This is a genomic window from Achromobacter sp. JD-1, assembly GCF_038594925.1.
GTDB classification, from domain to species: domain Bacteria; phylum Pseudomonadota; class Gammaproteobacteria; order Burkholderiales; family Burkholderiaceae_B; genus Achromobacter; species Achromobacter spanius_C.
Genome location: NZ_JBCGCS010000005.1, coordinates 283,491 through 335,314 on the forward strand (window position 1 = coordinate 283,491; position 51,824 = coordinate 335,314).

Sequence of the window (51,824 nt, forward strand, 5' to 3'; positions counted from 1 at the left end):
TGATCCTTTCTGGCGTGGACACCACCCTGACCGGCACCAACGTGCAGCTCAAGGCTGGCGTGGACGGCACCGAGTCGGGCCAGCAAGGCCTGATCATCGCCGGCAACGCCAACATCCAGGGCGACGTCGGCGCCACCACGCCCCTGCGCGGCCTGGCCGTGCAAGGCAGCACCACGATGGGTCCGGGCAAGGTCGTCACCATCGGCGACCAGGTCTACACCGGCGCCGTCACGTTGACAGGCGACCGCGACCTGACCAGCAACACCGGTTCGGTCGTGCTGGGCAGCACGCTGGACGGCGGCAATGGCAACAACCTGGCCATCGATGCCGCCAAGAACGTGCGGGTGGCGGGCAACGCGACCGGCCTGGGGTCGCTGACCTTGCGCGCCGTGGACACCATCGTGTTCAACGGTGACGTCAGCGCCTACCGCGTGCAACAGTTGGAAGCCCAGTCCGCCAGCTACAACGGCAACGTGCGCGCCTCGGGGCCGGACGGCATCGACATCTCGGGCGGCACGGTGTCGTTCGGCAAGAACGTCACCGCCGACACGGGTTCGATCCATATCGCCAACACCGACCCGACCGGCACGACGACGTTCGGCGCCGGCTCGACGGTGAAGGCCGCCACCGGCTTCACCCAGACCGGCGGCGCCGGCCTGACGCTGCCCGCGCAACTGCTGGTGACCCAAGGCCCCATCAGCCTGGGCGCACCCGCCAAACTGCAAGGCGCGAACGCCACCATCAGCACCAACGGCGACATCACCGCCGTCGGCCTGGTTGGCCCGCAAACGGCGTTGACGCTGGCGGCCGGCCCGCTGGGCGCGCTGCGCATCGGCCTGAACGACGCCAACCCGAACCACAAGCTGAACGTGGCCTCGCTGACCGTTCCCACCGCAGGCTCGGCCGACGTCTGGGGCACGATCGGGGGCAGGTCGGACGCCGTTGCCGCCACTTCCATCAAGAGCTCGTTGGTGGGCGCACCGTACTACCTGAACGGCGTCACGTGGGGCCCGACGGGCATCATCGACCGCCTGTCCTCCATCACCTTGCCGCAGCCCATCATCCCGACCACGCCTACCGCCGATTCTTTGTTCCGTGGTACGGTCCCGTCTGATGGTTTCGGCCCGGATGCGCTGGGTGCGTACACCGATCCGCAGGTACTGAAGGTGGCCAACGCCAGCTTCAACTGGCAACTGCCGTCGGGCGACAACGCCGTGCTGACCACGCCGACCGGCAACAACTCGGCCCTGCAAATCCCGGGCGGCAACTCGCAACAACCCGTCGCCGAAGGCAATCAGCCTTCCGACGACGAGCGTCGCAACCGCGACGCGCAATCCCGCACTCTTTGATTCGACACCATGACTACGCAGACTTCGCTTCCCCTGTTCTACGAACAACCCCGCCCCCTGGCGGCCGGCGTGCACGCCAACCTGTCGCTGGCCGGCAACACGGGCTTTGCCTACGCCGCCAACACCAACGCGGTGCCGCTGGTGGCCACCGAGCTGCCCACCGCGTGCCGCCATTTCCCCATCGTCTTCACCGACGGTGAGCAGCCCACGCCCGTGGCGGTACTGGGTGTGCGCGGCCAGGAAAACCTGTTCGTCGACGCCGACGGCCAATGGCGCGCCGGCGTCTACATCCCGGCCTACATCCGCCGCTACCCCTTCATCTTCATGGAAAACGAAGACCGCAGCCAGTTCACGCTGTGCGTCGACGAGAAGGCCGCATCGGTGGTTGAAGGCCGCGACAACCCGTTCTTCGACGACGCTGGCGAACCCACCGACCTGGCCCGCAGCGCCCTGGAATTCTGCCGCGACTACCAGAACCAGCACGCCTACACGATGGAGTTCGCGCAGGCCCTGGCCGCCGCCGACCTGCTGATCGAGAACCGCGCCGACATCACCCTGCCCGACGGCCAGCGCCTGGCCATGTCCGGCTTCAAGGTGATCGACGAAGCCAAGTTCAACAAGCTGTCGGACGAAGAGTTCCTGCGCTGGCGCGCCAACGGCTGGCTGCCGCTGGTGTACTGCCACCTGCTGTCGATCAACACCTGGCCAGCCCTGATCAATCAGGTGCAGCCGGTGGCAGCGGCGGAAGAAGGCTCCGCCGAGGCGTAAGCCAAGCAGCCATACAGCAAGGCCGGCCTTTTTTGGGGGCCGGCCTTTTTGTTTTTTGGCGAGGCAGCTGCGCAGTTATGTTTACGCTGAACCCTGCCGTTCAATCCGGCGCGCAAACATCGCAAAGCTCGCGCGCACGATGCTGGGCTTGAGCAGAAAATCATGCGACTCCGCCGCCAGCGCATCATCCACCGGCTTCACTTCGCCGTAAGCGGCCGCCGCCAGCAACTGATTACGCGCGGCGAGCTCGATCAGCACCGACAGATACAAGGTCTCTTCCACCGAGCTGGTCGCCGCCAGAAAACCATGGTTGGCCAACAGCACACACCGCTTGCCCCCCAAGGCAGCAGAAATGATTTCGCCTTCCTGATCCGCGATCGGCAAGCCCGGCCATTCCTTCAAATGCGCACAGTCGTTATGAAACGGCGTGGCGTCCATGTGCGACACCACCAGCGGGCGGCCGGTCATGGCCAGCGTCGACACATAAGGCGGATGCGTGTGCACGATGCAGCGCACGTCCGGCCGGTTGCGATAGACCCAGAAGTGAAATCGCACGGCGGGGTTGGGCGTGCCCGCTCCTTCCAGCACGTCCATGTTGTCGTTGATGCGAATGACCGTGTCGGGGCGGATCTCATCGAACGCCTGGGCCAGCGCCGTCGTGAAAAACGTGCCGTCGTCGTTCTTCACCGTGATCTGTCCGGCCAGGGTCTCGGAGTGTCCTTCCCGAGCCAGGATCCGGCAACTTAGCGCGATCTTCTCCTGCACGTTCCAGTTGCCGAAATCCAGCTTGTCAGCCGACCGTTTGAAGAACGCATCGGACTGCAGTTTCTTGTCATCCACACCCATCTCCTAATGCCTCGTGGCACAACACTGCCATTACATCTTGCGGCGGCTTTTACGCCATTGACCGCAACCGCACAGCGCTTGTCCAAGAGTGACACGGCCTAGGGTAAACGGCAGGTGCGTGCGCGTTCTGCGTCGATACAATGATTTTGATTTTGCGGGCACTGGGCTCGCGCTGAAAGTCGGGTCCATCCATATGCACGTTGCCCAATCGCTTCCGCCCGCTGCCTCCCAGCAGGAACCGGACCTGAACTTCGCCCCCCGTTTTCGTCCCTTCTACGAAGCCGAACTGTCCGGCTATCAAGCCCGCTTGAACAAGCTGGTGCTTCCTGGTGATTTCCTGCCGCTTACCCTGCAACCGCGCCTGCATTTGCAAGCGTGTCGGCTGCGCGCGGGCGGCTTGGCCGTGAACCTGGAATCCACCCCCATGCGGGTCCAGCATCGCGCCGAACACGCGGCCGATGCGATGCGGGCCGAGTTCCTGGCCAGCTTCATCATTGAAGGGCACGGGGTCATCAGCCAGAACGGCGCAAGCCTGCCCGTGGAAACGGGCGACATCATTTTTCGTACGACGGCCCTGCCTTCTGAAGTGCGGATGCTGACGGATTCCCGGCTGGTCGTCATCAAAGGTTCGTTGCTGAATCTGCTGGGCATGCATTTGCAGGATATTTCGCAGTTCACCGCCCAACGCGCGGCGTCGACGCTGCCGATGGTGCGCACGGCGCACCACTGTCTGGGGCATGTGTTCTTTGAGCAAGCCGACACGGTCAGCCCCACGTCCAGCATGTTTGCCGAACAGGCGCTGATCTCTTTGCTGGCGGCCATCTACACCAGCCAGGCACTGGAGCAACTGCCCACCACCGAGCGCGGCCCCATCGAAAGCTGGCAGGCAATCACCAGCTACGTGGACACGCATATCGTCGACAGCGACTTGTCCGTCGCGGCGGTGGCCCGCGCGTTGCGGGCGTCCAGCCGCTGGGTGCATCGCTTGTTCCAGATGCGCGGCATTCAATACGGCCAGTACGTGCGCGAACGCCGGTTGGAACTGGCCCGCACGGCGCTCGTTGATCCGTGCAAGGCCCATGTGGCGGTCAAGGACATTGCGCTGTCCTGTGGCTTTCAAGATGCCAGCCATTTCAGCCGCTGCTTCCAGCAACGCTTCGGCAGCCCGCCCAACAAATATCGCGCGTCGGTTCTGGCGCAGGATTAGCGGGCTGCCGGGCTCAGCTCAAGTGGCGCGCCGTGCCGGGGTGGGCTTCATCAAGAACGCCGACGTGCCCGCAATAACGCCCAGCACGGCCAGGTAGCCGCCCACGGGCACGATGCTGTCAAAGCGCGCCACCAGCATGGCCGACACCATCGGCGCCAAACCACCGCCAATTGCCGCGGAGAACTGCACGCCGATCGACAAGCCCGAGTACCGCAGCTCCGGCGGAAACTGCGCGGCATACAGGCTGGATTGCGGGGCAATCATCATCGCGTAGTTCAAGGCCATGGCCACAAACGCCGCCACGCTGTAAGCCAGCAGCGAGCCACTGCCCACGGCCATGAAAATAGGTATCGCCATCACGCCCAGCAGCAGCCCGCCCCAGCCGCACACGCGCCGGGCCCCATAGCGGTCGCCCAACATGCCGAACACGGGAATGGTGAACGTCATCACCGCCGCGCCGTACAGCAGCGCTTGCAGCGCGTCAGACCGGTTGAAACCCAGCGTGGAAACGGCATAGGACACGGAGAAGACCAGGAAGGTGTAGATCAGCGTCACTTCGGCCAGCTTGCATCCCACGCACAGCAACAGCGCCTTGCCATGCTTGCCCAGCAATTCCGCCACCGGCAGCTTGACCTGGGTCTGCTCGGATTTGACGCGAGCAAAATCGGGCGATTCATCGATGCCTCGGCGTATCAATATCCCAACCACGATCAGCACCGCGCTGGCAAGAAATGGCAGGCGCCAGCCCCAGGACAGGAAGTCTTCTTCCGGCAGCCGCGTCACCAAGGCAAACGCGCCCACCGATAGCAAAATGCCCAGCGGCGCCCCCACCAAGGGCAGGCTGCCAAAGAAGCCCCGCCAGCGTGGCGGCGCGTGTTCCACCGCCATCAACATGGCGCCACCCAGTTCGCCGCCAAACGACAGGCCCTGCCCAATACGCAACGCCACCAGCAAGATCGGCGCCCAAACGCCAATCTGCTCATAGGTGGGCAGCAGCCCGATCAGCACCGTGCAGATGCCCATCATCAGCAGGCTCAGCGTCAACATGGACTTGCGCCCAATGCGATCCCCAAAGTGCCCGAACAGGATCCCGCCCACGGGACGCGCCAGCATGCCGCTGGCGAACGCGGCAAACGCAGCCAAGGTGCCGGTCAAGGGGTCGAATTGCGGAAAGAACAGCTTGTTGAACACCAGCGCCGCGGCCGTGCCGTACGCAAGAAAATCAAACGCTTCGACGGCGGTTCCCACCACGGTCGCCACGGATATTCGAAGCAGATTCGGCTTTTTTCCAGCCCCCACATTCACGTCCGGTCGAGAGATTGCTTCCATGTTTTTTTCCCCTGTGTGTTGTTCGTTGTGGCGTGGCGAATTTCGCTTACGTCACCTGTCCGGGCGCGACGTAGCCCGGCAGTGCTTCAATACGACGGCGCCATGCCGCTATCGCGGGATAGGCGTTCACATCAATCTCGGCCTCTTCGGCCAATGCCAGATAGCCATAGCAGGCGATATCCGCAACGCTGGGTGTGGTTGCCAGCCAAGGGCTTGCGGCAAGGCGCTTTTCAAGCAGGCTCAGCAAACGATCGGTCCGCTGTTGCAGCCCCTGCACATCAAGCATGGCCTCACTTACACCCAGGTGATGGGCGGCCTCGGCAAGACTCACCACCTTGGTCAGGCGCAGCGGCTGCAAGCTGTTGGCAATCTCGTTTGCCGACACCGATATCCACGAGACCATATGCGCGCTATGCGGCAGCGGCGCCAACCATTGCGGGGCGTGCTTCTGCGCCAGGTAAACCAGGATGGCGTGGCTGTCCCAAACCGCCAGGCCGTCGTCGTCAATCGCCGGTACTTGCCGCCACGCGCTGATGCGTTCAAACGCGTCGGTCTGGTTCTTGCGCGCCAGCACATCGATGAATTCGCGCCGATAGGGCAAATTGATCAGCGACAGAAAAAGGCGCACCTTGTAGCAGTTGCCGGATCGGGGATGGTCGTAGAGCGTGATCATGGGGAGCGGGGCGTGGCGCCTAATCAGTAACCTGCACGGGAAGAATGCGGGGAAGATGCAGGGAATGTTAGGGGCGCCCGCCCCGGCGGAATTGCCAGCACGCGCACGGGGATTGACCACAAGCGACAAAGTCTGCGGTCAGGCAAAGTGGAATCCGCGTTTGATCAGATGCCAGGGGGCCTGGCATCAAGCCGTGGGTATCGTTCCCCCGTCCACGACATACTCCGTACCCGTGATGGCGGCTGCACGGCTGGATGCCAGGAAGGCAATCAGGTCAGCGACCTCGGCGGGCTTGGCGGGCCGGCCCAAGGGGATGCCGCCCAGCGAATTCATGATGATCTGCTTGCCGCCTTCGTAATCGGTGCCCGCTTCGCTGGCCAGCCGCTGGGCCAGGGCGACGGCGGCTTCCGTCTCGATCCACCCGGGCGCCACCCGCACCACCCGCACGCCCTTGGGCGCAAGCTCCTTCGACAGGCTCTTGCTATAGGTGGAAAGCGCGGCCTTGGCGGCGGCGTATGCCGTGGTCGCTTCCGGCAGCGGCAGCGCACGCTGGATCGACGTAACGTGGACCACCACGCCACCGCCCTGCGCCACCATGCCGGGCAGCAAGGCGCGATCCAGCCGCACGGCGGGAAAGAGATTGAGCGCCAGCTCGCGCTGCCACACGTCTTCGTCCAGCGCAGCGTAGCCGCCGCCGGGCGCGGACGACCCGCCCAACACATGGACGATGACGTCCACGCCGCCCAACTTCGACGCGACGGCGCGCACTACCTCATCGCACCCCTCCACGGTTGAAAGATCCGCCAAGGCAAACAACGCGCCGCGTGCGTCCGCTGGCTCGTTCCGCGCGGTCGTCAACACCGTCGCACCCAGTTCGGCGAACAACTCAACGACTGCTTTGCCCAGCCCTTGCGTGCCGGCCGTCACCAACACGCGCTTGCCCTTCAGTTGCAGGTCCATGGTCATCAGCCAAGCTCCCAAGCAAGTGGGGCGACATTGGTCCGGCCGCCTGCGTTGAAATGGGCGCCGATGGGATCAGGTAGGGGAATAGGCATAGGTTCTCGCTAAGCGAAGTTGCGGTGCGATAATTGTCCGCACCCTACGCCCCGCCGACAAGAACGCACGAAAAAGTTAGCGACTCCCCCATGAGAAAGCAATACACGCCCGAGACCGCCGCCCGAGACGTCGAGCAGGCCATACGCTTGCTCGAAGGCCGCTGGAAACTGCTTATTCTCTTTCATCTGTTCGATGGCAAGGTCCAACGCTATTCCGACCTTGAACGACTGATTCCTGGCATCTCGCAAAAAATGCTGGCGCAACAGTTGCGGCAGATGGAAAGCGACGGGATGGTGTCGCGCACGGTCTATCCGGAAGTACCGCCCAAAGTGGAATACCGGTTGACGGAATGGGGGCAGGCGCTGTGTCCCGCATTGGATGCGATGCTGCTATGGACAGAGAAAAAGGCGGGGACGAGCACGAATGCAGAGGAAGTCCCTGCGCACACGAAGTAGGCCATCGCGAGCAAGACATGCAGCTGGCGCAGTACACCTCAAACACAGTCCGGAGAACTTCACGCTATGAACTGTCATCTGGTCTTTCTGGCGTCGCTGACCACGGCAGTAAGTGGAGACGAAACTAAATGATCTTCGAGGTCACGCCAACGCATATCGAGGCGCTCAGCGACGTTGATCTGCGCACGCTCGTGGGCTATTTAGCCGAGCGAGAAGTCGTAAATGCCGGACACTCGGCATCAACAGTGACGTATGGAGGCCATCAACTTGCGAAGGATGGTGGGATCGATGTTCGCGTAGCACTCACAAGCGGCAGGATCGACGGCTTTATCCCGCGCCTAGCAACCGGGTATCAAGCAAAGGCGGAAACGTTCAGCGCGGCGGACATTAAGAAGGAGATGTGCCCCAAAGGTGCATTGCGCGACAGCATCCGCGAACTCATCACGAGCAACGGCGCTTACATTATTGTCAGCTCCAAAGGTTCTGTCTCCGACACAAGCCTGAAGAATCGCAAGAAAGCAATGGCGGACGCCGTTGCTGATGAACCAAACTCTGAGTCGCTGTTCGTAGATTTCTACGACAAGCGCCGCATCGCCAGTTGGGTCAACCAACATCCCGGCATCATTCCGTGGGTCCGCGAGCGCGTGGGTCTGCCGATTTCCGGCTGGAGGCCGTTCCATGATTGGTCCAGTTCGCCAGAGGCTGTCGACGGCCAATACGTCCTGGATGACCGCGTGCGCCTATTCGGCGCCAATCCAAACAACAAAGGTCTAAAAGCCGAAGAAGGGATAAATCGGCTTCGCTCAATCTTGAGTGAACCTAGGGGTGTTGTACGCCTTGTCGGACTCTCTGGAGTTGGGAAGACGCGGCTTGTTCAAGCCCTGTTTGACGATCGAGTGGGCACCATACCGCTAGATAGAAATCTCGCCGTCTACGCTGATTTGGGGGACAACCCGGACCCAGTTCCGGCAGAACTCCTCAGCAGAATTCAGGCCAATGGTCAGAGGTGCATCTTGATTGTTGACAACTGCGGGATCGAGCTGCACCGAAAATTGGCCACGCGTTTGTCAAATGATAGTTCGATCAGCCTTATCACTGTTGAGTACGACATAAGTGACGATGAACCTGAGAACACTGATGTCTTCAAACTCGAACCAGCATCAAAAGATATCATCGAGAAGATTCTCAGGCCTAGATATCCAAATCTCTCCCCACCGGAAATTCAAACTATCGCGGACTTCTCAGAGGGAAACTTCAGAATCGCGTTGGCCCTCGCGAACACTTCTAACGAAGGGCAATCACTAGCAAATCTGAAAGATTCCGAGCTCTTCAATCGATTGTTCCGACAAAAAAAGGGTGACAATCCCGCTCTGCTTCGTGCGGCTAAGGTCTTTTCGTTGGTTTACTCCTTTGATGTCGAAACAATGGAGGGTAATGATGCGGAGCTACCCCTGCTCGCCACGTTGGCAGGACAATCCGTCTCTGACCTGCACAGCCACGCAGCAGAGTTGAAAAGGCGTCAGCTCATTCAGGCCCGCGCGCGGTGGCGCGCGCTGTTACCCCACGCTCTGGCGTACCGGCTCGCGAAGCTCGCGCTAGAAGACTTACCGGCCCGCGACCTTAAGGCGTTTATTCAGAACTCACCTGAAAGGCTTCTGAAATCGTTATCACGCCGCTTGGGCTGCCTTCACGACAATTCCCCTGCACAACATATTGTGAGCGAATGGCTAGCGAGCGGCGGCATGCTTGCGGAAATCGCAAATCTCTCGCCCTTTGGGATGGTGGTGCTCGCCAATGTCGCGCCCGTACATCCTAAAGCAGTGCTGAATGCCATCCACAGCACGGCAATGAAGAACGACCAGTTCTTTGACAACAATCCGAATGCCGATGCTCTAGTTGAGCTTCTTCGCTCTATTGCCTACGAATCCGAATTTTTTAATCAAGCAACCGGACTGATCGCCCAGTTTGCACGGTTGAAGACCAAGTCCAACAACATGAGCGAAGCGATCAACGTATTTAGATCGCTTTTTCATATCTATCTATCCGGGACGCATGCGCCGCCGAAGCAGCGAGCTGATTTTCTCCGAAAACTAGCAGAACATGAATCTGAACTGGATCAGGCCGTAGTTCTAGCAGCGTTCGATGCGATGCTTCAGGGCGGCCATTTCTCTTCTTCCTATAGATTCGAATTTGGCGCGAGGAAGCGCGACTTCGGTTACCACCCGACAACCTACAACGAACAATGGGATTGGTATGCCGAAACCTTCTCGTTAGCAGATGATCTCTCGAAAATTCCGGCAATAAAGGCACGGGTTAAGTCGAAGATCGCCGCCCATTTTGACGTTCTTGTCCCGCTGGTTCGGCTCGATGACTTGATCGCACTTGCCGAGCGTTTCGTCGATGATGGAGGATGGCCAGAAGGTATGGTTGGCGTTCGCGCCGCATTGCGCAAGGCAACGAGAGCCACGAACAATGAGGGGATAAGTAAGCTATCGAATCTGGAGCTAAAGGTGGCCCCAAGGACGCTGACGCAGCGGATAGCATGCTACGTACTTCCCGCACAGTGGAGTCCGCTTGACCTCGCGGACGTCGATGTCGATGATGAAAGACGTCACGAAAAAACGCTGAAGAGAATCGACGAGATTTGTGAAGGTATTGGAATTGAGCTTGCAGCGAGTCTCGACGATCTCCGGACCCACCTTCCAAAGTTGCTCACTTCGCCATCGGATCGAGTTTTCAGCGTCGCCAGATGGATCGGAAAGCACTCCGTGAACCCTGATGAGGTTTGGAAGATTATCGAGGACGCTGTTCTCAAGCCTGAACGTGGCGACAGGTTGTATTCGTTCCCCGGCGGCTTTCTGCTAGGGTTATCTGAACGGGATCGCGCATGGACTAACAAGCTTCTCGATACAGCGCTCGCCAACCAAGACTGGCACGTATTTCTGCCTCACATGCAACGATGCGTGGGCGTCGATAAGGTCGGCAGCAGGCGACTAATTGCTGCCATTTCACTGCCCGAGTTCCCAGTACGGGCTCTGAGGAACTTGGCCGCAGGACGATCAACGGATGATTTGGAAGGAAACGACTTCAAGGCTCTGCTGGCGGCATTAGCCGCCAGGAACGATAGCCTGGAAATAGCGATAGAGATCCTCTACGTCCGCTTACTTTCCGTGAGATCCGACACTCGGCCCGTTCTCGATGTCGAAAAGGAAGTAGCTAGAGATCTGCTTTGCAGAGTTCCTTTTGATCAGAACAAGGATCGAGAGCCTCACATGCTTGCGGACATTGTGCGGCGTTGCCTAGTCAATCCGGAAGACGCCGAGCTCGCCAAGAGAATCTGCGTACGACTCTTCGACGCGATTGCAGAATGGAAGGTATCGCCTTGGGACTACCGCGAAGTCATAGCCGAGCTAGCGGGGATTTTTCCGCGAGTGGTCCTGGAGGCCGCATTGGAGCCGGAGAACGACGACTCCGGCGCTCGTCTCGAATCCTTTGGGAACATTCGAGACGACGGCCCGTGCCCGCTTCGGAAGGTCGCAGACGAGGAGCTTCTCCGATGGGCGCAAGAAAAACCGGAGACGCGATTTCCTGCGATTGCGGCAGCCATCCAGGGCTGGGGCGGGCCGAAAAGTGCGCAGAACCCAAACATCGCGCCCGATGATGATGACCCGAATGGAGCACTATGCTGGACGCCGACGGCATTGAAGCTTATTCATGGCGCGCCTGATCCGGTTGCCGTACTGCGGGAGTTCGCTGCCCATTTCAGACCTTCCGGTTGGAGCGGATCGCTGGCTGACATCCTTTCCCGTCGAGAAGCGCTGTTGGCAGGACTCGCGGACGATCCAGATCAACGAATTCGGGATTGGGCAAAAACTGCCATGCCAGAATTGCGTGAAGAGGTCGAGAAAGCGAGGCAATGGGAAGCCAACCTCGACCGGGAACGAGATGAGCGCTTCGATTGGTAGGCAATCATCCGCGGCTTCGGTGGAATACCCGCAGCAAATTTCAGCCATCAATACCTCGAAAAATGGCAACGACTGTGCCAAGCATCAGTGCCAGACAGCGTCCACCCGGTCATACCTCGTATACTTCCACCCGCGACCGCAACAACGGGCGCCCGGGATGACAGCCGGCACTAACAACGGCGAACAACTCGCCGCAGCAATGCGGCTTTTTGTTCGTAGGCCTTTGCACGCCTCTATGGGCGGGCCTTGGCTGGGGCACGCTTGCGTGCGCCGGTTTCCGTTGTTACCGGTCTGTCACCCGGCCTTGTGCCCGCCCACCCCGAATGACAGCGGGGCGCGGGCTTCCAAACGACGGAGGCCGCATTGGATAGTCATCCCTACACTCATGATCGCTGGACCATCAGCGACGACCCGGAACACGGCGTCGTCCGGCTGGCTGATATCTACCTTATCGACAGAAGCGTCCAAGCCATCAAAGCCATCGTGCGCATCGTTGGCAACCATTACTCGGATACTGACGGTGACCCCGCAGGCGCGCTCGACGCATGCACGGCATCCGACCTGATGGGCGGGGCGGAGAGCCTTTGCGACCACATTGCAACGCTAACCGAAGGCATGCTGGATCGGGCAAGGGAATCGAGTCGGCACTGAGCCGCAGTGGGAGCCGCAGTGGGAACCGCCTGAGCTCACAGGCGGCTCCTACTTCGCATTGACGTGCGGAGGATAAGCAGTGCATCCACGATTGAAATCACCCTTTTTGCATCGCACTGTATCCGCCCCTGGGCACCATACATTCCGACACCCAACGCCATCGCGCAGCCCCTATAAATCGTTCGCAGCAAGCCCAACCCCGCGAACTTTTCAAAGAGCATTCACGATGAAGAACCCCATCGACCCGCAACGCCGCCGCCTGCTTGCCACGACATCGACGCTGGCGGCCGCCAGTCTGCTGAACCTTGCCGCAAGCGGCAGCGCTTTGGCCAAGGCAACACCCTCATCCTCGAACACCGCAGGCGGTGGCGGCGCCACGCCGTTCAGCGATATCCGCCAGATCCGCGCGGGCACCCTTGATGTGGGCTACGTGGACGTGGGACCGGCCAACGGCCCCGTCGCCGTCCTGCTGCACGGCTGGCCCTACGATATCCACGCCTTCGCCGACGTGGCGCCCCGGCTTACCGCCGCCGGTTACCGCGTGATCATTCCCTATCTGCGCGGCTATGGGTCCACGCGCTTTCTGTCATCGGACACGCCTCGCAACGGCCAACAGGCGGCCATTGCCGTCGACATCATTGCGCTGATGGATGCGTTGAAGATCGAACGCGCGGTCATTGCCGGCTTCGATTGGGGTGCGCGCACCGCCGACATCATGGCCGCGCTGTGGCCCGAACGCTGCCAGGCGCTGGTCTCGGTCAGCGGCTACCTGATCGGCAGCCAGGAGGGCAACCGCAAGCCGCTGCCGCCGCAGGCGGAATTCCAGTGGTGGTATCAGTTCTACTTCGCCACCGAGCGCGGCGCGGCGGGCTACGCCGCCAACCGCGACGGCTTCAACAGGCTGATCTGGCAACTGGCGTCGCCTCAGTGGAAGTTCGACGACGCCACCTTTCAGCGGTCGGCGCAATCGTTCGACAATCCGGATCACGTAGAGATCGTCATCCACAACTACCGCTGGCGCCTGGCGCTGGCGGAAGGCGAAGCGCAGTACGACGATCTGGAAAAGCGCCTGGCAACGATGCCGAAAATCAGCGTGCCCACGATCACGCTGGAAGGCGACGCCAACGGCGCCCCGCATCCGCCCCCCGCTGCCTACGCCAAGCAGTTCACCGGCAAATACGAGCACCGCACCATCACCGGCGGCATCGGCCATAACCTGCCGCAAGAGGCGCCCCAGGCGTTTGCGGAGGCCCTGCTTCAGGTGGCGGGACGCTGATGTGACGGGCGCCGGGCCGTTTCTTGGCCCGGCGTTGATCTCCCGTCCCACGTGCAGTCAGTATGGGGATTGGTTCGCGGTGCGGTGAACACAGCCATCAACGCTTTTTGCCTTTATCATGGCAAAAAAAGAGCCGCCCCCCGCGCGCCATCCAGGAGACTCCCGCTTGTCCGCAGGCACACCCACGCCCTTCCCCGCACCGTTTCCCACCTTTGAAACCTCCGATTTCTCGGGCGAGGGTTCGTTCTATTTCGATCTGGTGCGCCTGCAAGACCGCGACGATATACCGCGCGGCTTCCTGCACCGACACAACTACTACCATCTGCTCTGGATGAGCGAGGCCAGCGGCACCCACATGCTGGACTTCGAGCAGCACGAGGTGCGCGACCACTCGGTGTTTTTCCTGTCACCCGGCCAAATCCACGCCTGGACGTCTTCCGTGAAGCCGCGCGGTTATGTGCTGAACATCAGCACGGACTTCTTCGCGCACATGTTTCCTCGCGCGGACGACATCGCCAAGTTTCCCTTCTTCCACCTGGCGGGCGGCTCGCCCGCCATTTATCTGTCGCGCGAGCAGCACGACGGCATGCTGCCGCTGCTGAACGAAATCGAACGCGAAACGCGCGACCGCCAGACCGGGCGCTTCGACGTGGTGCGCTCTTACCTGCTGATTCTGCTGACGCAGTTGCGCCGCCTCTACCCGGCTGACGAACGCGAGACGGCCGCCGGCCCCAGCTATTCACTGAGCAAGCGTTTCACCATGCTGATCGAGGAACACTATCTGGAATTCAGCGCCATCCGCCAATACGCCGACGCGCTGTGCGTCAGCGAACGCCAGCTTAACGAGGCCGTCAAGCGGAGCGTGGGGCGCACGGCCAGCCAACTGGTGCAAGAGCGCATTGCGCTTGAGGCCAAGCGCCTGCTCAGCAACACGGGCTTGAGCATCAACGAGATCGCGTTCCAGCTTAACTTCGAAGACCCCTCCTACTTCGCACGCTTCTTCAAGAAGCACACCGGCAGCACCGCCGGCGATTTCCGCAAGAAGTACGACCGCCCCATCGGCTGACGGCCGCGCCGGACGGATCCGCGAAAAAGTGCAATACAAGCTCTGATCTGTCCTAACGCGCCCGGCGCCGGGCTGCGTACAGTTCATCCAGACCCAACCCGCCGCCTTGCGGCCTGATTGAAACTGCGATGAACGACACCCCAACATTGATGACGGGCGGCCAGCATGTGGTGCGCGCGCTGCTGGAACACGGCGTGGACACGGTATTCGGCGTGCCCGGCGAAAGCTATCTGGACGTGCTGAACGCGCTGTACACGGAACGGGAGCGCATCCGCCTGGTGTCCTGCCGCCACGAAGGCGCGGCCTCGTTCATGGCCGAAGCGCACGGCAAGCTGACCGGTCGACCGGGCATCTGCATGGTCACGCGCGGCCCCGGCGCCACCAATGCCAGCATCGGCGTGCAGACGGCGTTTCAGGATTCCACGCCGCTTATCGTGCTGGTGGGCCAGGTGGGTAACGACATGGTGGAGCGCGAGGCGTTTCAGGAAATCGACTACCGCCGCATGTTCGGGCAGTTCAGCAAATGGGTGGCGCAGATCGACAGCGCCGCGCGCGTTACCGAATACATGAACCGCGCGTTCTCGGTAGCGATGTCGGGCCGGCCCGGCCCCGTGGTGCTGGCGCTGCCCGAGGACATGCTGACTGAATTGGCCGCGCCCCAGGACTGCGGGACGATTCAGTTTCCGCAAGCGCATCCGGCGCCCGATGCGCTTGCCGACATGCGTGCCCTGCTGGCCGGCGCGCGGCGGCCGCTGATGCTTGTGGGCGGTTCGGGCTGGACCGATGCGGGCCTGGACAGCCTGGCCCGCTACGCCAGCCGCAACGGTCTGCCGGTGGCGTGCTCGTTTCGCCGCCAGGACCTGTACGACAACCACCATCCGCAATACGTGGGCGAAGTGGGTATCGGCGTCAATCCGGAACTGGCCGAGGCCGTGCGCCGCGCCGACGTGATCCTGGCGGTGGGCGCGCGGCTGGGCGAAATGGTGACGGGCGGCTATACGCTGCTGCAATCTCCCGTGCCCAGGCAGACGCTGATCCATGTGCTGGCCAGCCCGGAAGAGTTGGGCCGGGTGTATCAGCCCACCGTGAAAATACAGTCGGGCCTGAACGCCTTCGCGGACGCGGCCGCCGCACTGGACTCGCTGGACGCGACCCCGTGGCGCGGCTGGCTCGACGAACTGCGGCAGAGCTACCTGCGCTACACCGAACCGCCCGCCACCGCGCTGCGCATGGACCCGGCACGTGTCATCGTCGCGCTGCGCGAAGGGTTGGACGCGCGCGCCATCCTTACCAACGGCGCGGGCAACTACAGCGCCTGGGCGCATCGCTACTACCGTTTCAGCCACCCTCGCACCCAGCTTGCGCCCACCAGCGGCGCCATGGGCTACGGCGTGCCCGCCGCCATTGCGGCCAAGCTGCGCCACCCCGAACGGCAGGTGGTCTGCCTGGCCGGCGACGGCTGCTTTCTGATGACCTCGCAAGAGCTGGCCACCGTCAAGCAGCACCGTCTGGCCATCGTCTTCATTGTGTTCAACAACGGCATGTACGGCACGATCCGCATGCACCAGGAAGTGCACTACCCGGGCCGGACCATCGGCACGGACCTCTGCAACCCCGACTTCGTGGCCTACGCGGAATCGTTCGGCGTGCCCGCCGAGCGAGTGGACAGCCACGAAGGCTTCGCGCCCGCCTTGGCGCGCGCGCTGGATAGTGGGTCGCCGTATTTGATCGAACTCAGTCTGGACCCCGAGGTGATCACGCCTCGGGCCACCCTGACCAGCTTGCGCGAAAAGGCGCGGCTTGCCGCTTCCTGACGTTCAGGATCGGATTGCCGCGCGCCGGCCGCAAGCACGGCGCGCGGCGCAAACATAAAAAAATATCCACATCTGGAGAGAGACTATGAATACCCCCTTGCGCCCCCTGCGGCGGCTGGCCGTGGCCGCGATGCTGGCTGCCGCGACCCTAGGCGCCACATCGTTCGCGGCATCCGCCGCCGACTACCCAGAACGCCCCCTGCGCATCATCGTGCCCTTTGCCGCGGGCGGCGCCACCGACGTAATCGCCCGCACCGTGGCGCAGTCCATGTCCACCCGCCTGGGCCAACCGGTGGTGGTGGAGAACAAGGCAGGCGCCAACGGCAACATCGGCGCCGTCATGGCGGCGCGCGCCGAGCCGGACGGCTACACCCTGCTGATGGCCACGTCCAGCCACGCCATCAATTCCACGCTCTATCACAAGCTGGACTACAGCCTGACGGGCGACTTCGCGGGCCTGTCGAACCTGGCGTCGGTGCCCTTGCTGCTGGTGGTGAACCCGTCGGTGCCGGCCAAGACGCCCGAGGAGCTGGCCGCCTACGTCAAGGCCAACGGCAACCGGGTGAACTACGCGTCGGGCGGCACCGGCACGGCGTCGCACTTGGCGGGTGCCCAGTTCAATTCGCTGGTGGGCGCGCAGATGACGCACGTGCCGTACAAAGGGGGCTCGCAAGCGCTCAATGACCTGATGGGCGGCCAGGTCCAGATCATGTTCGCCAACCTGCCGGAAGTGCTGTCGCAGGTGCAGGCCGGCCGCCTGACGCCGATTGCCGTCACGGGCCAGCAGCGCCACGCCGCGCTGCCCAACGTGCCGGCGTTTTCCGAGACTCCCTACCCGGCCATGAACGCCCGCTCGTGGTTCGGCCTCTTCGTGCCCGCGGCCACCCCCAAGCCCGTGGTGGAAAAGCTGTCGCAGGCCATCACCCAAGGCGTGGCCGACCCCGCCGTGCAGGACAAGCTGAAAGGGCTGGGCGCCGACCCCGTCGGCGACGGCCATGCCGCCTTTCAAAAGTACGTGAACCAGGAAGTTGAGCGCTGGAGCGTGCTGGTGAAACAGTCCGGCGCCACGGTCGACTGACGATCACTTTTTCGCAACATCAATCGAGGACACCCCATGCTTTACGACGTACGTACCTACACCTGCCGCGCCGGCACCATCAAGAAGCATCTGGCGCTGTATGCCGAACACGGCTATGAAGTGCAAAGCCGCCACCTGGGCAAGCCCCTGGCCTACATGCAGACCGAGACGGGTGACGTGAACAGCTACATGCACATCTGGGTCTATGACAGCGCCGCCGACCGCGACGCCAAGCGCCAGGCGCTACAGAAAGATCCCGCCTGGGCCGGCTACCTGACCAAGAGCGCCGACGCCGGCTATCTGATCAGCCAGGTAAACCGGCTCATGACGCCTACGGCGTTCTTCAAGCCCTGAGCGCCTTACCCCTGAAGCGCGGGCGCCTCGGCAATGCCGTTGACGAACGCCGCCACCCGCGCGACAACTTCGCGGCGCTCGCGACCCATCGTGATCAGGTGGCGGCTGTCTGCGAGCAACTGCAAGGACACGTTCGTATTGCATGCCCGATGCACGATTTCAAAGGCGTTCGATACGGACGCGATGTCGTCGTGTCGGGCATGCATGACCAGGCAAGGCGCCCGTAATAGATTCATGCGACGCAACACCGAGGCCGTCAGCTTTCGCATCTGGGGAAGCGCCCACCAGGGAGTGCCCGGCTGCCCCATTGGGAGCGATCGTTCTGCAAACACACGGTGTTGGCCGATGCCCAGCGCCCGCAACACAGGCATCAGGAAGGCCAGCCGGGCATAGCGCGGCATGTCTCTGCCGTCATGTCGGAAAGCGGGTGACAAGGCCAGCACGCCGGCCACGTGCAGCGGGCGTTCCTGCGCCAGGGCCAGCGCCAACAAGGCTCCCGTGGAGAATCCACCGACCACCAGGCGATCGACCCGGCCTGCCAGCAGATCCGCGCCGCGCCGCACGCTGGCCAACCAATCCAGCCAGCTTGTGTTCACCAGATGTTCCCGCGCGCCGCCATGGCCCGCCAGCGTCACCGTCAGCACGGTGTAACCCTGAAGGTTCAGGCTGCGCGCAAGCAGGCGCATTTCCTTGGGCGTGCCGGCCAGGCTGTGAACCAGCAGGATGCCGGTGCGGCCACGCTCCCCGTTTCCGGCAAGCAAATAGTCGTTGGGCAAGTTCACGCCGACGTCCCCTCACCCTGGCAGGCTTCAGCGGGCAGGCTCGGATCCATCGCACGGCGGTACGCCTCAAGCGTGCGGAACATCTTTTCCCCCAAGCGGAAATGCGTGTCCGCAAACGCGCGGGCGTTGGCCACGATGGCTTGCGTATGCCACGGTCGGTTTCGGATTTGCAGGATGCAATCGACATAACCCGCGACGTCGCCCGGCGCGGCCAGCCAGCCCGTATTGCCAGGCGTGACGATCTCGGGCAAGCCGCCCACGTTGCTGGCCACGACAGGCCGGCCCGTGGCGTAGGCTTCGGGCACGATGCGCGACCAGGCTTCCGTTGCCGACGGCACCATCACCACGTCAGCGGCCCGGATCATGTCGGGCACATCGGTCCGGTGGCCGGCGAACACCACATGCTCCGCAATGCCCAGATCCACCGCCAGGCGGTACAGCTCGTACGCATACGCTTGGGTGGACGGGGTGGCCATGCCCACGACCAAGGCCACGGCGGGCACCCCTTGGACACGCAGGCGTTGCACCGCGCGCAGCAGGTCGGCCTGGCCTTTCTCCGGGCGCAGCATCGCGACGGTTGCGATAACGTAAGCCTCGTTGGCGGCAGGAATTTGCAGGTCGCGTCGGATGTGCAAGGACGCGTCCGGCTCGTCGGCCTGCCGGAAGAACTCTTCGCCGGCCCATTCGCCCACGACACTGATCCGATCTTCACGCACCAACCGCGCCGCCAGCAGTTCCTGCTTGCCGACGTTGCTGGTCGCGATGACGTGGTCGCAGCCAATGTGCCACTCCAGCCGGCGGCGCGGCGAGGTACGCATCGGCTTGGCGAAATGACGGGTACGAACGACCGCGCACAGGTCGCGGCAGAGCGCGGCGGTTTTGCCGTCGGCCCGGCTATGGCTGTCGATGACCTGGATGTGCAAGGCCTTGATGGCGCGGCGCAGCGCCAGGACGGTCAACGGCGAATACGCCGGCTTGAAGTCGATGTCCACGGTTGTCAGGTGGCGCTCGCGCGCCGCATGGCTGACGGCGCTGCCCGAGGGTGACGCGATGGCCACGTCGTAGCCATGGTCTTGCAGCCAGCTTGCCTGCTCCAGGGTGCGGAATTCCAATCCGCCCAGGCTGGGTTCAGCCAGCGTATGCAGTATGCGCATGATGCTCCAATACATTAAGGCAGGCGGCCAGCACGTCGTCAGGCGTGATGGCGTCGATTTTGTCGTGCGGATGGCGCGGCACAACAGAGGCCGAGCCGGGCCGCTGCCAGAACCATTCCGGGTTCGGTTCGTTGAAAACGCCGACGTAGCGCACACAAGCACCTTGCGCAATATGCGAGGGGCCGCAGTCATTGGCCACCACCAGGCGGGCGCGCAGCATGATGGCGCTTAGCTCGGGAATGGACCGGCAATAGGCAATGGCGAAGTCGGGCCGCTGCATCGCTTGCAAGGTGTCGCGTTCCGCGTTCTCTTGCTGGCCCAGCACGAACAGGAAGCGGGTGTCATTGCCCAACTGCCGCTTGAGCTTGTCGGCCAACAGCAGGTAGTTCGCCAGGCTCCAACGCTTGAACGCGCCAGAACCGCCACCAGGGATCATCACCACGTCGGCGCTGTGGACGTTGCCCAGGTGCGGGCGCGCCAGCGTATGGAAGCACGTGCGCGTTGCGCGTCCAAGGTCAAACGGACGGTACGCGGCCAGCAGGCGCAGATTGGCCTGGCCGATATATTCGGTGATGTCCTTGCGGTGGCAATGCGTCCAGGCCAGGTCGCTGATTCGTGCATTACGGAAGCCCAGGCGGATGGGCGGCCGACGCAGCAGGTTGACCACGCCGAAACGTTCGCTGCTGTGATGCAGGCTGACGCATATACGCGTGTTTTTTTTCAGGCTACGCAGGTAATCGCCGAATGTGGACGCACGCACAAACTCATCCACCCAGGGCAGCGCGCGGTAGAAGCCGCCCACATTGTCCCGGGCAACCACCTTGATGCCCAGCGACGGCCACCACGTCTTCAGCTGATACAACGTCGGCATGGCGACGATCTGGTCGCCGAGCTGCGGCTGGCTTCTGACATATACAACGATTTCCGACACCTTCGGCCTCCCTGCCCGTGACGCGGCCGGTTGACCGCTGGCGGGCAATGTATCGGGAGGCGTCCGGCAAATTTCCGGGTTCCCTTTAACGATTGTGAAAAAGCGTGCAGGGGCGCTTCATACAACTACACAATTTTCTGGTTGCTGCGCCCGATCGTCGCCAAACGTCTCAAAACGGCTACCTGCCGTACTTGGCCTGACGCATCATGCGCATTGCCATCGTCGATACCGAGGCAACCAGCGATTCGCCGGAATCCGCGTTGCTCATGACCAGCACGGCCAACTTTTCCCGTGGGGCAAGCACCCATCGGGCATGGAAAGCTTCCGTCGCCCCGCTGTGTTCCCGTACTGACGCGGCGCTTACCAGGTCGTCACCGCAAGGCGCGGCCAGCCATGACACGGCAAAGCGGCAATCCAGATCCAGACCGCCACCCGCCACGGTTTCCAGGCCGAGCAGCATCCGCGCGGACCTTTCGGTCAGCACCCGCTTGCCGTTGTATCTGTCGCCGTCTTTGTCACCGTCCTTGTCGCCGTAGTTGCCACCGGCAAACAACATGCTGGAAAAGCGCGCCATCTCGGATGCGCTCGTCCACAGCCCGTCCGCCGCCTGGTTGGGCTGCGGCGCTTCCGTCCAGGGCTGACCACGCCGATAGCCGGACGCGCGCTGTTCCAGCATGCGCGCGTGTGGCTGAAACCCCGCGCGCGGCATATTCAAGGGTTGAAGAATCGTGCGGCGCACGTAGGTATCGAAGGGTTCGTGCGCCACATGCGCCACCATGTCGCCCAGCAGCGCGTACGCCATATCGGCGCGGGCGCGGCCCATCGTGTCTTCCAGCGTGGCCGGATGCAGGCTCAGCAGATTACGGGCGGTATAGGGTTCCGAGCCCATCCACTGCATGGCGTTACGGCGGGGTTCCACGTGCCAGTCCGGCAAGGCGTCTCCGGCAGGCGCGTCCAGCAATAGCTGGCCATCGTCGGCGGCGCGCAGCACGGCGGCCGCCGTGACAAGCTTGCTGATGGCGCCCACGCGATACAGCGTGTCGCGGGTGGCGAGTCGATGCCGCGACGCATCCGCATAGCCAAAGCCCGTGCTCCAGACGATGCGCTGATCATCCACGATGGCGATCGACACACCGGGCACCTTGGCCGCGTCCATGTCGTGGGGGATACGCAGGGCCAGGTATGCCAACACCGTCGCGTAATCGTCCTTGGCGATGGTTGCCGGCGCGGCGGGGGGCAGGCTCTGGCAACCGCCCGCGGCTAGCAACAACGATCCGATGGCAACCAAGCGACTTAACGAGAACATGGCGGTCGGCAAACCCTGTCAATGAGGAATGCCGTGATGCTATCGATGCCTCCGCGCGGGATCTTTCCCGCTTTGTAGGGAGTTTGTGAAGATCTTTACACGGGTGTCGCCATGCCTGGCAGTGCGCGGACTGTTGCTGCCGAGCGGTCAGGCCGCGTTCCAGCTGATCACGAAGCGGGCGCCGCCCAGCGGGCTGTCGGCCACCAGCGCCGTGCCGTTGTGCCACCGCGCCACGCGGCTGACGATAGCCAGCCCCAGGCCGGTGCCGCCCGTGTCGCGCGCCCGGCTTTCATCCAGGCGGATAAAGGGCTCGAAGATGCGTTCACGATCGGCGGGCGGCACGCCTGGCCCGTCGTCGTCCACCGTCAGCACGTACTGCCGTGGCGCCGGACGGGTTAATCCAACCTGAACCTGCCCGCCCGCGTGCCGGATTGCGTTCTGCAGCAGGTTGAGCAAGGCGCGCGTCATGTAGCGCGAGTGCAAGCGAACCTCGTCCACATCGCATTGCGTCACCGTGCACCGCACGCCCAGCAGCCCGGCCTCGAACGCCGCGTGCTGTACGACGGCATCAACCCAGCCCCGCGCATCCAGCGCCTGAAGCGCAACGTTGTCGCTCTTGTGTTCCAGGCGCGCGTACATCAGCAATTCCGACGCCATGCTGTCCAGTTCGGCCACATCGCTTTTCATTTCCTCAACCAGGCGGCTGCGCGCCGCCGGGTCGGGTTCACGGTCGATCATGTCCAGCTCGAACGACAGCCGGGAAATGGGCGTGCGCAGTTCGTGCGACACCGCGTTGGTCAGGTCGCGCTGATTGCTGATCAGCGCGCTGATGCGATCGGACATCTGGTTGAACGTGTCGCCCAGCCCACGGATGCTGGAAAAACGCGACAGCCGCACGCGCGCTTGCAAGTCGCCCTGCCCCATGTGCTGCGCGGCGGTCTTCAGCGCTTCCAGGTCGCGCCAGATCGGCAGCGCCCACAGCAGCATGAAGCCGCACAGCAGCAAGCCCAACGCGACGTAGATGCCAACGATTACCCAGGTGCCGACCAGCGGCTCGGGAGGCATCTTGACCAGCAACCATTGCGCGCCCGGCCCCGGAATGGCGGCAACGAAGCTCATCAGATTGTCACGCAGGAAGAAGCCGCCCGAGTCGATCGTGCGCCGCTCCTCGTCGGTCAGCGCGAAGTCCGCCGCGCGGTAGTCAGCGGGGTCCAGCACCTGCAAGACCAAGCCGTAATGCGGCGCCAGCGTGTTGCGCACATAATCGCGGCGCGCCTCGGGCGGCACGTTGGCCAATTCCTGCTTCAGGCTGTGTAACTGGCCGCGCACCGCCTCGCGCGTGTAGTTCGCGGTCTCGGGCTCGAAGAAGTAATTCGCGGCCCGATCCACCGCTTCGTTTGACAACACAAACCCAATCGCCAGGACCACGAAGATCCGCAGGACGAACTTAAGCATCGCCCAGCTCGTGCGCCTTGGGCGTGAACAAATAGCCCTTGCCCCAGATGGTCTTGATGCGGGTGGGGTCGCGCGGATCATCCTCCAGCTTGCGGCGCAGCTTGCTGACGCACACGTCCACGCTGCGATCCAGGCCGTTGAACTCAATGCCGCGCACCGCGTTAAGCAAATCGTCGCGCGTCAACACCTGGCCGGCCTGGCTGGCCAACGCCCACAACATCTCAAATTCCATGGTGGTCAGGTCCACCTCGACGCCGGCGAGTCTTACCGCGCGCGTCTGGCGGTCGATGGACAGCGGCCCGAATTCCAGGTGATCCAGCTGCGCCTCGGCCTGGTTGTGCCGGCGCATCAGCGCGCGAATCCGCGCGAGCAGCACGCGCGGCTCCACGGGCTTGATGACATAATCGTCCGCACCGGATTCCAGCCCCAGGATCTGGTCCAGATCGTCTTCGCGGGCGGTCAGCATCAGGATGGGCGCACTTGAAAAGGCGCGCAGGTCGCGGCAAACCTGCAAGCCGTCGCGGCCCGGCAGCATCAAGTCCAGAATGGTGATGGCCGGCTCGTGGCGACGAAATGCCTCCACCGCATGATCACCGCGATAGGCCTGGGCGACATTGAAACCGTGTTGTTCCAGAAACTGCGCAATCAAGCGCGAAAGCTTCGCATCGTCTTCGACTAACAAGGCCTTGGTCATGGTGTCCGGACTAAAGTTCACGCACCGCTACGGTGCATTTCGCGGCAAGCATACACCGAACGACCCAAGTCCAAGACAAGGTGGATGAATCGATACCCTGCATCAACCAGGGCATCTGCAACGGCGGGCGGGCGCGAACCCGTGTCGCTTGTCGGCCCGCTTGGCGTTCCCTATTCCGCCCGGGCGCCCGAAACCTTGACCGTCTCTGCCCACCGTTTGGTTTCCGAGGCAATGAATGCCGCGAATGCTTCAGGGCTTGAGGCGATCGGGTTGAGCGACATCGTGGCGTTCGCCCGTTCGACTTCCGGGGTCTTGAGGGCAAGCCCGATCGCTTCGTTCATGCGCTTGATGATCGCATCCGGCGTACCCTTGGGCGCCACGATCCCGCCCCAAGCCACCGCTTCGAAGTTGGGGAAACCGGATTCGGCCATCGTGGGAACATCCGGCATGGTCGCCAGGCGCTTGGGACTGGTGACCGCGAACGCTTTCAGCGTGCCGTCGTTGATGAACTGCTGCACGCCGTTGACGTTATCGAACATCACGTCGACCCGGCCGCTGACGACATCCGATAGCGCCATGGAGCCGCTGCGATACGGCACATGGGTGATATCCAGCGCGCCAACCGCCTTCATCATTTCGCCTGTCAAATGGCTACCCGAACCTACCCCGGTTCCCGACGCGAAGTTCACCTTGCCGGGGTTCTGCTTGATATACGCCGTCAATTCCGAGATGGAGTTCGGCTTGAAGTTCTTGCCCGCGACAAGAATGTAAGGGTTGTCGAACAGCAAGCCGACGGGCGCAAAATCCTTGACCGGGTCGTAGGGCAGGCTGCTATAGAAGCTTGCGTTGACCGCCAGGGTAATGTTGTTGCCAAAGCCGAAGGTGTAGCCATCCGGCGCCGCCTTGGCAACCGTGCGGGTGCCCACGATTCCACCGGCGCTAGACAGGTTTTCCACGATGACGGGCTGTTTGAGGATCCTTCCAATCTGTTCGGCAACGGGCCGCGTCGCCACGTCTGGCCCAGACCCCGCCGCATAGGGAATGATGAGTTTTATGGGTTTGCTCGGCCAGGATTGCGCATGCACGGCCGTAGAAAGTGTGATCGCCAAGAGCGCGATCCATCGGGAAATTTTCATGGGATTCTCCAACATACCTGTTTGACTGCACGTCATCCGCGCAAAATTTGAATCAGGCGATTCATCCAGGGATATTCCGCGTCCCCCGCCGCAAGCGCCGGCGAAAAATGATCTCCCGGCAGCACCATGCTTTCGCAGGGCCGTTGCAACCGGCGCAGCTCGGCCTGCATGGTTTGGTTGCCCTTGATGATGCGTGGCAAGTCTTCCTTGGCATAGGCCAGCAACATCAAGGGCGCGTCTTCATTCAACAGACAAACCGGACTTGCCAACGCCGCTTCCGACGCGTCGTGTAGAAGAATTTGATGCGTACGTTCTTCCCCACTATCGGCAAGCCGATCGGGATACCGAATATCAAGCGGCGCACACAGCGGAAAGCACGCGACTATCGACGATGCCGGGATGCCGTGGCGCGTCAGACCGTCGGCGCTTAACGCGGCAAGCGTCATCAAGTGGCCGCCCGCCGAATGCCCGCCAAGCGCAATGCGGCTTGGGTCGCCGCCGTACTCGTGAATGTTCCGATACACCCACGAGATTGCTGACAGGCAATCATCCAGAAGCGCCTGCCATTTGTAGCCAGGCGCAAGCCGATACGAGACCGAGACAAACGTAATGCCGGCGGCGACCAATGCCGGGGCCATCAACGCCACCCACTCCTTGTAGCCATTCGTCCACGCGCCGCCATGCGCGAAGACCAGCACTGGGCCGGGTTGTCCGTGCGCGTTTCTGCTGGGGTACACGTCGAGTCGGTGCGCGTCCGTATCGCCGTATTGAATGTCGGCGACACGTTCACAGCGCAGGACGGCGGCAGCTGACAGCGCCAGGGCCGACCGCGCGTAGTCTTCGGCCTCTGGGGGATACAAGGGAGGTTGGGGAGATAGATCGGTGAAGCTCATGTCTGGACCGCGCTGAAGTGATTTCGCTTGCTCTACAGTGGCTTGTAGGCCACTGCCTTGATTTCGATGCGCAGCATCGGATGCGGCAGTTGGTGCACCGCCACGGTGGTTCGGGCGGGGCCGTCGTAGTCGAAATACTCGGCATAGACCTCGTTGTAGCCCTTGAAATCGCCCATATCGACCAGATACGTGGAAAGCTCGACCAGGTCTTTCAGGCCGGCGCCCGCGCGTTCAAGAATCGCCTTGATGTTCTCGATGACCGCCCGCGTCTGCGCGCGGATATCGGCATCCAGCACGCCCATGGCGTCGGTTTCGGCGCCCACGAAGCTGTTGTCGGCGCGCCGGGAACTGGTGCCCGAAATGAACAGAAAATCACCCGCACGCTTGACGTGGGGGAACTTGCCGCGCGGCTGCGCTCGTCCTTCGACGACGGCCGATGACACATTGCTTTTTTCCATGATTTTCTCAGTCAGTGACGGCGTCCGGCGCATCCACGTGGATGCAAACGTTGGTGAGTTCGGAGTAGAAGTTCAGCGAGTGCAGCCCGCCCTCGCGGCCGATACCAGACAGGCCGCTACCGCCAAACGGCGTGCGCAGATCGCGCAGGAACCAGGCGTTGACCCAGGCAATGCCAACGTTCATGGACTGCGCAACACGGTGCGCCTTGTTCACGTTGCTGGTCCAGATCGTCGCCGCCAGGCCATACGGCGTGGCATTGGCGCGGCGGATGACTTCCGCTTCAGAGTCAAAGGGCGTGATGTGGCCGATGGGGCCGAATATTTCTTCCGACACGCAGCGCGCGTCATCGGCCAAGCCGGCGATCAAGGTGGGTTCAACCCAGAAGCCGCCATCCAGCGCATTGCCAAAGCTGGGCGTGCCGCCGCCCACGATGAACTGCGCCCCTTCTTCTCGCGCCAGCGCGTAGTAGCTAAGCACCTTGTCGCGATGCGCCGCTGAAATCACGGGGCCCATGTCTGTAGCCGCATCGGTGGGATCGCCTAGCTTGATGCGCTTTGCGCGTTCAGCCAGCGCGGCCACGAAGCGGTCGTAGATGGGGCGCTCAACAAAAATGCGTTCCGAGCACAAGCACACCTGGCCGCTGTTCAGGAACGCCGCGCGCGTCATTCCTTCCACGGTTTTCTCGAAATCGCAGTCGGCAAAGATGATGGCCGCGTTCTTTCCGCCCAGCTCGAACGACACCGGCTTCACGCCGTCGGCGGCGGCGTGCATGATGGCCGTGCCCGTCTTTGATTCGCCGGTAAAGGTGATGGCGCTGATGTCCGGATGCTTGGTAATGAATTCCCCAGCCGAATTCGGGCCAAAGCCGTGCACGAGATTGAACACGCCGTCCGGCAACCCCACGGACTGCATCACCTCGGCAAGCAGCGTGGCGGTGCCTGGCGTTTCTTCCGATGGTTTGGCCACCACCGCGTTGCCGCACGCAAGCGCGGGCGCGACTTTCCAACTGAACAGAAGCAGCGGCAGGTTCCATGGCGAAATGATGCCGACCACGCCCAAGGGCTTTCTGACGGCGTAGTTGATGGCGTGGGCGCCGTCAGCCAGCTCGGTGCGAAACGTTTCCAGCGGGGCCGTCTTCAGAATGTCCGCAAAGATGCGAAAGTTTGCCGCGCCGCGCGGGATATCCAGCTTGGACGCCAGGGATACCGGTTTGCCCGTATCGCTGACCTCTGCTTCCAGGAAGTCATCCGCACGCCGATCGATTTCGTCGGCGATGCGGTAGAGCATGTCGGCCCGGTCGGCAACCGACGTGGCGCCCCAGCCGCGCACCGCTCGGTGGCCCGCGGTGATCGCCGCGTCGACCATTTCCTTGCTGGCCTCGTGCACGTCGGCAAAGCGAACGCCCGTTGCCGGGTTGATGCCGGCAAACCGCTTTTCGCTGTCGACGAACCGACCATTGATGAAATTTCTGTACTGCTTGAACACGACTGCTCCTTGGCAAGGTCGGGCCCGTCAGGCAGGCCCTTTTGATAGGCGCTACTGGAGCTTGAACTCCACGACAGCACCGCCGCTGCCGTACAGCGGTGCATACTCATGCACGATGGCCTGCTTGAAATTCCCGCCCATCGCGCCAAGCAGCCAATGGAATTGCTTCAGCCCCATGTCCGGATGCGCTTGCCTGGCATAGTCGGGCAGGCTCGCGCGCAACGCTTCGACATCGCCGCCTTCCATCAGGGCCAGCACACGCCGGTTCCACGTGTCGTCGGCTTCCGAAAGAATGTGGTCTTCCTGAAGATCAATGTTGTCGCGGAACATGCTGTTGGACAGGCCGCCGATTCCGACCACCGCAACGCGCTTGTCTTGCAAGGCGGATGCGGCGATGGCGCCCAACTGCTCGGTCTGCTCGGCGCTGTGATAAAGATTGTTTGCCGCGATGACGACTGGCAACGCCGCTGAGCCGAAGTGCATCAAGGTGGTCGCCGTAATCGTGCCCGTGTCGATCGGGAACTGGTCGTAATCGACGCCTCGCGTCTTGATGCCCGCTTCGTTGCAAGCTTGAACGCAGCGATGCGCCAGGGCCGAATCCGAATAAATGTCGAATGGCTGCTCGCCAAACTCATGCCAGTTCTCATCGACATGCAGTCCGGTGCTGCGCGCCCGCGTGATCCACAACTGGTCCAGCACGGCGAACCATTGCGTGGAATAGACCAACACGCAATCAGGCTTGGACTCGGCCAGCGATTTGCCGGCATGCGCCAAGGCGTCTCGCAGGCGGCCCCACGGCGCCACGTCGGGACGCAGTTGCGGCAGCGGGCTGCCGGGAACAAGAAACGCGGACACGATGCTCATGGTTTTTCCCCTTTTCCTTTTTGCTTTCCAGGCCGCGCGATCAGGCTGGCTGGGTTGCCGGCTTCAGGCTTGAAAGCCCCGCTTCCTGAAGGTTCCATTCGATCACCGCGTTGCCGGTGCCGATGACGGTGCCGTAGCCATGCAAGCGGCCGGCAAGTTCGGGATAGCCCATCGCGGCGTGCATCCAGGTGAAGGCGCCGGACTTCACTTCGGCGAAGGCTTCATCAATGAACTGGGGCAGAAGCTGGAAGGTTTCTTGCATGCGGCCTTGCCGCATCAGGTTGATCATGCACACGTCCCACTTGTAGCCGTCGTAACGCTCGGGATGCTCCTTGGTCATGTCCTCGGGCAGCTCAGGTTCTTCATGAAAATGCCAGTGGGACAAGGTGTTGCTGGCCAGCAGCACGGCGCGGCGTCCGGTCTTGCGGATGGCTTCCCGCGTGGCGCGGCCCAGCAGATCCATCTCGCCCTGGCCTTCCTTGGTGTTAAGGAAGTACGGCGTGTTGTTGGCGGAGATGCCCACAACAGGAATGTCCCATTGCGGCCGAATCATGTGCAGCGTGGTGATCGTTCCGTAGTCTGGCCGGAACTTCGGATTGCGCATCATCTTGCTGACCAGGCCAAGGTTGGCGGCCTCTGCGCAGCAGGCCTCGGCCAGCTCAACATCCACGTCCATGCCGAAGTCATAGCGGAATATGTTGGGAAAGATGGGGTCGACCGATCGCCCGCTAAGCCGTGGCACGCCCAGAAAGTGGTGCCCCACCTGCGTAATCCAATGCGGGGAATGCACCAGCAGCACGTCGGGCTTCATGCGTTCAATGCTCTCGCGTGCCTGCTCATACGCCCAGCGCAGCGGTTCCCAGCCGCCTTCCGACCGAGGTTCGTTCTGAGGCGGGTTTTCGCCGTAGACCAGGTGCGGGGGATGCGGCGCCAGGAAGCCGGAAAGAATCATTCCTTCGCTCATGGTGAAGCTCCTTCATTGACAGTTGAAACGCGATCCCCATCGCAGCACCCAGCGGAACGGGCTTTATGGGACGTATGCGTACTATATTAGGGCGGAGCAACAAGCCAAGAAACGAGTAATTACCCTATCAATATCCGTTTAACGTGGTAAATGCGCGTTATGAGGAACCTCTTATCTTGTACGTATACATGCTATTGTAACTACGCAGGGTCCCATCTTAATATCTCCATCTACCGTAGAACCCTCTGATCACAATGGCCCGTTCACCGTCCTCCAAGCCCACCCCATCCAAGTCCGCCCCCTCCCCGGTTTCGTCCTCAACCGCCGCGGCGGAAGTCGACGCCCTGCTGCGAAATTTCCGGCTTGAAGATGTGCCGTCGCATCTTTTGCGGCGCGCGCACTTCAAGGCCGAGGAGATCTTCGCCACGACGTTTTCGGGCGAAGGGGTAACGCCCAGGCAGAAAGCCGCCTTGGTCCTGCTTTATCAAGAGCCGGGGCTTAGCCAGAACTCCTTGTCGGAACGCTTGGCGATGGACCGCAACACGGTCGCCGAGATGGTAAGACGCATGCATGGCGGCGGGCTGATAGAACGCCGACCGTCTCCGACGGATGCCCGGGCCTATCAGCTTTACGTGGCGCCGGCCGGGCTGGACCTGCTATGCAGAGTGATGCCGCGTGATGTGGTGGTGGAAGACCAGCTGCTGGCTCGCCTGCCCGAGGAATACCGAGGCCTGTTCGTCAAATGCCTGCGCCTGATCGCCGAGTACGACAATGAGGCGGACGCGCCCAAACCTGATTGACGGTTGAACACCGGGCGTGCGCCCGCCCACATGACATGACGCGGCGCACTTAAGAGCGGGCAATGGACGCTTTGCTTTCAGCCGGCCGACAGCCGGGCGCGGGGCGGTCCCGCTACACTCTCGGGATCCCGCGCCGATGGCCGCCGGACCGGCCTCGCGCGCATGGGCGTGGCGGTCGGCAGGCGGCCTTGCTCTCATCGCCCCGTCATGTCGCAACCTAATTCGTTCAATCTCAGGCAGATCGCCGTGCCGGCGTTCGGCCCGTCGCTGCTCTATGGCATCAGCAACGGCGCCATCCTCCCCGTCATCGCGCTCACCGCGCGTGACCAAGGCGCCTCGGTAGCCGCCGCCGGACTGATCGCCGCCCTGATCGGGATAGGGTCGCTGCTCTGCAATATTCCGTCCGCGCTGATCACCGAGCGCTTTGGCGAGAAACGCGCCATGGCCGGCGCCGCCCTGTTAAGCGTGGTCGGCCTGGCTCTCGTCATCACCGTCCCCACGCTCTGGGTGCTGGCGCTGGCCATGCTGATGCAGGGCTGCGCGCAGTCGGTCTTCCAACTGGCGCGCCAGAGCTACATGATCGAGGTCGTGCCGCTGGCGTACCGGGCGCGCGCCCTGTCCACGCTGGGCGGCACCACGCGCATCGGCACCTTCATCGGCCCCTTCGCGGGTGCGGCGCTCATCCATTTCGTGGGGCTTGAAGGCGCTTACTGGATTGCCATCTGCGCCATGTTCGGCGCGGGGTTCATCGCCATCAAGGCGCCCGACATCGAACCCGTGGGTAACACAGGCCCGGGAGCCCCACGCGCCCGCATAGGCGAAGTCGCGCGCGACCATCGCGGCGTGTACGCCACGCTGGGCGTGGGCGTGATGCTGATCAGCGCGCTGCGCGCATCACGCCAGGTGGTGATTCCGCTGTGGGCGGACCATCTGGGCCTGGACGCCGCCACCACGTCACTCGTCTACGGGCTGGTCGCCGCGGTCGACATGTCGGTGTTCTATCCGGCGGGCAAGGTCATGGACCAGCGCGGCCGCCTGTGGGTGGCGCTGCCGTGCACGCTGCTGATGGGGCTGAGCCTGATGGCCATCCCGCTGACCAGCGGCGTAACGAGCTTCATCCTGGTGTCGGCGCTGCTGGGCTTTGGCAACGGCATCGGCTCCGGCATCGTGATGACGCTGGGCGCGGACGCCGCGCCCCCAGGCGCACGCACGCAGTTCCTGGGCATCTGGCGCTTCATGGCCGACCTGGGCGCAAGCGGCGGGCCGGTGGCGCTATCGGTACTGACCGCCCTGGTGTCGCTGGGCGGCGCATCGTTTGGGGTTGGTACCTTGGGCCTGGTCGCGGCGGGTGTGTTCTGGCGCTGGCTGCCTCGGCGCGGGCGGGCTTGAGCGGCCGGTATTATCAATGCCCAGGCGCAGTGCAAGTGAAGGCGGAATACCGAGTGAGCTCGACGCCGTTGGGACGGCGGACGCAGCATATTGCCGCGCGCCGCCTATCCCGGCCTATATCTGCTGCGAGTTCATCGGGTCCACGGACCTCGCCCGCCTCGCCCCCACCTCGACCATCGGATTTCCACCGTAGATAGAACGGATCACCCCGCGCGGAGGCAAAAGCGTGCGCGCGTTCTTGATAATCTCGCCGTCCTTCATCACCATCAGGATCTTCGTTGGATCCTGCAAAACCGCCAGGTTCTGCAATGGATCTCCATCAACCAAGATCATGTCAGCCAGAAAACCTTCCTTGAGCTGCCCAAGCTCGTCGGGCCGCATCATCAACTCTCCGCCCAACCGCGTAGCCGCCAGCAGCGCTTCCTTGGGCGTCATGCCAATGTATTTGACGAAGTACTCGAGGTCACGCGCGTTGGTGCCGTGCGGCATCCAGGCAAATCCGTAGTCGCCACCAGGCAGAATGCGGATGCCGCGCTTGTGCATTTTCGAGAGGTTCTCGGCAGCGACCTCCAGCTCACGCTTGTAGCCCATCTTCGTGGCGATGGCTTCGGTTATCCCATACTCCGAGGCGTTGTAGAGGGTGTTGACCAGCCATCCGATGCCCGGCGCCACAAAGTGCTTTTCCTTGTTGGCTTCCAGCATATCCAGAGCCTCTTCGTCGGCGAAGCTGGCATGAAAAATCAGCTCAAAGCCCTGCTGCACACAGGTCTTGACGGACTCATTGGAACGCGCGTGAGCCGCAACCCGCTTGCCTGCAAGCTTGGCTTCGGCCGCGAGCATGGCTATTTCCTCTTGAGAAAATGGATTCGCTTCGGCAGGAATGCCCGCGATGTATTCCCCAGAGAGATTGATCTTGAGATGATCAACGCCGTACTTTACGAACATACGGACGATGCGACGCATGTCTTCGGGCCCGCTGCAAACGGCGCCAAAGTTCATCTCCTCGTAGGGTAGATGCGGCAGGGTGTTGTCGCCCAAGCCGCCAGCAGTGGTGATTTCCTGGCTACCCGCAAGATAGCGCGGCCCCGGAAATGCGCCCGCCTCGATGACGTTGCGGGTGACGACATCCAGGCGAGGCTTTGCGGTGGCGGCTCCCAATGCGCTGGTCCAACCCATTTCCAGATAGCGCTTGGCGACGCGCACGCACCACAGGATGTGTTCCTCGGGCGGCATGAACTGGATTGCCGACAGGCTGGGCTGGTCGTTCCAGGAAAAATGCGTATGCGCTTCTGTCATGCCAGGCATCAGGAACGCGCCGTGGCCGTCGATGATGCGCGCATCGCCGGTATCCAGGTATTCGCCTTGACGGGCCAACGAAACGATGCGGTTCGCGTCTACCAGCACTTCCCCCGGGTAAGGATCGGCGCCTGAGCCATCGAACAGTGTCACATTGGTTATGGCGATTCTTGTCATGTCTTGTCTCCTCGGGCTACCCGCTTTCAGGGCTTATAGAAATCGGTAAGGATGCGCAGGCATTCGAGCGGCTTTTCATAGGTCGTCCAATGCCCGCAACCTTCCAGCACAAAGGTGTTGCGTGTTCTCAGGCGCTCGGCAAGCGCGGCCGTGCCTGCGGGCGTACCGACCCCATCTTCGTCGCCCGTGACCAGCAACGCCGGGATATTCAGCGATTCGACCTCGGCCGCGACCGCCTCCGCCAACGCTTCGCAGTTGCGCGCATAGCCTTCCGGCGGCTGGCGCATGATGGATTCACGGATCAGCGCAAGCGCAGCCGGGCGTTCGGCCTTGGTCTGTGCGCTGGTGGCGGCCTTGCAGATGGCGTCCGCGATTTCCTGCATAGCAGCCACTCCGGAGCGCGCCAATCCCGCGCGCTTGCGCGTGGCCTCGCGAGCGGCATCGGCTGGCGCGGTGAGCGGGCCGAACAACGCCAGAGACCGCACACGGGTGGGATACCTCACGGCCAAGTGCTGGGCGACGATGGTGCCCATCGAATGAGCCACGACGTCGACACTTTGCAGATCCGCATCGTCCAGCACGCCTATCAATGCCGCCACGTGTAGGTCGACACTCAAGCCGTCGGGCGCTTCGGCACTACGCGCGGCCCCGGCGAGGTCAGGCCGCAGCACCCGACGTTCGCCAAATGCGGGCATCACGGGCCCCCAAAAATTGGAGCTTCCGCCCAACCCGTGGATGGCCAGCACGGCATCCTTGCCGTTACCGGTATCTTCTACCCACAGGCCATTGATGATCTTGGAACTCATGCACTCACCTCGTTTGATAGTCGGCCTAGGCCGGAGATTGCGATGCCATTGCATGGACGGAATCAGCCGTCCCACAGCATCAGTCGACTTTCCCGATTCTGTTCACTGCCCGCTCCAGAGAAGCGGAGTCCGCCTTCCAGTATTCGTCGAAGGCCGGGGCGTCCAGATACTGAACAGGGCTGCCGGTAGCGGCTATCCGCGAACGAAATTCCGGATCATTGGCAACGTCCCTGATGGCCTGGCGCAGCCTTTCCAGAACGGCTGGCGGCGTCCCGGCCAGCGCGAAGACCCCTGACCATTGCACGAAGCGGATGTCGTAGCCTTGGGATCTGAAAGACGGTACTTGCGGCAGGCTATCGAGCGCGCCGTCCCCCCAATGCGCCAGCGGCCTGACGCGCCCTGCTTGGATCAATGGCATGACGCTGGAGGGACCGGTAGCAAGCGCGTCGACCTGGCCGCCCACCAACGCTTGAACTGCCGGACCGGCGCCCGTGAACGGCACATGCATCATCTTGATCCCGGCAGCGTCTTGCAGCATTTCCATCGGCACATGCATCGTGCCGTAGATGCCCGAGGATCCAAAGCTGAGCTTGCCGGCCTGGCTTTTGGCCGCGGCGACAAATTCCTGCAAAGTCTTATACGGCGCATCCGCGCGCACCACCAGCACAGTGGGATCCGCCGTGACCCGCGCGATGGGCACGAACTGCTCCAGTTCATAGGCCGGTTTGCGTTCCAGAAGGCGATCCGCCGCGGGCAAGATGGAAATCGCCGACAGGCTCATCAGCAACGTGTAGCCATCCGGTTTGGCTCGCCCGGCCTGACCGATGCCGATGGCGCCGCCTGCGCCGCCCTTATTTTCAATAACGATAGGTCGGCCCAGTTTGGCACCGACCGCCTGAGCCAACGGCCGTGCGATGGTGTCGGCGACGCCGCCGGGCGGGAAAGGCACCACCATCGTGATGGGGCGGTCGGGGTAGTCCGCCGCCATCGCCGAGACGGCACCCAGCCATAGCAAGGCAGCCGCAGCCACCCTCTTGCAGCGCAGATTCATGTCTCACTCCGTTATGGTTTTGTGTCCTGCAACGCGCCGCTACTCCGCCGGCGCGGTCCTTCAGACGAAACGGTTTTCGATCTTCCCGATGCCATCGATCTCGACCCGGACCGTGTCACCGCTCGTGAGGTATTGCGGCGGATTGAGCCCCTGCCCCACGCCCGCCGGGGTGCCGGTCGCGATGATGTCCCCCGGATACAGCGTGATGCCGCGCGAGCACGTTTCGATCAACGTGGGGATATCGAAGATCAGGTCTTCGGTGCTGCCTTCCTGACGAAGTTCGCCATTGACCCAGCAGCGCACCCGGGTCTTGCTCCCGTCAAGCTCGTCGGCCGTCACCAGCCAGGGGCCCATCGGGCAGAAGGTGTCAAAGGACTTGCCCAAGTCCCACTGCTGATGGCGCATCTGCACATCGCGCGCCGTGACATCGTTGACCACCGTGTAGCCGATCACATGGCTCATGGCTTCGGCGCGCGAGATATTGCTGCCCCCCTTGCCGATCACCACCGCCAGTTCGGCTTCGTAGTCGATCTTGTCGGAAATGCCTACGGGCAAGTGAACGTTGGCCCAAGGCCCGACAACCGTCTGCGGCACCTTGGTAAAGACGATGGGCCAGGATTCCGGATTGGCGTCGTTGTCCTTGAACACCGAATCGCGCAGTTCTTTCGCATGCGCGTGATAGTTGCGCCCAACACAAAAGAGGTTGCGCCGCTGCGCGGGAAATGGCGCTTCGTGTTCCACCTGATCCCATCGATAGGCGTTGCCAACCGTGGCCGGCAATGCCTTGCCTTCGGCCAACAGATCCACAGCAGCCAACGCGCCTAGCGCCGCGAGCTCGCGGGGAAAATCCAGGGCGGTCACGCTACCGCCATCGTCGGCAACCACTCCAACCCGACGCTCGCCTTCAATTCGAAATACCGCGATCTTCATGCTTGCTCCCCAGGCGGCCAAATCCGCCAAACAGATAAAACCAAATCAAACCAATTGAAGAATTTTCAGAACCAATTTGGTCGAATAATAGACCAAATAAACCAAATAGCAAGTAGGAATCTTCCGCCCCACTCTCTCTCATTGGACTCATTTGGTATGATCGCGATCATTCGTAGAGGAAGCCTTCATGGACAAAGCCTCCGCCATGCGGGCGGTCATCATTGAGAACCTGACATCAGGCGTCTGGCCCGCCGGGCATCGTTTGCCTACCGAACGGACATTGAGCGAACAATTCGGTATCAGCCGTTCCACCGTTCGAAGGACGCTGACAGAACTGAAGGGCGAAGGCCTGATCTCTCAACGCGTGGGCAGCGGCACGTACGCCAGTCCCACGTCGGCGTTGGCGCAAACCGAGACCCTGCTACGCAACGAGGTGCTGGCCACCAGTCCTGCCGAACTGATGGCTGCGCGGCTGGTGCTTGAACCCGCCATCGCGGCCTTGGTGGTTCAGCACGGCACCCCCGCGGACTTCGCGGCCATGCAACATGCGTGTGATGAGGCCGAAGCCGCGTCAACCTTCGAAGCGTTTGAAGTCTGGGATGCCAAGTTGCATGAACTGATGGCAAAGGCGGCCCACAATCTCTTTATCGAGAAAGTGTTCGCGCTGATGACCGCGGCGCGCTCACAGGCCACATGGGGCGCGCTCAAGCGGAAAAGCCTGACGCCCGAGCGTCGGGAGGCCTACCAACTTGAGCACCGAGAGATCGTTGAGGCGCTGCATGATCGCGACGCAGCGAGAGCGCAAGAAGCCGTGCGGCGACACCTGCTGCACGTGCGGGACAATCTACTAGGCTGATTTCCCATCCCGAATCCGGAGCGGCGCTGCGAGGCTTCGGCAACGGCATGGGAGCAAGCATCTTGATGCCGCTGGGCGGCCCGCCCAGCGAAATAAGCCATCGTGACGGACGGCTATCAAACGACCCGGTTATTGCGGTGTTATCTGCGCCGCCTTCACGATGTCGCCCCACTTCTGTCCCTCGGACACATTGAAGCGCGCGAACGTGGCCGGGTCCGAACCCACCGGCTTGGCGCCCAGCGCCGTGTACTGCGTCACGACGTTGGGCTGCTTGAGTGCTCGCGCGGCATGGTCGGCCAACTTGGCCACGATTTCTGGCGGCGTGCCCTTGGGCGCCCACAGGCCATACCAGGTGCTGATATCGAATCCCGGAAAGCCGGATTCCGCCATGGTCGGCACGTCGGGAAGTTCATCCACCCGCCGCGCGGTCGTGACCGCCACCGCGCGCAGCTTTCCCGACTTGATGAACGGCATGGCCGACGGCATCGAATCGAACATCATCTGAATCTGTCCGCCCACCAGATCCGTCAATGCCGGCGCGCTGCCCTTGTAGGGCACATGCTGCATCTGCAAACCGGAGCGCACCTTGAAGGACTCTCCCGCAAGCTGCTGCGCCGACGCAGACCCGGCCGATCCGAAATTGAGCGGCTGCTTCTTGCCCTGCGCAATCAGTTCCTGAACGGTACGAGCCTTGCCGGTTTGTGGCACCACCAGCACCAAGGGCACGTCCGCCAACTGAGTGATGGGCGCGAAATCCTTGAAGGCGTCGTAGCGCATCGACTTGTAGATATACGGATTGATCACGTGCAGGGATGCGTTGGCCAGGAAGGTGTAGCCATCCGGCGCGGCGCGCGCCACGAGATCAGCGCCGATCATGCCGCTTGCGCCCGGCTTGTTGTCAACGACGATGTTCTGGCCAATGGTCTTGGACATTTCCGCCGCCACCAAGCGCGCCACGATATCCGTCGGGCCGCCCGGCGGATAGGGGACGACCATGGTGATGGGTTTGGAGGGAAACGCAGCGTCGTCGGCCAGCGCGGTCAATGGACCGGTGGCAAGGCCCAAGGCCAGTGCGGCGGCGGCCAGTTGCCTGGCGCGTGGAACTATGCGGGAGCAGCTCGCCCCAAGGGCGAGTCGGGCGGTGATGGCATGCATGGGTTTGTCTCCGTCGTTATTGTGATCGCCACCTTGCCGACGACTTGTCGGCTTTCCAGGGCGGCGAGTGCTGCGGCAAGACCGGTGATCGGATAGACCGCCGTTACAGCTGGCCGGATCCGCTTGCTGCGGGCCCAGTCAAACAAAGTGGACATCGTCCGCTGCATGGCGGGCGCGTGGACGATGCGTTCGTCAGCAGGCGTCCAGCCGATGTAGCGGCCGAAGAAAAACCCATGCAGGGCAATGTTCTTCACCAGCAACAGGTTCAGTGGCACATCGGGAACGCGGCCGCTGGCGAAGCCCACCGAGACCATCCGCGCATTGGCCGCCGCCGCCCGCACGCTGCGCTCAAACGCGTCGCCGCCCACGGCATCCAGCACCACGTCGGCGCCGCGCCCACCGCTTGCCGCCTTGACCGCCTGCACCATGTTTTCGTCAGCGGCGAACGCATGCGCGGCGCCCGCGGCCAGCGCGGCCTGGCGCTTGGCATCCGTGCTGGCGCAGGCCAGCACCGTGGCGCCCAGCGACGAGGCAATCTCCACCGCCGCCAAGCCGACGCCAGACCCGGCCCCCAACACCAGCACCGTGTCGCCAGGCTGCATGGCGGCGCGCCACAGCAAGGCGCACCAGGCAGTCCCGTAGGAAATGGGAATGGGCAGGGCAGACAGCAGCGGCAAGTCGTCGGGCACGGGATAGACGGTGTGCTCGGGCAAGGTCAGGCGTTCGGCGTAGCAGCCCCAGCGCGACAGCGCCACCACCTTGTCGCCCGGCTTCAGGCGCGTGACTTCCGCCCCGCAAGCAATGACGCGCCCGGCCGCTTCGGTGCCAGGCGCGAATGGCAGGGGTGGCCGGCTTTGATAGCGCCCTTCGATCAGCAGCTTGGTCGCGTGGCTGACGCTTGCGAATTCCACGGCAACCGTGACGTCGTGGGGGCCAGGGGCCGGAGCGTCCGGCATGTCGCCCGGCAAGACGTCCTCAACCGGACCATGGCGTTGGCAGATCAGCGCGCGCATCAGTGCCCCCCTTGAGCAGACGGCGCTTGGCGCAGCACGCCCATGTCCAGCATGGACTGAATGTCTGCAGGCGCTACCCCCCACTCCGTCAGCACGGCAACCGTATGCTGACCGATCTCGGGCGCGGCTTGCAACGGCCGGCGCGCAGCCGCGCCCGGCACGCGCGCGAACGGCAAGGGTTCGCCGCCGGGCTGCGACAGCGGCTCCAGCAGACCGATATGCGCGGCCTGCGGGTGAGCGGCCAAGCTGTCGTAGTCTCTGACCCTTGCATGCAACACGTCTTCGCGCGTGAAGCGCTCCACCCAGTGCGCGGCAGGCTGCGTCGCAAGTTGAGCGGCCAATTCGCGATGAAGTCGTTCGCGTTGCGCCATGCGCCCCTCGTTGCTGGATAGCGCCGGGTCGGCCAGCCAGTCGGTGCGTTCCAGCGCACGGCAAAGCCGCGCGAACTGGTCGTTGTTCAGCGCCAGGACCGACAGGCTTGCGTCTGCCGTCCCGAACACGCCGTTGGGCGCGCTCACCGCGCCCGCGGCGCGTGCGCCCGCCATGCCGAACGCCAGGATGTCGTTGACCTGCAATGCGGCGCAGGCCTGGAACAGGCTCAACTGCACATGCTGGCCGCGGCCCTCGCGCGCCTGCTGATACAGCGCGGCGCTGGTGGCCTGCGCGGCATACAGCGCCGTGGCGATGTCGGCCATCAGCAGACCGATTCGGCGCGGCTCGCCCTCGGGCGTCTGGTTCGCGAACATCAACCCGCTGTCGGCCTGCATCACCGAGTCCGACGCGGGTGCGTTCGAGCTGGGGCCATCCGGCCCGTAGCCGCTGATGGACACGTACACAAGGCCCGGGCAGCGCTGGGCCAGACTGTCGTAGCCCACGCCCATGCGTTCGGCCACGCCGGGGCGGAAATTCTGGATCAGGACGTCGGCCTGTTGTGCCATCTGCGCCAGCAGGGCCTTGCCCCGTGGCTGGCGGGCATCCACGCATACGCCGCGCTTGCCCACGTTGTAGGCGATCGACAGCGCGCTCTGCCCTGCCCGCACGACGCCGACATGGCGGCCCCAATCGCCGTCCGGGGGCTCCACCTTCACAACGTCCGCGCCTTGCTGCCAGAGTATCTGGGCGCAATAGGGGCCCGCGATTCCCTGGCTAAGGTCCAGCACGCGCAGGCCCGCGTAGGGGGATGAACGCGGGGCTGAATGCGGGCCGGAAGAAGGGTCGATCGGCGTGGTCGGCATAGGTGCAAGAAAGGCAAGGACAATGCGGTCGATGCTAGACTCGCCGGCATCATTGGACAATCCATCAACTTGTTCCTTGAATGGTGAATGATGATTGACAATATGCCGGACCTGAACCTGGTCAGACTCTTCGTGGCAATGGTGGAATCACGCAATCTGAGCGCCGCCGCCGTGCGCTGCGGCATGACGCGATCGAACATGTCACATCGGCTCAAGCGGCTTGAGCTGGACCTGGGCGCGCAGCTTTTCCGGCGCACCACCCGGCACGTCGAGCTGACACAGGCCGGCCAGTTGCTCTATCAGCACGGCATTCGTCTGTTGGACGAGATGCGCGCCGTGCAAGCCGCCATCGACAGCCTGGACGGAACCGTCAGGGGCGACGTGCGCATCCGGCTGCCGACGGGCCTGGGTCATCTGTACCTGGCGCCCGTGCTGCTTGAATTCGCGCGCGCGCATCCCGATATTTCGCTGCGCGTGCATATCAACGATGGCATCGGAGACCTGATCTCCGCCGAAGTCGACATGGCGCTGAAGATCACCTCATCGCCGCCCGAGGACCACGTGGCGCGCCGCGTATGCGGCATCCAATGGTGCCTGTGCGCCTCGCCGGCATTCCTGGCGCAAACCGAGCCGGTGCAGAAGGTAGAGCACTTGGGGCGATGCGATCTGATTGCCCCGCAGTCCCTGGGCCGCCGCTTTGACCTGCGCTTGAAGCAGGAGCACGGCGACCCGCTGATCCTGCGCGTGACGCCCAGACTGCAATCGGGCGACTATCCGTTCCTGCGGGACGCGGTCCTGGCGGGGCTTGGCGTGGCCTTGCTGCCCCGTTACGCGGTGTGGAAGCAGTTGCGCGACCGGGAGCTGCTGGAAGTGCTGCCCGAGTTCGAGCCCGAAGGCGTCGGCGACGCCATCTACCTGCTCACCGCGCCCAACCGCTTTCCGTCGATGGCGACGCGCGTGCTTGCCGACTTCATTCGCGAGCATATTGAGCGGCATGTGCAGGACTGGGAAAGAAAGCGTCCGGCGCGCGGGACGGCTTGAAGGCGCGTTTAGTGAAGGCGCCTTTAGAACTGCCAGCGCACATTCGCGCTAAGCGTATGCTCGCGGCTGTCGTCGGCATATTGCCCGGCATACCCTAGCCGCACCGACGCCGTGCGCGCAATCTCCACTTCGGCCCCCAACTCCACCAACGCCGCATCGCGCCCGATCGGCGCGCCCGCGACGGTGAACGACTGCCCCGAGTCAAACGCCAGCACTGATTCCGGCTTCACGTCGCCGAACACATGGCGCCAACCCAAGGTGCCGAACACCCTGCCCTGACGACTGGCAACATCGAAGCCTTGCGCCGCGCGCAGACCCAGCGTTGTATAGGTTTGCTGCGCGCTGCCGGACTCGCCCGACAGCGCGGCGTCGCCGCCACTTTCGGCAAAGCCGCGCGTGCGCAGATCGCTCCAGGCCAGGCCGACAAACGGCTCCAGCGTCGTGCGTTCCCCCACTTGCCTTGCGTAGGACAATTCCGTGAACACCTGGCTGGTGCTGGCGCCATAGTCCGCCGTCAATGCGGCGGTTTGGCTGTTGGCATAGCGACGCGTTGAGATGTCGTGCCACGTATAGCCCGCGCCCGCCAGGAATTGCCAGGCGCCGGGCCCGGCGGCAAAAGATTTTCCGCCATAGACCAGCGCGCTGTAGCTGGACACGTCCGCCTGTGAAGACCGTTCGTCGACACGGGCCTTGCTGTCGGTGTAGCCCAGTGCGCCCCCGACGCGCCAACCCGCGCCCACGGCACGATCGGCACCCACGAAGATTCCGCCAACGTGCTGGCGGATTTGCGCGGCGTTGCCGTCTGAATCGATGGTCTGCCAATTGCCCACGACCTCGGCCCAGGCCGGCAACGCGCCGGACGCGGGCATTGCACCGGTCGACATCGGAGCATCCGATACGCCCACGGCGGCGGTGGGCGTCCCAGCCCTTGCCGTCGCCTGAAGGTTCGCGCGCAGCTTGGCCAAGGGCCTCTCGCGCACCTGTGCCGCGCCCTGAAGCAGCGTGCTGGACACGCTGGCGTGTATTTCACCCGACAGACTGTCGAAGGCGTCTTCAGTCTGGCCCACCGCCAGCGTCGCCGCGTACTGGCGCAACCCGCTGTCGGCCGCCATGCCTTCCAGGGCGCCGGCCACGGCGCGCTGGTTGGGCGTATTGGCGCCGGTGGGAAAGGTGCGCGTCTGCAGCAAGCCCAGTTTCACGTCCGTCGCGCTGTAGTACAGCTGGGGGTCCAGGAAGGCATAGTTCGACGACACGCTCTCGAACTTGCCCTGCACCGAATTGGCGCTAAGAATGGTGTAGCTAAGGTTGGGCGTGAAGTTGCCGTCCGGCCCCACGTGCAGCACCGAACCCGCCAGGCGTGCGATGCCGTTCACCACGACCCGATCGCTGTCGGCCGATGCCGGCGCCGCTTCGACGCGGTAGGTGGACCCAGGCGCAAAGGTCAGGTCACCATTGACCGTCAACGTGCCGATCGAATTGCCGGGGCTCAACACCGACCCGCTAGCCAACGTGGTCGATCCCACCGAACCCGACCCGCCCAACGTGGCGCCCGCGCCCACGCTGACCGGCCCGGCCAGCGCGCCATTGACCGTCAGCGCGCTTCCCGTCACCGTCGTCAGGCCGGTGTTGCTGCTGTTGCCGGTCAGGATCACGTCGCCCGACAGGATGTTGACGCGGCCATTGCCTTGAATGCTGCCGCCGTAAGTCAGGGCCGGGCCGACGAAGTTGAACAGCAGTTCTCCATCGCCCGCGCCAAAGCGCAGCACCGGCGCGTTCAAGACACCAACGGGCGCCGCGCCAAAATCCGCCGGCGTGCCCATGACCAGCGTGCCCTTGGAGCCGGCGGCGTTCGCGATCACCACTTCACTCGCGTTCAGCGCCCCCCCAAACATCAGCAGCAGGCGTCCTTCGCCGGCATCGCCCACGGTCACCGGGCCGGTCGACGTCCAGTTCGCCCCATCGCCCGAAATCGTCACGTTGCCATAGGATCCGGCGCGCCTGCCCAAGGTGCCGTTCAGGCTGCTTAGCTGACCGCCGTTGGAGATACCCACGCCGCCCCGCGTACCATTGGCGTCGCCAACGACAAAGATCCCGCTATTTATCCACGACGCCCCCGCCCCGCCAATCGAGGCCGTGCTGACGCTGCCCGCACCGACGCCAACAAAGCCGGAGGTGCCGCTGAGCGTCGCGCCGTCGGCTATCAGCAGCGTGCCGCTGCCCTCTTTGCCGATTTCCACAGGCCCCGAACTGGTCCAGGACGAGCCGGCGCCCATCAGCGAAACGCTGCCTGTCGATCCCGCCTTATTGGCGGCCACCAGGCCGCCGCTCGTTACGCGCCCCGCATCGCTGAGTTCAAACACGCCGCCTCCAAGATGCCCCACCTTTACGGCCAGTGCCGAATCCAGCGACGATCCCGCGCCGCTGACCTGGACGGAACCCGTGGAAAGCGCCGAGTCCGCAATGCTGATCTCGGTGGCGATAAGCGACGCGCCCGCCTGTACGCGCACCGTGCCGCGCGCGCTCGTGCTGGCCGGCCCAAACTCATCGCCGCCGACCAGCAAGGTGCCGGCCTGCAAGGTTGAACCTGCGTCCGCCACCTGGATCTCCCCCCACCCGTCCCCGCCACGCCCCGCTGCCAAAACACCCACCTGCACCACGCCGCCATTGTTGATGGCCAGCGCAGCCGTTCCAAGCTCACCCACAAACAAGTTAGACAACACTTCGAGCCGGCTCCCCGGGTCCGTCACCGTCACGAACCCCGTGCTGTTGACGCCCTTGGCGATCGTGCCGTTCAGGGAGTTCCAGACGTTGCCGGCGCCAACTCCGCCCAACGTCGCTGCCCCGCTTGAGCCGCCACCATTGCCCAGCACGAAGCTGCCGGTAGTCAGGCTTCCACCCGTCCGAAACACCAGTGCGCCGGCTGCGGTGTCGCCCACCAGCAACGAGCCCGCTTCGCTCACGCCGTCAATCTGAACCGTGTTGGCTTCGATAAACACATCGTCAGCAATGCTGGGCAAGGCACCGCCCCAGTTCGCGGGAACGTCCCAGAACCCTCCGCCTCCGCCGCCAACCCAGGTGACGGTTGCCGCACCGGCGGCTGGCGCGCCCAGGGCAGCAACCGCCATGGCGATCGCGGCGGAAAGCGGACGCAACGGCAAATGGGAAATCATGGGTGACAGGCGCGTTAGCTTCATTCTTGGCTTCCAGGTTTTGGGGCTGCCGGGCGTACGCATCCCGGCGCGGCGACGAGGAGTATAAAAATTTGCGCGCGTCTGAAGCTGAGCAAAACTGAGCGCACACGCTGGATTTCCGATGACGCGACATCGAAAAAAAACGCTGCGCGGGAAAACCAAGTCTGGTTAAACTGGGCGCCGCACCCCTCCCGGGTACGCCGCTACCGGTGCCCCAATACCAACCACGAATCCTCATGTCCGCCACGCCGCCTGCCGACCTGATGCCCATGCTCTTGGACGCCGTGTGTGTCGTGACCGAGTCGGGCGTCTTCCTCAGCGTGACCGGCGCCTGCGAACAGATTTTCGGCTACACGCCTGAAGAGATGGTGGGGCGCCCGATCATGGACCTGATTCATGAGGCCGACCGGCCCGCAACGCTGGCCGCGGTCGACCGGCTGATGTGCGGCAAGCTGCAATACGATTTCGAGAACCGTTACGTGCGCAAGGACGGACGCGTCGTCCACATCATGTGGTCGGCGCGCTGGTATCCGGACAAGCAGATACGCGTTGCGGTGGCACGGGACGTCACCGAACGGCATGTTCAGCACAGCGCTTTGGAAGATAAGCCGGCGCCCCCGCAACCCTTGCCATGGCAACTCTGCGATTCGCCGCCCAGCCTGGTGCCTCCCGGCGCGTCGCCCATTCCCTTGTCCCACCAGGACTACACCGTCCTGGCCACGCTGGCCGCGCACGACCAAGGCGCCAGCCGCAAGGCCATCGTGGAAGCGCTTGGGAAGGACTACTGGACCTACGACCGGCGCAGCCTGGATACGCAGATGCGCCGCCTGCGCCGAAAGGTCGAACAAGCCTGCGACCGCGAGCTGCCGGTCGCGACGCTGCGGGGAATGGGGTATCGGTTCTACGATCTGATCGAATGCCGGCGGCGGGGCGAGGTGGTGACTATGGGTATTCCTGACGGGCGTGCATGACGGCTATGACCTCGATGTGGTCGGCTCGGGCTTCGTAGGTAGTCCTGTTGCGATACCGGCTATTAACGGTCTCGACTGCGCCGCGTAGCTGGCGCTGCATCATGATCGGCCAGCTTTTTTGCCAATTTTTCACGGATACGCGCCATCGCGGCATCGTGGGGAATGCTCGGGCGCGGGTCGTCCCGGCTGCCTTGCACTTTCGCACGAAACCAGCGGTCATAACTGACCGCTTGCTCTTCGGTTTCGAATTCCGAAACGATAGGGGAGAGGGCTGGGCTCATGGCAAAAAGCTCCTTGATGACCGGCTACTTTTAGGCACTTGGAGTCACTAGGGGGAAAGCGCGATGTCAGGTAAAAAATCTACGGTATCCTCGCCCCGTCCGACCGCCCGACGCGACAACGTAATTTCGCCGCACACCTTTTGCCGACCAACAAGGGAGTCATCATGAAATGCCATTCGCGCGTCTTTATCGCTGCCGCATCCGCCGCGATGCTTGCCGCTTGCGCCACCCCGCAAACCAAAGCACCCATCACCGGCAACACGCACGCTGGTGCAACGTTGAAAGCCGACGTCGCCCGGAACATTTCCATGCAGGCCCAAACACAATTGAGTTGCCAGAAGGTCGACGCGATTCAAACCGAAGTCGTGAAGATCAATCCGGTGGGCACCGGCAGTTCAGCCGCTTCCCGGCAGTATGGAAGTGTCGATGAACGATGGATTGTGCAACTGTGCAATCAACAGATTCCGTTCCGGGTGACGTTGACGCCGGATGGCAAGGGCGGAACGTATTTTTCGACGTCGCGCGAAACGTATTGATCGAAAAAGGATTTGGCATGTCCCACGCAGGCCCGACTTTGGATGACAACGCGGTGTACAGGACCTTGCTGGAGTCGACCAAGGCGATTCCTTGGAAGATCGATTGGGCCACGATGAAGTTTGCCTACATCGGCCCGCAGATCGAGGCATTGCTGGGCTGGAGCACGGAAAGCTGGGTAAGCGCCGAAGACTGGGCCATGCGCATGCATCCCGAGGACCGCGAATACGTAGTGAATTTCTGCGTCACCCAATCCCAGGCCGGCGTGGACCACGAGGCGGACTACCGCGCGCTGACCAAGGACAACGGCTACGTGTGGATTCGTGACGTGGTGCACGTCGTGCGCAATGACAGCGGCGATGTCGATTCGCTGATCGGCTTCATGTTCGACATCACCGAACGCAAGAAGACCGAAGAAAAACTGCTGAGCCTGCAAAAAGAACTAGAGGTACTGTCCTTCAAGGACAGCCTGACCAATATTGCCAACCGCCGTCGCTTCGATCGGTGTTTTGAATTGGAGTGGGAGCGCGCGGAAAGCGAACAACGCCCCCTGTCCGTGCTGCTGTTCGACGTGGATTTTTTCAAGCAATACAACGATTTGTATGGCCACACCCAAGGCGACAACTGCTTGGTGGAAATTGCCCAGACGTTAAGCTTGGCGCTGGACGGCCCCCGCGATCTGGTAGCGCGTTATGGCGGCGAGGAATTCGTTGTGCTGCTGCCCGAGGCCGACGCCGAGATCGCCCGAAAAGTCGCTGAACGCTGCCAGCGCCTGCTTCAGAAGAAATCCATTTTGCACGCCCTGTCGCCGCATGGCAGGCGCGTCACCGTCAGCATCGGCGCGGGCACGGTGGTGCTTGATGGAAAGGCGGAACGTGCCGACTTCATCAAGGCCGTGGACCAACAGCTATATGCAGCCAAGCACAACGGGCGCGACCGCGTTGAGCACGTTCAATGGCGGCCGTGAGCGGGCTCCACGAATAGAATCCGACATCCGCGGCTTGCCGCATGGTGCGCCGGCGTGTTGCTGACGGGCCGCTCCAGCTTGGCCCTCCCAAACACTTATGCCAAAAAGTACGAAATCCATAGTCCTTTAGAACCCCTTGACATGAAAAAACGCAGTGTCGATGATGCAGAAGGCCCCGCTTCGCCGGGCCGCGATAGGTAGAACACAGCGCCGGGTTCTCAAAGGCGCGGCAACCAGAGAGGCATGCCATGGAGACACTTCCCCCGAACCTTGCCCGGCGGCGCCTGCTGGCCGGCAGCGCCGGCGCCCTTGCCGCCGTTGGCCTGGGCGCCACAGGTGCCGTCTGTGCGGCAGACGCAATCGCTAACCCCACCGCGACCAAAGCCGCCCCCGCAGCCAAGCCCTTGCCCCCCTACGCGGCATGGAAAGACGCCGACAGCGTCATCGTTCATAGTGCCAACACGATCGAAACCAAGCGCAGTGCCTTTGGTGACGGGATCATCACGCCATCACGCCAACTTTACGTACGCAACAACCTTCCGCCGCCCGCCGCGTCCGTCCTGGATGACCGCGATGCATGGACCGTCGAGATTGCCGGCGTGGAGCAACCGCGCACCCTGACCGTGGGGGAACTCAAGGCATTGGGCGTGGAAACGCTGGCCATGGTGCTGCAATGCTCCGGCAACGGCCGCGGATTTTTTCCGCACAAGCCCAGCGGCACGCCTTGGAAGGTAGGCGCGGCCGGCTGCGTCATGTGGTCAGGCATTCCGGTGCGCACCTTGGTCGAACACCTGGGTGGCCTGAAGGGCAAGCCCGCTTACATGACGGGCACAGGCGGTGAAGTTTTGCCTGAAGGCCTCGACCCCATGACCTTGCTTGTCGAGCGTTCGGTGCCGCGGGAAGCCATGCAAGATGCCATGCTCGCCTGGGAAATGAACAACGAGCCACTGTCGCTGGCTCACGGTGGGCCACTGCGGCTGATCGTTCCTGGCTATACCGGCGTCAACAACGTCAAGTACATCAAGCGCTTGGCCTTTACCGACGAACAGAGTCGCGCGAAGATCCAGCAAACCGGCTATCGGCTGACTCCGATGGGCGCCAAATCCGGCCCTGACCAGCCCTCCGTTTGGGCCATGGAGCCCAAATCCTGGATCACCGCGCCTGGTACGGATGGGCAGGCCCTGAAGGCGGGACGCACCGTCGTGCGCGGCGTGGCATTTGGGGGCATGCATGCGGTCAAGCGGGTGGAGGTCTCGATAGACGGCGGCAAGACCTGGAAAGAGGCTTCGCTTATCGGGCCGGACCTTGGCAAATACGCGTGGCGACAGTTCGCGCTACCCATCGATCTTCCCGCAGGACAGCACATGCTGGTCAGCCGCGTCGAAGACACAGCGGGCAACGTGCAGATGGAAAAGCGATTTGAAAATGTACGGGGGTATATCAACAGTAGCTGGCAGGATCACGGCTTGGCTGTCGATGTGTCATGAACATGGCGGATTGATGCCGAGCAGGGTTGTGTCCCCCCCTACACCGCGCCACCTTCCCGGGTGGCGGGTATTCCCCGTGTTGGCGGCGGCTCTGTTGTGCGTACCGGGCAGTTTGACCGTCGCCGCGGAGCCGACCAATGCCGACGCTGGCCGCGCGCTGTTCCTGAAGGGTTCAACGCCGGCCTGCGCCGTTTGCCACACAATGGCCGACGCGGGCGCCAAGGGGACCATCGGACCCAATCTGGACGAGCTCAAGCCAGACGCGCAGCGAGTCATGCAGGCCGTACGCAACGGCATCGGCGTCATGCCGGCTTTTGACGCGCTAAGCGATGGGGATGTAGAGGCGCTTGCGAACTATGTGGCCAAGGCAACCGGTGCGGCACAGTAGCGCTGGGGCGCCACCGGCCGCCTGACCGGGTCAATGCAAGCGAACGGCGGCCTACAGAAATCCGATCCATCTGCCCGCTACCAGGCAGCCCGTCCACAGCAGCAGCGAGGCGGCGGCCTGGCAACGCAGCGCGCCGGACGGGCGATCTCCCTGCAATACCTGCCCCCACGCCCCGCCCCGGCGCACGAGCCACGCGTTGATCGCACCCGCGCCAAGCAAGCCCATCTTCACCACGAATGCCGGGTTCTCAAGATATTCCTGCGGACGCACGGTAAACAGCGTGGCGCCGGTCAGTACGGCCAGCGCAAGCCCAACCGCGGCCGTGCGCGCCAACACAGGCGCCAGCAGCGCCAGGGAAGTGGGTTTGAGGACGCCGAGCAGGCGCAGGTCCAGCGGAACGATTGAACCGATCAACAGGCCGATGGCGCCGATATGGGCGGCGTTGACCAGAAGGTACAGCGTTCCGGACCGTCGCAGCCACAGCGCTGGCGGCAGGGTCGTAAGCTGTTCCAGCGCCAGCCGAAGCAGTTCAGGCATGGCTGAAGGCCGTGCGGCTCAGGGCTTCTTGATGCGGCTGGGATAGATGTCGTAGGTCTTGCCGCCCACCATGATCTGGACGGCCTTCATGCGCTTCTTGCCGGCGTCCTGGTCACGGTTGCCAATGGCGGTGATGGCGTCGCCCGGCTTGGCGGACCCTTCGACGAATCCCGCTTCCTTCGTCTGGGTAGGATTGCCGAGTTCCACAAGCCAGACACCGTCACTGGCTCGCACCCTCAAGTTGGGATGGGGCGGCGCGACCTGCACCTGCTCGACCGTGCCTTGCAAGGTCATCTGTTCGGATTCCGCCCAAGACCAACCGTGATGCGCCATGGCCGAGGGCGCCACTGACGCCAGCGCGGATAACGCCAGCCCTGCCAATAACGCGCGTTTGGATAGCTTCATGTCGATGCTCCTGAGTTGCGGTTGGGCTGCCGCCATGGCCCGGCGCTGCGGCGTGGCGACCAGTGAGGCAAAGCATAGCAGCGGGACTGCGGTTTCAACCACGGCGGATAGCGGATATGCTGACGTCGACCGAGACGCAAGACGCCATCACCTTGGCGCTAATCCACCAGTTTATCGGCGGCCTGCTGCAGGCCATTGGGGATGTTCGCCACACGGGTGCCCGCTCCTCGCTCGCGTGAAATCCCTGTTGGTTTCTAAACGCAAAAGAAAAGAAGATGAGCTCGTGAATAGACAACAATTTCAAGCAGCGTCTCATGCATTTGTCGCATGGGCAGGTAAGCTTCACTGCAATGAGGATGGTCACTTGGCGCCAGTAGGTCCCGGTTCCCTGGCAACCACCTCCATCGATTTGGCTATCTCGAAGTCGTCGAAGGTGCCCGTTGCAGTCCGCCAGAAGGTCCCATTCTTTCGGCTAACTCAGGTGTATAGCTGGCGAGCCACTGGCATGACGAGCGGGAGCTTCGCTGAGACTCGAGCGAAGCTGGAGAACCTGTCCAATGGCATCATCATGGCACGCAACGACGCGGAAGCTCTTGCGGCATGCGAGGACATCGTTCGATGGGGAGGTGACCGGAATTCAAACGTGGGCGCGCTGCCGTTCCTGCGGTCCCAAGCAAGCCTGCTTCGCTATCTGAATGCGGTTAAGTCTGATCTGGCGTTGCAAACGGCGGTCGCTCAGCCAGCAGGCGAGCTGCCAGCGATCCTGGCGATGAATTCGATGCTGACGAAAGTTCACGCGCTCAACTCAGGCGACGGGCTTCCCATTTACGACTCTCGCGTCGCCGGGGCCATCGCGACGCTCGTTGAGACTTGGCGCTGTGAGGACGGCCAAACTGCGGAACCGCTCTCGGCGGCCTTGGTCTTCCCAGCGGTCGGTGGCGGCGGCCAAAGACGCAGCGTGCATGCGCGATATCCCGGAAGTATCAAGCCACCGACTCTGCACTATTCCTCGGAAAAACAATCGAAGGAGCGCGCCATCCGTACAGCGAAGGAATGGGCCTCTGCCAAGGTTCGACTTGGATGGCTTCTGTCCGAGTTGCTGACCAACCCGTCCCCTTCAGGCATTCGCAGCCTTGAGGCTTGCCTCTTCATGGCTGGGTACGACTGCGCTGGAATCGTAAGCTCCCCCTTCAGGTAGACACCGCCCGGTAGAATTTCGGAGCCTCGCTGAGTTGGAGATTCCCTTGAAGAAAAGCAGATTTACCGAGAGCCAGATCGTTGCTGTTCTGAAGGAAGGCGAAGCC

Annotated in this window: 50 protein-coding genes (1 of these 50 only partly in view); 23 read left to right on the top strand and 27 right to left on the bottom strand. The window is 62.9% G+C overall.

Features of this window, described 5'->3' with window-relative positions:
- Together WBR68_RS10925 and WBR68_RS10930 are read left to right on the top strand one after the other, a co-directional pair.
- Positions 1 to 1,349, top strand: the 3' end of a protein-coding gene (locus tag WBR68_RS10925) for a filamentous hemagglutinin N-terminal domain-containing protein (protein ID WP_230694183.1). The gene continues 13,312 nt to the left of window position 1, outside the view; the window shows 1,349 of its 14,661 coding nt (coding positions 13,313-14,661); the start codon falls outside the window, past its left edge; the stop codon is at positions 1,347 to 1,349.
- Between the two features lie 9 nt (positions 1,350 to 1,358).
- Entirely contained in the window at positions 1,359 to 2,117 is a 759-nt protein-coding gene (locus WBR68_RS10930) for a SapC family protein (protein ID WP_230694184.1), read from the top strand.
- An 81-nt stretch (positions 2,118 to 2,198) separates the two neighbouring features.
- Here WBR68_RS10930 and WBR68_RS10935 read toward each other — a convergent pair whose 3' ends face one another.
- Complete coding sequence (locus WBR68_RS10935; RefSeq protein WP_370641215.1) at positions 2,199 to 2,957, bottom strand: aldolase; 759 nt, start codon at positions 2,955 to 2,957, stop codon at positions 2,199 to 2,201.
- 199 nt (positions 2,958 to 3,156) lie between these two features.
- Between WBR68_RS10935 and WBR68_RS10940 the strand changes: the two genes are divergently transcribed.
- Positions 3,157 to 4,170, top strand: a complete 1,014-nt coding sequence (locus WBR68_RS10940; RefSeq protein WP_230694186.1) for a helix-turn-helix domain-containing protein — start codon at positions 3,157 to 3,159, stop codon at positions 4,168 to 4,170.
- Between the two features lie 18 nt (positions 4,171 to 4,188).
- On the opposite strand, the gene WBR68_RS10945 is transcribed toward WBR68_RS10940, so the two are convergent.
- The 3 genes from WBR68_RS10945 to WBR68_RS10955 all read right to left on the bottom strand — a co-directional run bounded on the left by WBR68_RS10945 (position 4,189) and on the right by WBR68_RS10955 (position 7,138).
- Positions 4,189 to 5,499, bottom strand: a complete 1,311-nt coding sequence (locus WBR68_RS10945) for an MFS transporter (protein ID WP_050445513.1) — start codon at positions 5,497 to 5,499, stop codon at positions 4,189 to 4,191.
- Between the two features lie 46 nt (positions 5,500 to 5,545).
- Positions 5,546 to 6,172: a glutathione S-transferase family protein gene (locus tag WBR68_RS10950; RefSeq protein WP_230694187.1), complete on the bottom strand. Its 627-nt coding sequence runs from the start codon at positions 6,170 to 6,172 to the stop codon at positions 5,546 to 5,548.
- A 186-nt stretch (positions 6,173 to 6,358) separates the two neighbouring features.
- The gene (locus WBR68_RS10955) at positions 6,359 to 7,138 is read right to left on the bottom strand and encodes an SDR family oxidoreductase (RefSeq protein ID WP_230694188.1); all 780 of its coding nucleotides are present in this window, start codon (positions 7,136 to 7,138) and stop codon (positions 6,359 to 6,361) included.
- A gap of 179 nt (positions 7,139 to 7,317) precedes the next feature.
- Here WBR68_RS10955 and WBR68_RS10960 point away from each other — a divergent pair, with 179 nt between their 5' ends.
- From WBR68_RS10960 to WBR68_RS10995, 8 genes are all read left to right on the top strand, one after another.
- A complete protein-coding gene (locus WBR68_RS10960; protein WP_050445516.1) occupies positions 7,318 to 7,683 on the top strand; it encodes a winged helix-turn-helix transcriptional regulator in 366 nt (121 codons plus the stop codon).
- 128 nt (positions 7,684 to 7,811) lie between these two features.
- Positions 7,812 to 11,648 carry a hypothetical protein gene (locus tag WBR68_RS10965; protein WP_230694189.1) on the top strand — a complete coding sequence of 1,279 codons (3,837 nt, stop codon included), beginning with the start codon at positions 7,812 to 7,814 and terminating at the stop codon, positions 11,646 to 11,648.
- A gap of 363 nt (positions 11,649 to 12,011) precedes the next feature.
- The gene (locus WBR68_RS10970; RefSeq protein WP_230694190.1) at positions 12,012 to 12,299 is read left to right on the top strand and encodes a hypothetical protein; all 288 of its coding nucleotides are present in this window, start codon (positions 12,012 to 12,014) and stop codon (positions 12,297 to 12,299) included.
- A 226-nt stretch (positions 12,300 to 12,525) separates the two neighbouring features.
- Positions 12,526 to 13,575, top strand: coding sequence for an alpha/beta fold hydrolase (locus tag WBR68_RS10975; RefSeq protein ID WP_230694191.1), 1,050 nt, complete (start codon positions 12,526 to 12,528; stop codon positions 13,573 to 13,575).
- Positions 13,576 to 13,741: 166 nt separating this feature from the next.
- Positions 13,742 to 14,641 carry a helix-turn-helix domain-containing protein gene (locus tag WBR68_RS10980; RefSeq protein WP_230694192.1) on the top strand — a complete coding sequence of 300 codons (900 nt, stop codon included), beginning with the start codon at positions 13,742 to 13,744 and terminating at the stop codon, positions 14,639 to 14,641.
- Between the two features lie 128 nt (positions 14,642 to 14,769).
- Positions 14,770 to 16,455, top strand: a complete 1,686-nt coding sequence (locus WBR68_RS10985; protein WP_230694193.1) for a thiamine pyrophosphate-binding protein — start codon at positions 14,770 to 14,772, stop codon at positions 16,453 to 16,455.
- Positions 16,456 to 16,540: 85 nt separating this feature from the next.
- A complete protein-coding gene (locus WBR68_RS10990; RefSeq protein ID WP_230694194.1) occupies positions 16,541 to 17,533 on the top strand; it encodes a Bug family tripartite tricarboxylate transporter substrate binding protein in 993 nt (330 codons plus the stop codon).
- A 36-nt stretch (positions 17,534 to 17,569) separates the two neighbouring features.
- Positions 17,570 to 17,887, top strand: coding sequence for an NIPSNAP family protein (locus tag WBR68_RS10995; RefSeq protein ID WP_230694195.1), 318 nt, complete (start codon positions 17,570 to 17,572; stop codon positions 17,885 to 17,887).
- Positions 17,888 to 17,892: 5 nt separating this feature from the next.
- Here the strand turns inward: WBR68_RS10995 and WBR68_RS11000 are convergent, their stop codons facing one another.
- The 8 genes from WBR68_RS11000 to WBR68_RS11035 form a co-directional block, all read right to left on the bottom strand.
- Positions 17,893 to 18,669: an alpha/beta hydrolase gene (locus tag WBR68_RS11000; RefSeq protein ID WP_230694196.1), complete on the bottom strand. Its 777-nt coding sequence runs from the start codon at positions 18,667 to 18,669 to the stop codon at positions 17,893 to 17,895.
- Positions 18,666 to 19,823 (bottom strand): glycosyltransferase family 4 protein, encoded by a 1,158-nt coding sequence (locus tag WBR68_RS11005; protein WP_127185702.1) that lies wholly within the window; start codon positions 19,821 to 19,823, stop codon positions 18,666 to 18,668. The genes WBR68_RS11000 and WBR68_RS11005 overlap by 4 nt, the downstream gene beginning before the upstream one ends.
- The gene (locus tag WBR68_RS11010; protein WP_127185703.1) at positions 19,798 to 20,754 is read right to left on the bottom strand and encodes a glycosyltransferase family 9 protein; all 957 of its coding nucleotides are present in this window, start codon (positions 20,752 to 20,754) and stop codon (positions 19,798 to 19,800) included. The genes WBR68_RS11005 and WBR68_RS11010 overlap by 26 nt, the downstream gene beginning before the upstream one ends.
- A 178-nt stretch (positions 20,755 to 20,932) precedes the next feature.
- Positions 20,933 to 22,060: a serine hydrolase domain-containing protein gene (locus WBR68_RS11015; protein ID WP_230694197.1), complete on the bottom strand. Its 1,128-nt coding sequence runs from the start codon at positions 22,058 to 22,060 to the stop codon at positions 20,933 to 20,935.
- A gap of 147 nt (positions 22,061 to 22,207) precedes the next feature.
- Positions 22,208 to 23,515: an ATP-binding protein gene (locus WBR68_RS11020; protein ID WP_050445523.1), complete on the bottom strand. Its 1,308-nt coding sequence runs from the start codon at positions 23,513 to 23,515 to the stop codon at positions 22,208 to 22,210.
- A complete protein-coding gene (locus tag WBR68_RS11025) occupies positions 23,508 to 24,209 on the bottom strand; it encodes a response regulator (protein ID WP_050445524.1) in 702 nt (233 codons plus the stop codon). The genes WBR68_RS11020 and WBR68_RS11025 overlap by 8 nt, the downstream gene beginning before the upstream one ends.
- A 170-nt stretch (positions 24,210 to 24,379) precedes the next feature.
- Positions 24,380 to 25,345 carry a Bug family tripartite tricarboxylate transporter substrate binding protein gene (locus WBR68_RS11030; RefSeq protein ID WP_083447258.1) on the bottom strand — a complete coding sequence of 322 codons (966 nt, stop codon included), beginning with the start codon at positions 25,343 to 25,345 and terminating at the stop codon, positions 24,380 to 24,382.
- A gap of 32 nt (positions 25,346 to 25,377) precedes the next feature.
- Complete coding sequence (locus WBR68_RS11035) at positions 25,378 to 26,082, bottom strand: alpha/beta hydrolase (protein ID WP_230694224.1); 705 nt, start codon at positions 26,080 to 26,082, stop codon at positions 25,378 to 25,380.
- Between WBR68_RS11035 and WBR68_RS11040 the strand changes: the two genes are divergently transcribed.
- Complete coding sequence (locus WBR68_RS11040) at positions 26,026 to 26,157, top strand: hypothetical protein (protein ID WP_342490500.1); 132 nt, start codon at positions 26,026 to 26,028, stop codon at positions 26,155 to 26,157. The two genes, WBR68_RS11035 and WBR68_RS11040, sit on opposite strands and share 57 nt — an antisense overlap.
- 113 nt (positions 26,158 to 26,270) lie before the next feature.
- Here the strand turns inward: WBR68_RS11040 and WBR68_RS11045 are convergent, their stop codons facing one another.
- Genes WBR68_RS11045 through WBR68_RS11060 form a run of 4 tightly spaced genes read right to left on the bottom strand, consistent with a single transcriptional unit; the run spans position 26,271 to position 30,010 of the window.
- The gene (locus WBR68_RS11045) at positions 26,271 to 26,696 is read right to left on the bottom strand and encodes a RidA family protein (RefSeq protein WP_230694198.1); all 426 of its coding nucleotides are present in this window, start codon (positions 26,694 to 26,696) and stop codon (positions 26,271 to 26,273) included.
- A 7-nt stretch (positions 26,697 to 26,703) separates the two neighbouring features.
- Positions 26,704 to 28,182 (bottom strand): 2-hydroxymuconic semialdehyde dehydrogenase, encoded by a 1,479-nt coding sequence (locus tag WBR68_RS11050; RefSeq protein ID WP_127185708.1) that lies wholly within the window; start codon positions 28,180 to 28,182, stop codon positions 26,704 to 26,706.
- A gap of 51 nt (positions 28,183 to 28,233) precedes the next feature.
- Positions 28,234 to 29,046: a DODA-type extradiol aromatic ring-opening family dioxygenase gene (locus WBR68_RS11055; RefSeq protein WP_230694199.1), complete on the bottom strand. Its 813-nt coding sequence runs from the start codon at positions 29,044 to 29,046 to the stop codon at positions 28,234 to 28,236.
- Between the two features lie 40 nt (positions 29,047 to 29,086).
- Positions 29,087 to 30,010 (bottom strand): DODA-type extradiol aromatic ring-opening family dioxygenase, encoded by a 924-nt coding sequence (locus WBR68_RS11060; RefSeq protein WP_230694200.1) that lies wholly within the window; start codon positions 30,008 to 30,010, stop codon positions 29,087 to 29,089.
- Positions 30,011 to 30,264: 254 nt separating this feature from the next.
- Here WBR68_RS11060 and WBR68_RS11065 point away from each other — a divergent pair, with 254 nt between their 5' ends.
- Together WBR68_RS11065 and WBR68_RS11070 are read left to right on the top strand one after the other, a co-directional pair.
- Positions 30,265 to 30,810 carry a MarR family winged helix-turn-helix transcriptional regulator gene (locus WBR68_RS11065; protein ID WP_083447260.1) on the top strand — a complete coding sequence of 182 codons (546 nt, stop codon included), beginning with the start codon at positions 30,265 to 30,267 and terminating at the stop codon, positions 30,808 to 30,810.
- Between the two features lie 207 nt (positions 30,811 to 31,017).
- Positions 31,018 to 32,199, top strand: coding sequence for an MFS transporter (locus WBR68_RS11070; RefSeq protein WP_050445530.1), 1,182 nt, complete (start codon positions 31,018 to 31,020; stop codon positions 32,197 to 32,199).
- A 114-nt stretch (positions 32,200 to 32,313) separates the two neighbouring features.
- Here WBR68_RS11070 and WBR68_RS11075 read toward each other — a convergent pair whose 3' ends face one another.
- From WBR68_RS11075 to WBR68_RS11090, 4 genes are all read right to left on the bottom strand, one after another.
- Entirely contained in the window at positions 32,314 to 33,672 is a 1,359-nt protein-coding gene (locus tag WBR68_RS11075) for a metal-dependent hydrolase family protein (protein WP_230694201.1), read from the bottom strand.
- Between the two features lie 26 nt (positions 33,673 to 33,698).
- Positions 33,699 to 34,478, bottom strand: coding sequence for an alpha/beta fold hydrolase (locus tag WBR68_RS11080; protein WP_230694202.1), 780 nt, complete (start codon positions 34,476 to 34,478; stop codon positions 33,699 to 33,701).
- 79 nt (positions 34,479 to 34,557) lie between these two features.
- The gene (locus WBR68_RS11085) at positions 34,558 to 35,529 is read right to left on the bottom strand and encodes a tripartite tricarboxylate transporter substrate binding protein (RefSeq protein WP_230694203.1); all 972 of its coding nucleotides are present in this window, start codon (positions 35,527 to 35,529) and stop codon (positions 34,558 to 34,560) included.
- A 60-nt stretch (positions 35,530 to 35,589) separates the two neighbouring features.
- A complete protein-coding gene (locus WBR68_RS11090; RefSeq protein WP_230694204.1) occupies positions 35,590 to 36,459 on the bottom strand; it encodes a fumarylacetoacetate hydrolase family protein in 870 nt (289 codons plus the stop codon).
- A 187-nt stretch (positions 36,460 to 36,646) separates the two neighbouring features.
- On the opposite strand from WBR68_RS11090, the gene WBR68_RS11095 reads away from it, so the two are divergent.
- The gene (locus WBR68_RS11095) at positions 36,647 to 37,315 is read left to right on the top strand and encodes a FadR/GntR family transcriptional regulator (RefSeq protein ID WP_050445535.1); all 669 of its coding nucleotides are present in this window, start codon (positions 36,647 to 36,649) and stop codon (positions 37,313 to 37,315) included.
- 129 nt (positions 37,316 to 37,444) lie between these two features.
- Here WBR68_RS11095 and WBR68_RS11100 read toward each other — a convergent pair whose 3' ends face one another.
- From WBR68_RS11100 to WBR68_RS11110, 3 genes are read right to left on the bottom strand one after another with little or no spacing between them, the layout of a single operon-like run.
- Positions 37,445 to 38,470: a Bug family tripartite tricarboxylate transporter substrate binding protein gene (locus WBR68_RS11100; RefSeq protein WP_230694205.1), complete on the bottom strand. Its 1,026-nt coding sequence runs from the start codon at positions 38,468 to 38,470 to the stop codon at positions 37,445 to 37,447.
- Complete coding sequence (locus WBR68_RS11105) at positions 38,419 to 39,483, bottom strand: NADPH:quinone oxidoreductase family protein (protein WP_230694207.1); 1,065 nt, start codon at positions 39,481 to 39,483, stop codon at positions 38,419 to 38,421. The genes WBR68_RS11100 and WBR68_RS11105 overlap by 52 nt, the downstream gene beginning before the upstream one ends.
- Positions 39,483 to 40,718 carry a CaiB/BaiF CoA transferase family protein gene (locus WBR68_RS11110; RefSeq protein ID WP_050445579.1) on the bottom strand — a complete coding sequence of 412 codons (1,236 nt, stop codon included), beginning with the start codon at positions 40,716 to 40,718 and terminating at the stop codon, positions 39,483 to 39,485. Before WBR68_RS11110 ends, WBR68_RS11105 begins: the two co-directional genes overlap by 1 nt.
- Before the next feature lie 90 nt (positions 40,719 to 40,808).
- Between WBR68_RS11110 and WBR68_RS11115 the strand changes: the two genes are divergently transcribed.
- Complete coding sequence (locus WBR68_RS11115) at positions 40,809 to 41,759, top strand: LysR family transcriptional regulator (RefSeq protein ID WP_230694225.1); 951 nt, start codon at positions 40,809 to 40,811, stop codon at positions 41,757 to 41,759.
- 23 nt (positions 41,760 to 41,782) lie between these two features.
- Here the strand turns inward: WBR68_RS11115 and WBR68_RS11120 are convergent, their stop codons facing one another.
- Positions 41,783 to 44,953, bottom strand: a complete 3,171-nt coding sequence (locus WBR68_RS11120; protein ID WP_230694208.1) for an autotransporter outer membrane beta-barrel domain-containing protein — start codon at positions 44,951 to 44,953, stop codon at positions 41,783 to 41,785.
- A gap of 233 nt (positions 44,954 to 45,186) precedes the next feature.
- Between WBR68_RS11120 and WBR68_RS11125 the strand changes: the two genes are divergently transcribed.
- Positions 45,187 to 45,921: a PAS domain S-box protein gene (locus WBR68_RS11125; RefSeq protein ID WP_230694210.1), complete on the top strand. Its 735-nt coding sequence runs from the start codon at positions 45,187 to 45,189 to the stop codon at positions 45,919 to 45,921.
- A gap of 62 nt (positions 45,922 to 45,983) precedes the next feature.
- Here the strand turns inward: WBR68_RS11125 and relB are convergent, their stop codons facing one another.
- Positions 45,984 to 46,202 carry a type II toxin-antitoxin system RelB family antitoxin gene (gene relB, locus WBR68_RS11130; protein WP_083447262.1) on the bottom strand — a complete coding sequence of 73 codons (219 nt, stop codon included), beginning with the start codon at positions 46,200 to 46,202 and terminating at the stop codon, positions 45,984 to 45,986.
- Between the two features lie 164 nt (positions 46,203 to 46,366).
- On the opposite strand from relB, the gene WBR68_RS11135 reads away from it, so the two are divergent.
- The 4 genes from WBR68_RS11135 (at position 46,367) to sorU (ending at position 49,578) form a co-directional block, all read left to right on the top strand.
- The gene (locus WBR68_RS11135; protein ID WP_050445541.1) at positions 46,367 to 46,738 is read left to right on the top strand and encodes a hypothetical protein; all 372 of its coding nucleotides are present in this window, start codon (positions 46,367 to 46,369) and stop codon (positions 46,736 to 46,738) included.
- A 17-nt stretch (positions 46,739 to 46,755) separates the two neighbouring features.
- Positions 46,756 to 47,703, top strand: coding sequence for a sensor domain-containing diguanylate cyclase (locus WBR68_RS11140; protein WP_230694211.1), 948 nt, complete (start codon positions 46,756 to 46,758; stop codon positions 47,701 to 47,703).
- 248 nt (positions 47,704 to 47,951) lie between these two features.
- Positions 47,952 to 49,190 (top strand): SorT family sulfite dehydrogenase catalytic subunit, encoded by a 1,239-nt coding sequence (gene sorT / locus WBR68_RS11145; RefSeq protein ID WP_230694213.1) that lies wholly within the window; start codon positions 47,952 to 47,954, stop codon positions 49,188 to 49,190.
- A 28-nt stretch (positions 49,191 to 49,218) separates the two neighbouring features.
- Positions 49,219 to 49,578, top strand: a complete 360-nt coding sequence (sorU, locus tag WBR68_RS11150) for a SorU family sulfite dehydrogenase c-type cytochrome subunit (protein WP_370641216.1) — start codon at positions 49,219 to 49,221, stop codon at positions 49,576 to 49,578.
- A 51-nt stretch (positions 49,579 to 49,629) separates the two neighbouring features.
- Here sorU and WBR68_RS11155 read toward each other — a convergent pair whose 3' ends face one another.
- Positions 49,630 to 50,115 (bottom strand): DUF6644 family protein, encoded by a 486-nt coding sequence (locus tag WBR68_RS11155; RefSeq protein ID WP_127185721.1) that lies wholly within the window; start codon positions 50,113 to 50,115, stop codon positions 49,630 to 49,632.
- 18 nt (positions 50,116 to 50,133) lie between these two features.
- Positions 50,134 to 50,520 (bottom strand): DUF6152 family protein, encoded by a 387-nt coding sequence (locus tag WBR68_RS11160; RefSeq protein WP_230694215.1) that lies wholly within the window; start codon positions 50,518 to 50,520, stop codon positions 50,134 to 50,136.
- Between the two features lie 116 nt (positions 50,521 to 50,636).
- Here WBR68_RS11160 and WBR68_RS11165 point away from each other — a divergent pair, with 116 nt between their 5' ends.
- Entirely contained in the window at positions 50,637 to 50,759 is a 123-nt protein-coding gene (locus WBR68_RS11165; RefSeq protein ID WP_255695988.1) for a hypothetical protein, read from the top strand.
- Positions 50,760 to 51,088: 329 nt separating this feature from the next.
- Positions 51,089 to 51,718: a hypothetical protein gene (locus WBR68_RS11170; protein WP_230694216.1), complete on the top strand. Its 630-nt coding sequence runs from the start codon at positions 51,089 to 51,091 to the stop codon at positions 51,716 to 51,718.
- Positions 51,719 to 51,824: the final 106 nt, after the last annotated feature.

Excerpts from the sequence above, each read along its gene's own strand:
- WBR68_RS10930 (WP_230694184.1), top strand. The coding sequence starts at position 1,359 with ATGACTACGCAGACTTCGCTTCCCCTGTTCTACGAACAACCCCGCCCC.
- WBR68_RS10940 (WP_230694186.1), top strand. The coding sequence starts at position 3,157 with ATGCACGTTGCCCAATCGCTTCCGCCCGCTGCCTCCCAGCAGGAACCG.
- WBR68_RS10945 (WP_050445513.1), bottom strand. The coding sequence starts at position 5,499 with ATGGAAGCAATCTCTCGACCGGACGTGAATGTGGGGGCTGGAAAAAAG.
- WBR68_RS10950 (WP_230694187.1), bottom strand. The coding sequence starts at position 6,172 with ATGATCACGCTCTACGACCATCCCCGATCCGGCAACTGCTACAAGGTG.
- WBR68_RS10955 (WP_230694188.1), bottom strand. The coding sequence starts at position 7,138 with ATGACCATGGACCTGCAACTGAAGGGCAAGCGCGTGTTGGTGACGGCC.
- WBR68_RS10960 (WP_050445516.1), top strand. The coding sequence starts at position 7,318 with ATGAGAAAGCAATACACGCCCGAGACCGCCGCCCGAGACGTCGAGCAG.
- WBR68_RS10965 (WP_230694189.1), top strand. The coding sequence starts at position 7,812 with ATGATCTTCGAGGTCACGCCAACGCATATCGAGGCGCTCAGCGACGTT.
- WBR68_RS10975 (WP_230694191.1), top strand. The coding sequence starts at position 12,526 with ATGAAGAACCCCATCGACCCGCAACGCCGCCGCCTGCTTGCCACGACA.
- WBR68_RS10985 (WP_230694193.1), top strand. The coding sequence starts at position 14,770 with ATGAACGACACCCCAACATTGATGACGGGCGGCCAGCATGTGGTGCGC.
- WBR68_RS10990 (WP_230694194.1), top strand. The coding sequence starts at position 16,541 with ATGAATACCCCCTTGCGCCCCCTGCGGCGGCTGGCCGTGGCCGCGATG.
- WBR68_RS10995 (WP_230694195.1), top strand. The coding sequence starts at position 17,570 with ATGCTTTACGACGTACGTACCTACACCTGCCGCGCCGGCACCATCAAG.
- WBR68_RS11005 (WP_127185702.1), bottom strand. The coding sequence starts at position 19,823 with ATGCGCATACTGCATACGCTGGCTGAACCCAGCCTGGGCGGATTGGAA.
- WBR68_RS11015 (WP_230694197.1), bottom strand. The coding sequence starts at position 22,060 with ATGTTCTCGTTAAGTCGCTTGGTTGCCATCGGATCGTTGTTGCTAGCC.
- WBR68_RS11020 (WP_050445523.1), bottom strand. The coding sequence starts at position 23,515 with ATGCTTAAGTTCGTCCTGCGGATCTTCGTGGTCCTGGCGATTGGGTTT.
- WBR68_RS11025 (WP_050445524.1), bottom strand. The coding sequence starts at position 24,209 with ATGACCAAGGCCTTGTTAGTCGAAGACGATGCGAAGCTTTCGCGCTTG.
- WBR68_RS11030 (WP_083447258.1), bottom strand. The coding sequence starts at position 25,345 with ATGAAAATTTCCCGATGGATCGCGCTCTTGGCGATCACACTTTCTACG.
- WBR68_RS11040 (WP_342490500.1), top strand. The coding sequence starts at position 26,026 with ATGCGCGAAGACCAGCACTGGGCCGGGTTGTCCGTGCGCGTTTCTGCT.
- WBR68_RS11045 (WP_230694198.1), bottom strand. The coding sequence starts at position 26,696 with ATGGAAAAAAGCAATGTGTCATCGGCCGTCGTCGAAGGACGAGCGCAG.
- WBR68_RS11055 (WP_230694199.1), bottom strand. The coding sequence starts at position 29,046 with ATGAGCATCGTGTCCGCGTTTCTTGTTCCCGGCAGCCCGCTGCCGCAA.
- WBR68_RS11060 (WP_230694200.1), bottom strand. The coding sequence starts at position 30,010 with ATGAGCGAAGGAATGATTCTTTCCGGCTTCCTGGCGCCGCATCCCCCG.
- WBR68_RS11065 (WP_083447260.1), top strand. The coding sequence starts at position 30,265 with ATGGCCCGTTCACCGTCCTCCAAGCCCACCCCATCCAAGTCCGCCCCC.
- WBR68_RS11070 (WP_050445530.1), top strand. The coding sequence starts at position 31,018 with ATGTCGCAACCTAATTCGTTCAATCTCAGGCAGATCGCCGTGCCGGCG.
- WBR68_RS11075 (WP_230694201.1), bottom strand. The coding sequence starts at position 33,672 with ATGACAAGAATCGCCATAACCAATGTGACACTGTTCGATGGCTCAGGC.
- WBR68_RS11080 (WP_230694202.1), bottom strand. The coding sequence starts at position 34,478 with ATGAGTTCCAAGATCATCAATGGCCTGTGGGTAGAAGATACCGGTAAC.
- WBR68_RS11085 (WP_230694203.1), bottom strand. The coding sequence starts at position 35,529 with ATGAATCTGCGCTGCAAGAGGGTGGCTGCGGCTGCCTTGCTATGGCTG.
- WBR68_RS11090 (WP_230694204.1), bottom strand. The coding sequence starts at position 36,459 with ATGAAGATCGCGGTATTTCGAATTGAAGGCGAGCGTCGGGTTGGAGTG.
- WBR68_RS11095 (WP_050445535.1), top strand. The coding sequence starts at position 36,647 with ATGGACAAAGCCTCCGCCATGCGGGCGGTCATCATTGAGAACCTGACA.
- WBR68_RS11100 (WP_230694205.1), bottom strand. The coding sequence starts at position 38,470 with ATGCATGCCATCACCGCCCGACTCGCCCTTGGGGCGAGCTGCTCCCGC.
- WBR68_RS11105 (WP_230694207.1), bottom strand. The coding sequence starts at position 39,483 with ATGCGCGCGCTGATCTGCCAACGCCATGGTCCGGTTGAGGACGTCTTG.
- WBR68_RS11110 (WP_050445579.1), bottom strand. The coding sequence starts at position 40,718 with ATGCCGACCACGCCGATCGACCCTTCTTCCGGCCCGCATTCAGCCCCG.
- WBR68_RS11115 (WP_230694225.1), top strand. The coding sequence starts at position 40,809 with ATGATTGACAATATGCCGGACCTGAACCTGGTCAGACTCTTCGTGGCA.
- WBR68_RS11120 (WP_230694208.1), bottom strand. The coding sequence starts at position 44,953 with ATGAAGCTAACGCGCCTGTCACCCATGATTTCCCATTTGCCGTTGCGT.
- WBR68_RS11125 (WP_230694210.1), top strand. The coding sequence starts at position 45,187 with ATGTCCGCCACGCCGCCTGCCGACCTGATGCCCATGCTCTTGGACGCC.
- relB (WP_083447262.1), bottom strand. The coding sequence starts at position 46,202 with ATGAGCCCAGCCCTCTCCCCTATCGTTTCGGAATTCGAAACCGAAGAG.
- WBR68_RS11135 (WP_050445541.1), top strand. The coding sequence starts at position 46,367 with ATGAAATGCCATTCGCGCGTCTTTATCGCTGCCGCATCCGCCGCGATG.
- WBR68_RS11140 (WP_230694211.1), top strand. The coding sequence starts at position 46,756 with ATGTCCCACGCAGGCCCGACTTTGGATGACAACGCGGTGTACAGGACC.
- sorT (WP_230694213.1), top strand. The coding sequence starts at position 47,952 with ATGGAGACACTTCCCCCGAACCTTGCCCGGCGGCGCCTGCTGGCCGGC.
- WBR68_RS11155 (WP_127185721.1), bottom strand. The coding sequence starts at position 50,115 with ATGCCTGAACTGCTTCGGCTGGCGCTGGAACAGCTTACGACCCTGCCG.
- WBR68_RS11160 (WP_230694215.1), bottom strand. The coding sequence starts at position 50,520 with ATGAAGCTATCCAAACGCGCGTTATTGGCAGGGCTGGCGTTATCCGCG.
- WBR68_RS11165 (WP_255695988.1), top strand. The coding sequence starts at position 50,637 with ATGCTGACGTCGACCGAGACGCAAGACGCCATCACCTTGGCGCTAATC.
- WBR68_RS11170 (WP_230694216.1), top strand. The coding sequence starts at position 51,089 with ATGGCACGCAACGACGCGGAAGCTCTTGCGGCATGCGAGGACATCGTT.